This window comes from Alistipes intestinihominis, assembly GCF_040095975.1.
GTDB lineage: Bacteria > Bacteroidota > Bacteroidia > Bacteroidales > Rikenellaceae > Alistipes > Alistipes senegalensis.
The window spans coordinates 57,672-115,342 of record NZ_JBBMFL010000012.1 but is presented as its reverse complement, the minus strand read 5'-3'; the positions used below and the strand labels follow the sequence as shown (position 1 = coordinate 115,342).

38 protein-coding genes (2 of these 38 cut by a window edge) are annotated in these 57,671 nt (G+C 61.0%); 22 read left to right on the top strand and 16 right to left on the bottom strand.

The features are described from left to right. The 4 genes in view from WMO46_RS10790 to WMO46_RS10775 are tightly spaced (at most 21 nt apart) and all read right to left on the bottom strand, a layout consistent with a single transcriptional unit that may run on beyond the window. A protein-coding gene (locus tag WMO46_RS10790; protein WP_349094344.1) for an autotransporter outer membrane beta-barrel domain-containing protein crosses the window boundary here: on the bottom strand, positions 1–1,693 show its 5' portion. Its footprint begins 995 nt before the window's first position; 1,693 of the gene's 2,688 nt are visible here — the first part of the coding sequence; its start codon is at positions 1,691–1,693; the stop codon falls past the left edge of the window. 21 nt (positions 1,694–1,714) lie between these two features. Next, positions 1,715–2,668 (bottom strand): PKD domain-containing protein, encoded by a 954-nt coding sequence (locus WMO46_RS10785; RefSeq protein WP_019151942.1) that lies wholly within the window; start codon positions 2,666–2,668, stop codon positions 1,715–1,717. 19 nt (positions 2,669–2,687) lie between these two features. Beyond that, on the bottom strand, positions 2,688–4,331 hold the full coding sequence (locus WMO46_RS10780; RefSeq protein ID WP_195497130.1) for a RagB/SusD family nutrient uptake outer membrane protein: 1,644 nt from the start codon (positions 4,329–4,331) through the stop codon (positions 2,688–2,690). An 18-nt stretch (positions 4,332–4,349) separates the two neighbouring features. After that, the gene (locus WMO46_RS10775) at positions 4,350–7,460 is read right to left on the bottom strand and encodes a SusC/RagA family TonB-linked outer membrane protein (RefSeq protein WP_349094343.1); all 3,111 of its coding nucleotides are present in this window, start codon (positions 7,458–7,460) and stop codon (positions 4,350–4,352) included. Between the two features lie 286 nt (positions 7,461–7,746). Between WMO46_RS10775 and WMO46_RS10770 the strand changes: the two genes are divergently transcribed. Then, positions 7,747–10,584: a helix-turn-helix and ligand-binding sensor domain-containing protein gene (locus WMO46_RS10770; protein WP_349094342.1), complete on the top strand. Its 2,838-nt coding sequence runs from the start codon at positions 7,747–7,749 to the stop codon at positions 10,582–10,584. 40 nt (positions 10,585–10,624) lie between these two features. Here WMO46_RS10770 and folE read toward each other — a convergent pair whose 3' ends face one another. From folE to WMO46_RS10740, 6 genes are read right to left on the bottom strand one after another with little or no spacing between them, the layout of a single operon-like run. Next, a complete protein-coding gene (folE, locus tag WMO46_RS10765) occupies positions 10,625–11,233 on the bottom strand; it encodes a GTP cyclohydrolase I FolE (protein WP_019151937.1) in 609 nt (202 codons plus the stop codon). Between the two features lie 19 nt (positions 11,234–11,252). Further along, positions 11,253–12,230: a Gfo/Idh/MocA family protein gene (locus tag WMO46_RS10760; protein WP_349094341.1), complete on the bottom strand. Its 978-nt coding sequence runs from the start codon at positions 12,228–12,230 to the stop codon at positions 11,253–11,255. A 4-nt stretch (positions 12,231–12,234) separates the two neighbouring features. Next, positions 12,235–12,816 carry an RdgB/HAM1 family non-canonical purine NTP pyrophosphatase gene (gene rdgB / locus WMO46_RS10755; protein WP_026076763.1) on the bottom strand — a complete coding sequence of 194 codons (582 nt, stop codon included), beginning with the start codon at positions 12,814–12,816 and terminating at the stop codon, positions 12,235–12,237. Positions 12,817–12,842: 26 nt separating this feature from the next. Continuing rightward, positions 12,843–13,493, bottom strand: coding sequence for an ATP-binding cassette domain-containing protein (locus tag WMO46_RS10750; RefSeq protein ID WP_195497126.1), 651 nt, complete (start codon positions 13,491–13,493; stop codon positions 12,843–12,845). Continuing rightward, a complete protein-coding gene (locus WMO46_RS10745; RefSeq protein ID WP_349094340.1) occupies positions 13,480–14,061 on the bottom strand; it encodes a hypothetical protein in 582 nt (193 codons plus the stop codon). The genes WMO46_RS10750 and WMO46_RS10745 overlap by 14 nt, the downstream gene beginning before the upstream one ends. A 1-nt stretch (position 14,062) precedes the next feature. Beyond that, positions 14,063–14,902 (bottom strand): HAD family hydrolase, encoded by an 840-nt coding sequence (locus WMO46_RS10740; RefSeq protein ID WP_015546914.1) that lies wholly within the window; start codon positions 14,900–14,902, stop codon positions 14,063–14,065. Between the two features lie 77 nt (positions 14,903–14,979). On the opposite strand from WMO46_RS10740, the gene WMO46_RS10735 reads away from it, so the two are divergent. Beyond that, positions 14,980–15,510 carry a nitroreductase family protein gene (locus WMO46_RS10735; RefSeq protein ID WP_349094339.1) on the top strand — a complete coding sequence of 177 codons (531 nt, stop codon included), beginning with the start codon at positions 14,980–14,982 and terminating at the stop codon, positions 15,508–15,510. Between the two features lie 60 nt (positions 15,511–15,570). On the opposite strand, the gene polA is transcribed toward WMO46_RS10735, so the two are convergent. From polA to WMO46_RS10715, 4 genes are all read right to left on the bottom strand, one after another. Then, on the bottom strand, positions 15,571–18,447 hold the full coding sequence (gene polA / locus WMO46_RS10730; protein ID WP_349094338.1) for a DNA polymerase I: 2,877 nt from the start codon (positions 18,445–18,447) through the stop codon (positions 15,571–15,573). Between the two features lie 55 nt (positions 18,448–18,502). Next, a complete protein-coding gene (locus tag WMO46_RS10725; RefSeq protein ID WP_022061551.1) occupies positions 18,503–18,955 on the bottom strand; it encodes a 6-pyruvoyl trahydropterin synthase family protein in 453 nt (150 codons plus the stop codon). 456 nt (positions 18,956–19,411) lie between these two features. Next, positions 19,412–21,037, bottom strand: coding sequence for a ribulokinase (locus tag WMO46_RS10720; protein ID WP_349094337.1), 1,626 nt, complete (start codon positions 21,035–21,037; stop codon positions 19,412–19,414). Positions 21,038–21,048: 11 nt separating this feature from the next. Beyond that, the gene (locus tag WMO46_RS10715) at positions 21,049–22,188 is read right to left on the bottom strand and encodes a DUF6786 family protein (RefSeq protein ID WP_349094336.1); all 1,140 of its coding nucleotides are present in this window, start codon (positions 22,186–22,188) and stop codon (positions 21,049–21,051) included. Positions 22,189–22,303: 115 nt separating this feature from the next. Between WMO46_RS10715 and WMO46_RS10710 the strand changes: the two genes are divergently transcribed. The 15 genes from WMO46_RS10710 to WMO46_RS10640 are packed head-to-tail and all read left to right on the top strand — an operon-like array spanning position 22,304 to position 46,971. Further along, the gene (locus WMO46_RS10710; RefSeq protein WP_229091830.1) at positions 22,304–23,362 is read left to right on the top strand and encodes a LacI family DNA-binding transcriptional regulator; all 1,059 of its coding nucleotides are present in this window, start codon (positions 22,304–22,306) and stop codon (positions 23,360–23,362) included. A 49-nt stretch (positions 23,363–23,411) separates the two neighbouring features. After that, the gene (locus WMO46_RS10705) at positions 23,412–25,460 is read left to right on the top strand and encodes an FG-GAP repeat domain-containing protein (protein WP_349094335.1); all 2,049 of its coding nucleotides are present in this window, start codon (positions 23,412–23,414) and stop codon (positions 25,458–25,460) included. Next, complete coding sequence (locus WMO46_RS10700) at positions 25,457–26,332, top strand: alpha/beta hydrolase (RefSeq protein ID WP_349094333.1); 876 nt, start codon at positions 25,457–25,459, stop codon at positions 26,330–26,332. Before WMO46_RS10705 ends, WMO46_RS10700 begins: the two co-directional genes overlap by 4 nt. A 22-nt stretch (positions 26,333–26,354) precedes the next feature. After that, positions 26,355–27,266, top strand: coding sequence for a dihydrodipicolinate synthase family protein (locus WMO46_RS10695; protein WP_019151924.1), 912 nt, complete (start codon positions 26,355–26,357; stop codon positions 27,264–27,266). A gap of 31 nt (positions 27,267–27,297) precedes the next feature. Then, complete coding sequence (locus WMO46_RS10690) at positions 27,298–28,785, top strand: sodium:solute symporter family protein (RefSeq protein WP_019151923.1); 1,488 nt, start codon at positions 27,298–27,300, stop codon at positions 28,783–28,785. Next, the gene (locus WMO46_RS10685) at positions 28,782–30,230 is read left to right on the top strand and encodes a sulfatase family protein (protein ID WP_349094332.1); all 1,449 of its coding nucleotides are present in this window, start codon (positions 28,782–28,784) and stop codon (positions 30,228–30,230) included. The genes WMO46_RS10690 and WMO46_RS10685 overlap by 4 nt, the downstream gene beginning before the upstream one ends. Positions 30,231–30,252: 22 nt before the next feature. Continuing rightward, the gene (locus tag WMO46_RS10680) at positions 30,253–32,025 is read left to right on the top strand and encodes an L-fucose isomerase (protein ID WP_349094331.1); all 1,773 of its coding nucleotides are present in this window, start codon (positions 30,253–30,255) and stop codon (positions 32,023–32,025) included. A 34-nt stretch (positions 32,026–32,059) separates the two neighbouring features. Next, positions 32,060–35,209: a SusC/RagA family TonB-linked outer membrane protein gene (locus WMO46_RS10675; protein WP_349094330.1), complete on the top strand. Its 3,150-nt coding sequence runs from the start codon at positions 32,060–32,062 to the stop codon at positions 35,207–35,209. A 19-nt stretch (positions 35,210–35,228) separates the two neighbouring features. Further along, positions 35,229–36,857, top strand: a complete 1,629-nt coding sequence (locus WMO46_RS10670; protein WP_349094329.1) for a RagB/SusD family nutrient uptake outer membrane protein — start codon at positions 35,229–35,231, stop codon at positions 36,855–36,857. Positions 36,858–36,878: 21 nt separating this feature from the next. After that, positions 36,879–37,877: a DUF5017 domain-containing protein gene (locus WMO46_RS10665; protein WP_349094328.1), complete on the top strand. Its 999-nt coding sequence runs from the start codon at positions 36,879–36,881 to the stop codon at positions 37,875–37,877. 12 nt (positions 37,878–37,889) lie between these two features. Beyond that, a complete protein-coding gene (locus WMO46_RS10660; protein ID WP_349094327.1) occupies positions 37,890–39,827 on the top strand; it encodes a DUF5017 domain-containing protein in 1,938 nt (645 codons plus the stop codon). Positions 39,828–39,850: 23 nt separating this feature from the next. Next, complete coding sequence (locus WMO46_RS10655) at positions 39,851–41,443, top strand: sialidase family protein (protein ID WP_349094325.1); 1,593 nt, start codon at positions 39,851–39,853, stop codon at positions 41,441–41,443. A 5-nt stretch (positions 41,444–41,448) separates the two neighbouring features. Further along, positions 41,449–43,059 (top strand): sialidase family protein, encoded by a 1,611-nt coding sequence (locus WMO46_RS10650; RefSeq protein ID WP_349094324.1) that lies wholly within the window; start codon positions 41,449–41,451, stop codon positions 43,057–43,059. A 15-nt stretch (positions 43,060–43,074) separates the two neighbouring features. Then, positions 43,075–44,949 carry a sialate O-acetylesterase gene (locus WMO46_RS10645; protein ID WP_349094323.1) on the top strand — a complete coding sequence of 625 codons (1,875 nt, stop codon included), beginning with the start codon at positions 43,075–43,077 and terminating at the stop codon, positions 44,947–44,949. A gap of 9 nt (positions 44,950–44,958) precedes the next feature. Then, positions 44,959–46,971, top strand: a complete 2,013-nt coding sequence (locus tag WMO46_RS10640; protein WP_349094322.1) for an FG-GAP repeat domain-containing protein — start codon at positions 44,959–44,961, stop codon at positions 46,969–46,971. Between the two features lie 69 nt (positions 46,972–47,040). Here WMO46_RS10640 and sppA read toward each other — a convergent pair whose 3' ends face one another. Next, a complete protein-coding gene (sppA, locus tag WMO46_RS10635; protein WP_349094321.1) occupies positions 47,041–48,807 on the bottom strand; it encodes a signal peptide peptidase SppA in 1,767 nt (588 codons plus the stop codon). A 165-nt stretch (positions 48,808–48,972) separates the two neighbouring features. Here sppA and WMO46_RS10630 point away from each other — a divergent pair, with 165 nt between their 5' ends. From WMO46_RS10630 to WMO46_RS10610, 5 genes are all read left to right on the top strand, one after another. Next, the gene (locus WMO46_RS10630) at positions 48,973–50,025 is read left to right on the top strand and encodes an Mrp/NBP35 family ATP-binding protein (protein ID WP_349094320.1); all 1,053 of its coding nucleotides are present in this window, start codon (positions 48,973–48,975) and stop codon (positions 50,023–50,025) included. A gap of 388 nt (positions 50,026–50,413) precedes the next feature. Further along, complete coding sequence (gene nadA, locus WMO46_RS10625; protein WP_019151903.1) at positions 50,414–51,355, top strand: quinolinate synthase NadA; 942 nt, start codon at positions 50,414–50,416, stop codon at positions 51,353–51,355. Between the two features lie 72 nt (positions 51,356–51,427). Further along, the gene (locus WMO46_RS10620) at positions 51,428–53,524 is read left to right on the top strand and encodes a S46 family peptidase (RefSeq protein ID WP_288661760.1); all 2,097 of its coding nucleotides are present in this window, start codon (positions 51,428–51,430) and stop codon (positions 53,522–53,524) included. Between the two features lie 153 nt (positions 53,525–53,677). Then, a complete protein-coding gene (gene metG, locus WMO46_RS10615; RefSeq protein ID WP_349094319.1) occupies positions 53,678–55,720 on the top strand; it encodes a methionine--tRNA ligase in 2,043 nt (680 codons plus the stop codon). Positions 55,721–55,769: 49 nt separating this feature from the next. Continuing rightward, a complete protein-coding gene (locus WMO46_RS10610; protein ID WP_195497097.1) occupies positions 55,770–56,783 on the top strand; it encodes a branched-chain amino acid aminotransferase in 1,014 nt (337 codons plus the stop codon). 108 nt (positions 56,784–56,891) lie between these two features. Here the strand turns inward: WMO46_RS10610 and mnmG are convergent, their stop codons facing one another. Continuing rightward, a protein-coding gene (mnmG, locus tag WMO46_RS10605; protein ID WP_349094318.1) for a tRNA uridine-5-carboxymethylaminomethyl(34) synthesis enzyme MnmG crosses the window boundary here: on the bottom strand, positions 56,892–57,671 show its 3' end. The gene runs 1,179 nt beyond the window's last position; only the last 780 of its 1,959 coding nucleotides appear in the window; its start codon lies off the right edge, out of view; the stop codon is at positions 56,892–56,894.

Sequence of the window (57,671 nt, the reverse complement as noted above, 5' to 3'; positions counted from 1 at the left end):
CGGCCACTCCTTCGACATGTCCGTCGAGCAGGTTGGCCACGGCTCCGCAGGCGCTCTTTCCGGCAGAGATATTCACACCGGAGAACTTCACGTTCTTCACCGCACCCGTAAGCGTCGCAACGAAAGGCGCCGTCAGCCCCTCGACCGTATGTCCGTCGCCGTCGAGCGAGCCCGAGAACGAGGGAATGGTCTCCCAGTCGGAAACGGCGATGTCCTCCGTCAGTTTCACGTGGGCCGCCGGATAGGTGTGCAGCGTCGCGGTGAACTGATCGGCGTCGATCACCACGTAGGGATCGCCCTCGATGCCCGAACCGCTTTCGTACATATTTTTCGACGAAACCGCAATGGTGTGCACCGTCGAAGTCACCCGGTCGCCGAGCGACACGCTGAACGTGACATCTCCACCGGAAAAATCGGCCTCCTTGGTGACGGTGAAGTTCCCCGAAGCGTCGTCGTAGCTCCACGACGTGCCGGTCGCACCCGGATCGAAAGTCACCGTCGCGCCCTTGGTCACGAGTCCCAGCGATTCGGTGGCCGAATCCAAGCCCATCGTGATGTTGACAGCCGCGGGAACCGTACCGAACTCGATCACCCGGGCATCCCGGCCCGCACCCGAAGCGACGGATGCGGCGACGAAATTCTCCCCTCTGACCGTGACGGCCGAAACATCGGCCGAAAGAGAAGCCTCGCTTTCGGCAGCGAGCGCCGAGACGTAATTACGGCCCGTGACACTGCCGTCGAGCGTCAGGTTCGTGACCTCGGCACCCGCACCGACACGGGCGAAAAGGGCGACATAATCCTCCGCCGGACGGTCGAGCGCCAGCGTGATCTTGCGGCCGTTGCCGTCGAGCGAACCCGTGAAGGGCTGCGCCTCGGTGCCGGCGGGCGTCCAGTTATTGTCGAGAACAATATCCGAAGCGAGGCGGAAAGCCTTGTCGAATCCGTAGCCGATCTTTTCGAGTTCCGCGGCGGAGGTGACCTCATAGGGAGCGTCGGCCGTACCTTCTCCGGCTGCGAAAGCGCTGACGCGGATCTTGCACACCTGCGGCGGACGGGCGCCGAACGAGGCGGTCAACTCCACCTCGCCGCCGAGGAAATTGGCGGCAGGAGTGAACGTGACGGTACCTTCGCCGGTCGCCGGGTCCGAAACCACGTTGACACGCAGCCCGTCGGGCGTCGTGCCCGATTCGACGACCGCGGCCATCGTCGGGCTGACGGTGAAAGCGATGGTTTCGGGAGCGGTCAGACCCGTGAGCGGCGTGCGGTCGATCTCGAATTCGATCGTCCCCGACGGGTCCACATCCTCCAGCACGGCGATTTCGACGCTCGAAAGATAGGTCTTGGCCCGGTATTCGACGTTGAGTTGCAGGAACGAGGTTTCGAGCAGCAGGGGCGTACCCTTGACGGCCACCGTCGCTTCACCCGCTCCCGACACGAGCGTCACCTCCTGCGCGTCGATGCGCAGGCCGTTGGTTTCGGGGGCACTGATGCGCGCCGTGCCTCCCTTGGCGTTCTCGTAGGGAATCTTTATGCGGCAGAGGTCGTTCGCTTCGACGCCCTGCACGTAGCTGCCTTCCGCGAGGCAGTTGGCCGTGTCGATAACCAGTTCATCGAGGTAGTAGGACGAAGCGTCGTCGTCCGAACATCCCGCGGCCAGCGCGGCGGCACAAAGGATATAAAGCAGTTTTTTCATAATGTCAATCGGTTTTGCGGGTTAATCCTTCGACCAGATCCACTCGATCGGATCGTTGTTCGACGCCGTTTCCCTGGTGCGCAGCAACAGCTGGCGCAGCGACAGTTTGCCGTCGATCGTTGACCACATGAAAATCTTCATATGGGTCTCCGAGATGGCCCGGACCTCGTACTGCGTATTCCAGCCGCAGAAATAGAAGAGGTAGCCGCCGTGACCGGCATTGGTCGAGGGGAAAGAGATGTAATAGCGCCCTCCCGTCTGCGAAAGGCTCCAACCCATGTTCGAAGGCGGCGTACAGGCGACGATGTAGTCGTTCGTCGAGGCCAGGTTATAGGCCGTCGCGCTCCATGCCCCGTCGTTGTAAAGCTCCATAGCAGGGGTCATGTTGTTCAGCGTCGAACTCTTGCCGTTGTTCACATAGCCGAAAGCCTGGCCGCGTTCGCTGTTGAGGATGAAGGTCGCCTCGTCGTCGTAGAGCTCGCAGCCGGCCTTTCCGTTCGGGCTGACGCCCCACCAGCGGTCGCTCACGTTGTTGGGATTGAACAGGCCGATATGGTCCTGACGCTCGGCATCGAGCATCCAGGTCTTGCCCTCGCCGCCGATCTCTCCGGCGATGTAGGTGTACATCGGATCGTTCAGCAGGAAGAGGTTTTCCGTCGTCACGGAGAGTTTCACCGAAACGTCGTTCGTGCGCCCGTTGTCGCCGTAGGCTTTCAACGAGATCGTATAATCGCCCGGAAAGGGGTATTCGGCCGTTACCGAATTGACGCCCGAAGCGGTGTTGCCGTTGCCGAGGTCCCAGAATCCGATCACGTCGGTGCGGTTCGTGCGCAGCAGATAGGTGTTCTGCACTTCACCGGGCGTCACGACGATTTTCAGGTCGGAGACACGTCCGTCGGGCAGTTCGGGGCGCTCGTCGATCGTGCACCCCACGGCCGCGAACGCGATGGTCAGTATGCTGATTATCTTTTTCATGGAAAGTTCGTTTTGAAAGTTAGTAGCCGGGGTTCTGCACCAGCGAATTGCGCGACTGGGTGATCTCATACTGCGGGATCGGCAGCAGGCCGCGGCGCGTCCTGTCCCACGTGACGGCGAATTCGCCCTCCTCGCCGTTGGTCAGGACACTGGCTGCGTAGGTATCGCCCTGACGCAGAACATCCCAATAGCGATGGCCTTCGAGGGCCAGTTCGAGCAGGCGTTCATCGAGAATCTTGTTCAGCGTCAATTCTCCGGCATTGCCGGCCGACCCGGCGCCCAGCGCACGTTCGCGCACCTTGGCGTAATATCCGAACGCCTTGCTCTGCGAGCCGTAGCGGAACTCCATTTCGGCAGCCATCAGCAGCACGTCCGTCCAGCGGATCGAGGGATAATTGTTCGGATAGTTCAGCTCACGCGACCCCGACGAGGCATTGTTGGCCGTCAGCGGCGTAAACTTGCGGCAGAAATAGCCCGTGTTCTGGAACCCTTCCGTGTATTTCAGCCCTTCGCCGTCGTTGTCGCCCTCGGCGGCATTGGCATTGATGAGCGTCGCCCAGCGGCGCGGGTCGGCGGGATCGTAGGCGTCGAAAAGGCGCTTGTCCACCGGAGCGAACGACCAGCCGGCGGCATAAGGCGAGGCAACGTCGCGGATGCCCCACAGAATCACGGCCTGATTGCCCATACAACCCTCGCGGTTGCTCCAATCGCCCCACTTCGAAAGGGCCGAATACTGGATGGTGAAGACCTCCTCCGAACAGTTTTTGTTCGAGACGTTCCACAGCGGGGAGACGCCGCTCGCCGTATCTTTCGCATAGGCATTGGCCAGGAACGAGTAGTTGCCGCTGTCGGCCACCTCCTCGATCATGCGGATCATCTCCTCCGCGGAGACTCCGGGCAGCTCCTGCCGACCGTAATACCCCGTATAATAGAGCCATACGCGGCAGAGCAGGGCTTTGGCGGCGTCGAGCGTGGCGCGGCCCTTGTCCGCGGAGTCGAACTGGTTGGCGGCCTCGGTCATCGCCGGAGAACCGTCGGCGCGCTTCATTCCGATAGCCGTCAGCAGGTCGGTGGCGATCTGTTCGTAGACAGCGGCGGGCTCCGCCTGTTTCTGGGCGAAATCGGCCGGGGTGAGCGGCGTGAGGATCAGCGGCACGTTGCCGAACAGACGCACGAGATCGAAATAGTAGTAAGCCCGCAGGAAATGTCCCTCGGCCTTGTACATGGCACGCAGGTCCTCATCTTCGAACGCGGCGCCGTCGATCTTCTCGAAAAACTTGTTGCAACGGTAAATGCCGGTGTAGTATTTGTGCCACAGGGCTTCGGGATAGAGGTCCGAAACCAGCATCGTGAAGCGGTCGAGGCGGCTGGTCTGCACGGCGTCGTTGGCACTGGCGCCTCCGGCGTAGCAGCAGTCCCCGAGGATCTCGCTGACCACCTCGAACGCACAGTTCTGCGCGCCGCCGCTGACAGCCTTGGGGGCGCTCCAGGTCAGCACGTTGTAAGCCGAGGTGAGCGACTGGTACATGTCCTTGGACGATCGGTAAAAGTTGTCTTCGACATCGTTCATCGGCGGCGTGAGGTCGAGCAGCGAGTTGCAGGCCCCGCCTCCGAGACACATCAGGCCCGCAGCGACGATCGAATAAATTCCGGTATGTTTCATAACAGTTGTTTTTTCGGGTTAGAAGGTGAGGTTCAGGCCGACCGATACGGTGCGCGGACGGGGATAGACGCCCCGGTCGATGCCCGATCCGAGGATCGACCCGCCGTTGCCCACTTCGGGATCGTAGCCGTCGTATTTCGTGAACGTGAAGGCGTTATCGACCGACGCGAAGACACGCACCTTGCGCAGGTAATACTTCTCGGGAATATTGACCGTATAGCCGAGCGTGATATTGCGGATGCGCCAGAAATCCCCGTCCCTGAGGTAGAAATCCGACGGCCGCGTCCAGTTCAGATTCGTGTCGTTATGCGCCACGCGGGGGATCGAGTTCGACGTTCCCTCGCCGTGCCAGCGGTCGAGCACCCAGGCTCCGTAGTTGCTCATCGTCAGATCGGGACGGCGCAGGACACTGAATATTTTGTTGCCGGCCTGCCCCGCAGAGGTGATGCCCAGGTCGAAACCGTAGGCGCTGACATTGACGTTAAGGCCGAAAGTCACCTTCGGGAAGGGATTGCCCAGATCCACCCGGTCGTTGTCGTCGATCGTGCCGTTGTCGTCGGTATCCTGATAGCGGAAGTCGCCGGGACGGGCGTCGGGCTGGATCTGCACCCCTTTCGAGTTGACCCATGCGTCGATCTCGGCCTGATTCTGGAAGATTCCCAGCGTCTTGTAGCCCCAGAAATAGGACATGGCGTGTCCGGCCTCCATGCGGGTCACGGCACCCGTAATGCCCTGGACGGTCGAACCGGTGACATAGCCGGTGTCGGTTCCGACATAGGTGACCCGGTTCTTATTGTAGGAGATGTTGCCGTTCACGGCGATATTCCACTTGCCGAACTGCCGCTGGAAATCCACGGCGAACTCCACGCCCGAGTTTTTCACGTTGCCGGCGTTGGCCGTCGGGAACGAGTTGCCCAGCATCAGCGGAACGGGCGTCGTCACGAGCAGGTCCTTGGTCTTCTTGACATAGTAGTCGAACGTAAGTCCGAGACAGCCGAAGAGCCGCACGTCGAGACCGATATCGGTCTGCTCGGAGGTCTCCCATTTCAGATCGGGGTTGACCACCTTGACCGGAGCCGCTCCGACCGCGAGGCTGCCGTTCGCATTCTGCGACCCGAAGGAATAGCCGAGGCCGTAGGTCGAAATGGTCGCCAGATAGGCGAAATCGCCGATATTCTCGTTACCGTTCTGTCCCCACGAAGCGCGGAATTTCAGGGCGTCGAGCCAGCGGACATCGCGCAGGAAACTCTCGTTGGCGACATTCCAGCCCACGGAGACCGAGGGGAACGTACCGAAACGGTTGTTGGGGCCGAAACGCGACGACCCGTCGCGGCGGACGGTGGCCGTGAGCATATAGCGGTTGTCGTAGGCATAGTTGACACGCCCGAAGAACGACACGATGGCCGAGGGATTGCCCGGACCGCCGCTCGCCGATGCCGAGGAGTTGGTCGCCATCGAGATATAGGCGTGGTCCTCGTCGTCGATTTTCAGATCGTTGCGGCTGGCACTCAGCGAGAGGGAGCTACGCTGGAGCAGCGAAGCTCCGATCATCGCCGACACGTCGTGCCGCCCGTCGTAGACATGCCCCCAGGTGAGATAACCTTCGTAGCTGAACCGGCGGTTCTGGTCATAGCTCTGCGATGCGCCGTTGGCCGACGTGTTCCCGGTCGTCGAGTTGAGTTTATACATCGGGGAATAGCCGAATCCGTCGGTCCAGGTGATGTCGGCGCCGGCGGAACCGCGCAGCCGGAAATCATTCAGGAACTTGAGTTCCGCGAAGACGCTCCCCTTCATGGTGGTATAGAGCGTGCGTCCGTTCGAATAGTAGATGCGCGCCACGGGGTTCACCACCTCCTGCGACACGTATTTCGAGACGCCGAAGCCGCCGTAAAGCTCGTCGGTCTGGTAGGGATCGTAAACCGGCGTGAGCGGGTCCATGTTCAGGGCGCCGACCAGCGGTCCGGCCGTCGAGGAGTTCTGCGTCACCGACTGTTTCTTGACGTGGCTCACCACGACGTTCTCGCCGACGGTCAGCGCATCGTTGCGCAGCAGTTTGTGTTCGGCGGCGAGGTTGATCGTATAACGCTTGAAATTCGACTTGCCCTCAGCCAGAATGCCGTCCTGATTCAGATACGAAGCCGATCCGTTGAACGACGAACGGGCCGTGCCGGCCGAAACGCGCACGTTATGGCGCTGCACGCCGGCATTGCGGTTGAGAATGGCCTCCTGCCAGTCGGTTCCCTGACGGAAAGAGGCGATCTGCTCGTCGGTGAACGGAAGCGTCGCGCCCGAATTGGCCGCAGCCTCGTTCTGGATAATGGCGTATTCGCGGGCGTTCAGCACGTCGATCTTACGGGCGATGTTCTGGATACCGTACGAAAAGTCGTAGTTGACGCTCCATTGTCCGTCCTTGCTGCGCCGCGTCGTGATCAGAACGACACCGTTGCCGCCGCGGGCTCCATAAATCGCCGAAGCGGCGGCATCTTTCAGCACCTCGATCGATTCGATGTCGCCCGGGTTGAGGTACTCGATGCCCGAAACGGCCATTCCGTCAACGATATAAATAGGTATCGCCGTGCCGTTGGTGCCGATACCGCGGATGTAAATCTGGACATCCGATCCGGGTTGTCCGGAGTTCGACACGACCTGTACGCCGGCTGTTTTCCCGGCCAGCGCATCGTCGGCACGCATGATGCCCGTCGTTTCGAGGGCCGAACCCTTGACTGACGAGATGGCTCCCGTCACAAGGCTTTTCTTCTGAACGCCGTAACCCACGACCACCACCTCGTCAACCAGCTGCGCATCGCTCTCCAAGCGCACGTCGATCTCCATGCGGTTGTGTACGGCCACCTCCTGCGTCTTGTATCCGAGGAAGCTGAACACCAGCACATCGGATTTCGACGCACGGATCGTATAAGCGCCCTTCATATCGGTCGAAGTGCCGGTAGTGGTGCCTTTGACGATGACCGCCACACCGGCGATGCCTTCGCCCGACGCATCCGTCACGATACCCGAAACGGTGCTTTGGGACTGCGCCGATCCCGGCAGCAGAAACAACGTGCCGGCCAATGCCAGCAGCATCCTGCGCAACCCCGGGAGAACGGCTCTTCCGTGTAGATTTTCATTCATAGATTTGGATTTTAGGTTAGCTTATAAATTATTTTAGAAACAATTCCTGTCCAAAAGTAAAATTTCAAGGAACGAATCCGAATTTTTCAACCCCTACAAAACTACGACACAGCCGATTTCCGGAATCATCCAAATCCCTACAAATCGGCATTCAAACCGTTTATTATCAATGATTTCACCGCCCGAAAATCCGTTTCACAGCGCATACGACATTCCCGTGATTCCGGGCCGGTTCGTTTTTCTTAATATATTTAATATATTTGTGGAAAGAAAACGCATCCGAACGATGGGCCGAACGATTCTTACCCCGTTACGTCTGCTGCTGCCGGTCGTCCTGACGGTTTTGGCAGGAGATGCCGCCGCCGCGATCCGCTGCGGTCTGCGCCATGTGGAACGCTTTGCGCAAAGCGCAGAACCCGTGGCTCATACGCAGGTGTGGGACATAACGGCCGACGGAGGGGACGGCTGCCGGATCTTTTTCGCAACCAACGACGGGCTCTGCGTCTACGACGGCATCCGCTGGAACAACTACCGCCCCGAGGGCAACTCCGTGCTCCGGGCCCTGCGCTACGACGCCGAAACGGGCAGGCTCTATACGGCCGGAGTCAACGAATTCGGATACTGGGTGCGCGACGACTACGGCCGGCTCGCCTACACGACGCTCTACAAAAATCCCGACTTCCGCTCCCGGAGCAATGATTTCTGGCGGATCGCACTCGAAACCCATTCGGGACGGGTCTATTTCCAATGCCGCGAAAAGATCTGCATTTACGACCTGCTGTCGGGCGCGATCCGCGAACTGCACCCGCAGGACGCCTTCCGGTATATGTACGAGGTGGACGGACGCATCTATTTCCAGGACGGCGCCACCCTCTGCCGCTTGGGCGACGACCTGAGCCGCGGAATCGTCTGCAACGTCCCGAGCCGCATCATCAATCTCGTTTCGGGGCGCAACGGCGAATTGCTGGCGGCCGTGGAACATGCCGGCATGTTCTCCATCGACAACGAAGGGCGCATCGCACCGCTCGACACCGCGACCAACGCCCTGCTGGCGGATGCCAAGATCATGTGCTGCCGACGCTACAACGCCGAACTGCTGCTGGTCGGAACCACCCGCCGGGGGCTGTTCCTGATCGACAACGACGGTTCGGCCAGCCACTCGATCCCCTATGGCCGGGAACTCGACAACGCTACGATCCTGAGCGCCGCGGCGGACGAGCGCGGCAACATCTGGCTCGGGCTCGATTCGGGCGCGGCGGCCATCGACAACAGCACGCAGGACTATTACTTCACCGACTCCCGGCTGGGACAGGTTCACGGCGTGCTCGGACTCGGCGACGACCGGATGCTCATAGGCTCGAACAAGGGGCTTTTCCTGCTGGACAACGACGGTTCGCTGAACCTGATCCCGGGCAGTACGGGTTCGGTGTGGGAACTGGATGAAATCGGCGGCCGGATCTATGTGCTTCACGATCTGGGGCTCTTCCGGCTGGCAGAGGGGCTTCGGCTCACGCCGGTCGTCACGGGAAGCGGCGTCTACTCGCTGCGCCGGTGCCGGAACGACCGGCGATTCTACATCATGAGCACCTACTCGGGCGTCAGCCTGCTGCGGCACACCGACGAGGGATTGCAACCCGTATCCCGAATCGCCGATTACAGCGGATTCACACGCAACATCCGCATCGACGAGAAAGACCGCATCTGGGTCACGGTGCTCGGCGTGGGATTCGTGCGGCTGACGCTCTCCGAGGACAAATGCAGCGTCGTCGAAGCCCGCAACTACGACCTGGCCGCGGGAACGGACGGCAATGTGTTCTCGACCCGCATCGACCAGGAACTGATCCTGTGCTGCGACGACCGGGCATACCGCATCGACTACGTGACGGACTCGCTCGTCCGCGCTCCCGGCGCCGAACAGATACTCGGACTGTGCGGTCGGGGGGGGGTGAAAAGCATCGTCCAGCAGGACAACCGCTTCTGGTACGTGGCAGCCGACGAAACGGGCTACGTCGAACGAACGGGCAATTCGCTGAACCGCTGCGCCAGCATCCTCGCACAGGCGACCAGGGAGCGGATCTCAAGCGGATTCCGGACGGTCGGCGATGCAGGAGTCATCGGATTCCGCAACGGCATCGGGTTCTCCTACGGAGGCAGTTCCCCGTCACAACCCGTCGAAATCGGCATGGTGGCGGCGCAAGGGCCCAATAAAACGCGCTATCACCGGCTCGACGATCCGGTGTTCGAGATTCCCGCAGCGATGAACACGCTGCGCATCTGGCCGATCCGCCTCCCGCCGGGGCAGCAGCTCGAATACCGGATCGCATCGCTGGCTCCCGAATGGCAGACGGTGCATATCGACGAATTTCTGCAAATCCCCGCGCTGCCGCACGGCCGCCACACCGTCGAACTGCGCGCCCCGGGCGCCGCCGATCCGTCGGATACCCGGCAGGTCGAAGTCTGGGTGCGTCCCCCGTGGTACATTTCGTGGCCGATGATCCTCCTCTACGTATTGGTCGTCACGCTGCTGCTCGCCGGAGTGCGAGGCTATTACATCCGCAAGAACCGTCTGGCGCAAGAGGCCGTGCTCCGCCGGGAGAAGGAGCGCCGGGAGAAGGAGCTCGAACAACTCGAACGGGAAAACCTGCTCAAAGAGAAGCGGATCTCGGAACTGGAACGCGAGAAACTGAAAACCGACCTGCGCAACAAGGACAAACGGCTGGCAAATATCACCATGAACAGCATTCGCCGCAACAACATGCTCAACGAGCTGAAAAGCGAGGTCTCGGAACTGCTCACGGTCGAAGGATCGGGACGAATCAAAACGATCGTCGGACGGGTCATCCGCCAGATCAACGCCCAGCTCAAGGACGACAGCGACTGGCAGCTGTCGGAGAACTATTTCAACACGATCTACGACGGTCTGCTGGACCGGCTGCGGGCCAACTATCCGTCGCTGTCACAGACCGACCTGCGGCTGTGCGTCTATATCAAACTGAACCTTTCGACCAAGGAGACGGCCGAACTGATGAACATCTCACCGCGCAGCGTGGAAATGGCCCGCTACCGGCTGCGCAAGAAACTGGGACTCGGCTCCAACGACAATATCGGGTCGGTCCTCCGGTAACAGATGCGCCGGACGCCGCCGCGCCGGAACGGGCGTAAGTCTAACGGTAGCGGTGGGAAATGAGGGTCATGAACTCCTCGCGGGTCCGCTGGCTCGACAGGAAGACACCCGTGAAAGCCGACGTGGTGGTAGCCGACTGCTGCTTCTCGATGCCGCGCATCTGCATGCACATGTGGCTGGCCTCGATCACCACGGCCACGCCCATCGGGTTGAGGGCCTCCTGAATGCAGTCGCGGATCTGCACCGTCAGCCGCTCCTGCACTTGCAAGCGGCGGGCGAAGCACTCCACCACGCGGGCCACTTTCGAAAGACCCGTGATGTAACCGTTGGGAATATAGGCCACATGGGCCTTGCCGTAGAAGGGCAGCATGTGGTGTTCGCAGAGCGAATAGAGCTCGATGTCCTTGACGAGCACCATTTGCCGGTACTCCTCGCGGAACATCGCCGAGCGGATGATGTCGAGCGGATTTTCGTCGTAACCTTTCGTCAGGAACGCCATAGCCTTGGCCACCCGTTCGGGGGTCTTCAGCAGCCCTTCGCGCGCGGGGTCCTCGCCCAGCAGGCGCAGGATCTCCGCATAGTGGAGTTTCAGCGCCTCGACGGTCGCAGGGTCGAAACGCTCCTCCTTGTCGTAGTTTTTCGTCTCCATAGGGCGCAAAGATAGCGATTTATTCTTTCATTATCTCATCCATCACCCGCGAAGTTCGCGCCGCGGAGACTCCCGTGGAGGGGCACACGCCCTCGCCGCGCAGCTCCCGGACGATCGTTTCGATCAGCGGGCCCTGAATATGCTCCGGAGGGGCGATTTCGAAGCGTTCGACGCCCCGCGCCGTCACCAGTTCGACCGGCGTGAAATCGAACGTGCTGAACCGCACCGAGCCTTTGCGGCCCGTGACGACCACCGAATCCTCCGCAGCGGAGGGCGGGGCGACGAAGCACCACATCCCCGTGCCGGGCACGCCCGAACGGAAGCGGAACGACGCCGCGACGGTGTCCGCCACGTCGTAGAATCCCCCGCAGTTGGCCTTGCACCCCCGGGCGTCGGCGATCTCCCCGAGCAGGAAATCGAGGATGTCGAGCGTATGGGGCGCCATGTCGCAGAAATAGCCCTCCCCGCCGACCTCGCGGCGCAGCCGCCACGGAAGGCGTGCCGGATCGCGGTCCCCGGGGCTCTCCGGACGGAAATAACGCACCTCGACGCTCAGCACCTCGCCGACGGCCCCGCCATCGATCAACTCCTTCACTTTCAGGAAGTAGGGCAGTGCCCGGCGGTAATAGGCGACGAAGAGCCGCTGCCCGGAGCGTTCCGCCGCGGCGATCATGTCAAGGCACTCCGCATGGTTCATCGCCATCGGCTTCTCGACGTAGACGGGTTTTCCGGCGGCCAGCACCTTCAGGGCGAGTTCCCGGTGGCTGTCGGGCGGGGTTGCGACGTAGACGATGTCCACGCCGGGATCGGCGATCAGCGCATCGGCGTCGGTATAACTCCTCGGCACGCCGTGCCGGCGGGCGAAATCGGCGGCCTTGGCGGCGTCGCGGCGCATGACGGCCGCGAGGGCGGAATGCGGGGTCTTGTACATCGGCGGGCCGCTCTTGCGTTCGCAAACGTCGCCGCAGCCCAGGATGCCCCAATTGACGTTTTCCATACGGCTATTTTTCGATCGAACGGAGGAATTCGGCCAGTTTGCGCACGGCACGGGCGCGGTGCGAAACGGCGTTCTTTTCGTCGGTGGTCATCTCGGCGAAGGTCTTCGCGTAGCCGTCGGGGATGAACAGCGGGTCGTAGCCGAACCCCTCGTGCCCGGCCTCGCGATCGATGATCCGCCCCTCGACGACGCCTTCGAAAAGGTGCTCTTCGCCGCCGAGAATCAGCGAGATGACCGTACGGAAACGCGCCCGGCGGTTCTCCGCGCCTTCGAGGTTTTTCAACAGCAGGCGATTATTGGCCGCAAAATCGTGGCCGTCGGTGGCGTAACGGGCCGAGTGCACGCCCGGGGCGCCGCCCAGCGCCTCGACCTCCAGCCCCGTATCGTCGGCGAAGCAGTCGAGCCCGGTGCGGCCGTGGAGGTAGTGCGACTTCTGCGAGGCGTTGCCTTCGAGGGTCTCCTGCTCCTCGGGAATATCCTCCTCAACGCCGCAGTCGCGGGGCGTCAGCAGGGTGAAGGCGTCGCCCAGCACAGCCTGCACTTCGGAGAGCTTGTGGGCGTTATTCGTGGCGAAAACGATCTTCATGGCATGGAATTTTTTTGTAAAAGTACTTATTTTTCCGGGATTCCCGAAGCGGCCGCTTCCCGGACCGCCCGGGCAAACTCATAGTGTTCGTAACGGCCGCGGACAACCCCGCCGCCAAGCACGTAGAAATCGTCGCAGATGCCGTCCAGCTCCGCCAGCCGTGCGGCGACGAGCACCGTGCGGCCCTCCGAGCCGAGTTGCAGGATCAGTTGGCGAAGCATGAAGGCGCTCTCGACATCGAGGTCGCGGAAAGGTTCGTCGAGCAGCAGGACCCGTTTGGGATTCAGCAACAGCAGGACCAGCGCCAGCCGTTTCCGCTCCGCTTCGGGGAGCGCCGCGGCCTCCGCGTCGAGCGGCACGGGCAGACGGCGGAGCATAGCCGCGGGATTCGACCCGGGATTGTAACGGACCGCGAGGTCGAGACAGTCGCGCACCGTCAGCCCGGGCCAGAAGCGGGGTTCCGCCTCCGCAAACCCCACGTCGCACCGCCGCAGGGGATGCCCTCCGAGGGTGATGCGCCCCGCGTCGGGGACGACGAGCCCGTACAACGCCTGCAACAGCACGCTTCGTCCTTCGCCTGCGATGCCGTGGACGGCATTCGCCGGGAGGTGCATCGTCACACCATCGAGGAGCGTCCGCTCCCCGTCACGAATCCGGAGGGCGTCAATCGTAATCATAAAGGTAGCGGCTGAGGTTGCGTTCGGCCCGGAGCAGGTAGCTCACCACGAGGCAAAGGCTGAGGGGCAGCAGGGGCGGGAGGAGAAATCCCGCGGCGCCCAGCCGGGCAGCCAGCGGCCAGCGCGGGGATTCGTCCGCCGGGTCGTAGCGGGCGTATTTGGCCGCGACGAAATAGAGCAGCGCCAACGCCGCCAGCGGGGCCCACGCCGCGGCCATCCAGGCCGAACGGGGCTGTGCGAGGAGTGCCAGCACGGCGAAAGGGGCGGTCATCAGAAAGTAGTTGCGCCAGGCCGTGAAGACCTTGCAGGCGAGCAGCCGCGCGGCACCCTTTTCGGGCAGCAGCAGGAGTTGCAGAGGTTCGTTCGCGGCATAGAACGCCCCGCAGGCCGCCGCCGCGAGATAAAGGGCCGGAAATCCGGCATAGGGGATGCAGGCGCAGACGAGCAGCACGACGGCCGCGGCGACGACCGCGGCAGGATGCCGGCGCACCCCGGCGGTCCACTCGGGCGATCCGCCGAACAGGGCCGGGCGCACCAGCCGTCCGGAGTAGACTTTCCCGGCAAGCATGTTATCGGACGACCTCCAGTTTTTCCAGCCTGTCGTCGAGGTCGATCTTGTCGATGATGGTCTTCACGAGGATGTCCATCTCCGAACCCTCCGTGTAGTCGGCCGGGCATACGTGGCTCACGCGGTTGTCGTGGATCAGCGAGGCCATCTCCTTGCTGGCTCCCTTCCGGTCGGGGTTGTAGACCGCGATCGAATGGCCCCCGGAGTTCTTGACCAGCCGCATGCAGGGGATGTCGGTGGTCCCGTCGCCCACGTAGATCATGTGTTTGAACGGCACGGGACGCTCGTTCTCGGGGATGTAGCGGTTGACCAGCTTCGAATCGAAAACCGACTCGACGCCCTTGTTGATCTTGAAGATGAACTGCGTCTTGTTGGTGTAGTTGACCGCCACGGCGGGCCAGTAGGCGATGCCGTCCACGTCGTAGAGGAACGAGCAGGCGTAGATCTTGCGGAACTCGTGGGCGATCTCCGTGCCCTCGATGATCTCCTTCAGCCCCGAGGAGTTGATGTAGTGCAGGATGCGGATGCCCCGCCCGGCCCCGTAGGCGTTGATGCGCGAAAACCACTCTTTGACCCCCGCGAAGAGCGTCACGCGGCGGCCCGAATCCTGAAACGCCTCGCGGCGCAGCGACAGGCCCTTCGACTTGGCCTCCTGGATCATCCGGGCCATGTACGTGAGGACCATATCGGCATCCTGCTCCTCGGCCAGCGTGTTGGCCTCGGTCCAGAACTCCTTGTTGCTCTTGCCGACGGCCGGAATGAAATCGTACTCCTGCATGTTGCCCGGGGCCAGCGTGCCGTCGAAATCGTAGATGAGTGCTATGGTGAATCTGAATTCCATCGTTTTCAAGGTTTTGATTCTCAAAGATAGTTTTTTTTAACTATTTTTGCAAGAACCGTACGAAAACGCAAAAGATTATGGAATTCAAGGAATTGATCGCAAAACGCCGTTCGGTGCGCAAATTCTCCGACCGGCCGGTTCCCCGCGAGGTCGTGGACCGCATCCTCGCCGAAGCCCTCACGGCCCCCTCGGCCCGCAACACGCGCACGTCGCGCCTGCTGGTGATCGACGATCCCGCGCTGGTGGCCCGCATGGCCGACATGCGCGACTACGGATCGGGATTCCTGACGGGTGCGCCGCTGGCGATCGTGGTGCTGGGCGACACGTCGTCGAGCGACCTGTGGCGCGAGAACGCCGCGATCACGGCGACGGTGGTGCAGCTGGCCTGCGTTGACGAGGGGCTGGCCTCGTGCTGGGTGCACGTCAACGGACGCCCCCGGCGCAAGGACGCTCCCGACGGGGAGACGGCCGCCGACTACCTGCGGCAGTTCCTGCCCATTCCCGACGGCTGCGAACCCCTCTGCGCCATCGCCGCAGGGTATTCGGACTTCACGCCCGCGCCGCTTCCCGCGGCGGACGACGCGACGCGGATCATCCGGCTGAAATAACCGCCCGGAACAGAAAATCGCCCTCTTCGGAGGGCGATTTTCTGTTCCGGCATACCACGGTCAATGCGCTTCGAGCCAGTTGCCTCCGATGCCGGCGTCGGCAATAAGTCGCACCTTGAGCTGCGCCGCGGACTCCATGCACTCGGTGACGATCTTCGTGACGCGCTCCTGTTCCGAACGGAGCATATCGACGACCAATTCGTCATGCACCTGCAAGATCACCCGCGAACGGATGCCCTCGGCGGCGAAACGCCGGTGAACGTCGATCATGGCGATCTTCATGATGTCGGCCGCAGAGCCCTGAATCGGGGCGTTCACGGCGTTGCGCTCGGCCAGTCCGCGCGCCACGGCGTTGTGCGACGAAATGTCGTTGAGGTAGCGGCGGCGGCCGAAAATCGTTGACACGAAGCCCTCCTCCTTGGCCTTAGCGACCACATTGTCCATATACTCCTTGACCTTGGGGTAGGAGGCGAAATAGCCGTCGATGATCTCTTTGGCCTCCTTGCGGGGAATTTCGAGCCGCTGGCTCAGACCGAAGGCCGAGATGCCGTAGATGATGCCGAAATTGGCCGTCTTGGCCCGGCGCCGCTCCTCGGGCGTCACCTCTCCGAGCGGTTTATTGAACAGTTTGGCGGCGGTGGCGGTGTGGATGTCCTCGCCGTGTTCGAAGGCCGAGATCAGCGACTCGTCGCCCGACAGATGGGCCATCAGGCGCAGTTCGACCTGGCTGTAATCGGCCGAAAGCAACAGGTGGTCGTCGTCCGAGGGGATGAACGCCTTGCGGATGCGGCGGCCCATGTCGTCGCGGACCGGGATGTTCTGCAAGTTGGGATTCGTCGATGAAAGGCGCCCGGTGGCCGTGACGGCCTGATTGAACGAGGTGTGGATACGCCCCGTGGTGCGGTTGACCAGCTGGGGCAGCGCCTCGACATAGGTCGAAAGCAGCTTCTTGACGCCCCGGTATTCGAGGATCAGATCCACGATGCGGTGTTTGCGGGCGAACGACTGAAGATAATCTTCGTCGGTGCAGAACTGTTTGGTCCGGGTCATCTTGGGCTTCTCGGCGATGCGCATCTTGGCGAACAGCACCTCGCCCAGCTGACGCGCGGAGTTGATGTTCAGATTGGGTTCGCCCGCCTCGGTGCGGATCGCCGCCTCCAGTTCGCCCAGCTTGCGGTTCAGCTCGACGGCATAGACGGCCAGCGCCCCGGTGTCGATCCTCACGCCCGCCATCTCGATGTCGGCCAGCACGGCGATCATCGGCTCCTCGACCTCGAAATAGAGATGCTGGAGACCGATCTCTTCGACCTGGGGATAAAGCACCTGTTTGAGCCGCAGGGTCACGTCGGCATCCTCGGCGGCGTACTCCTTGACGCGCTCGACGTTCACCAGGTCCATCGTCAGCTGTTTGGAACCCTTGCCGATCAGCGTCTCGATCTCGATGGGCTTGTAGTTGAGATACCGCTCCGAAAGGGCGTTCATGTTATGGCGCGACTCGGGATCGAGCAGGTAGTGGAGGATCATCGTGTCGTACTTGCGGCCCCGGATCTCGATCCCCAGCCGGCGCAGCACCATCAGGTCGAACTTGATGTTCTGGCCGATCTTGGCGATCCGCTCGTCCTCGAACAGCGGCCGCACGATCTCCGCGTATTCGGGCGTGTTCTCCTCTTTGAAAGGAACGTACCACGCTTTGAAAGGCTCCACGGCGAGCGACAGCCCGACGATGCGGTCGTTGAAGATGTCGAATCCGGTGGTCTCCGTGTCGAAGCAGAACTCCTCATACCGTCCGACCTCGGCGACGACTTCGCGCAGTTGCGCGGCGCTCTCGACGAGCGTATATTCGTGAAGCGTGTTCTGAGCCGTCGCCAGCTGCATCGCGTCGGCCTCGGCCTGCAATTCGGCGACGGGAACCTCCCGGACCTCGGGCATCTGCACCACGGGGTCGCCGAACAGATTGCCCTGACCCGCCAGCGCGGCTTTCTTCGCCGCGGCGGACTTGGCGCGGGCCATCTCCGCCAGCTGGGTCTGCGCCTCCTGCCGGGGGCCTTCGGGAAGCGCCTCGGGCGGCGCGAGGTTGGCCAGGTCGTTCATGAAAGCCTTGAAATCGAGCTCGGCGAAGACCCCGCGCAGCTCGTCGATATGCGGTTCGCAGACCGTGAGGTCCTCCTCGCGGAAGGGGATCGGCACGTCGAGGCAAATGGTCGTCAGGCGCTTGGCCAGACGCAGGTTGTCGGCCCACTCGGCGATCTTCTCGCCCTGTTTTCCCTTGATTTTCGAAACGTTGTCGAGGATGTTCTCGACCGTCCCCCACTCCTGCACCAGCTTGCAGGCGCTCTTTTCGCCGATGCCCGGCACGCCGGGGATGTTGTCCGAAGCGTCGCCCCAAAGCGCGAGGATGTCGCGCACCAACCGAGGGTCGTCAATGCCGTACTTCTCGCGGATGGCCTCACGGCCAACGATCTCGATGCTTCCCTCCGCGCCCCGCTGCTTGTAGATGCGGCAATGGTCGCGCACGAGCTGTCCGTAATCCTTGTCGGGGGTCACCATATAGACATCGTAACCCGCCTCGACGCCCTTCTGCGAAAGGGTTCCGATCACGTCGTCGGCCTCGTACCCCTCGACTTCGAGGATCGGGATGCACATCGCTTCGAGCACCCGCTTGACGTAGGGCACCGAAAGCAGGATGTCCTCGGGCGTCTCGGAACGGTTCGCCTTGTACTCGGGGAAGATGTCGCGGCGGAAACTGCCCCCCTTGGGATCGAAGGCCACGCCCAGCAGGTCGGGCCTTTCGCGCTTCTGAATGTCGCGCAGGAACTTCACGAACCCGAACACCACGGAGGTGTTCATACCGGCGCGGTTGCGCATCGGCCGCCCCAAAAAAGCATAGTAATACTTGAAAATCAACGCATAGGCGTCAACCAGAAAGAGTTTTTTCATATCTGTATTTAAGTTGCGTCGCTTGTATTCGCGGGGGGGGGCGGAAAAAAGGGTGTCACTCATTGTCGCCGGCAAACCACTCGGCGAACGAGGTTGCGGTTTCGTGGAGCTTCAACGAATGGAGCGCAACGCCTTCGGGAAGCCGGGCGGCGATGCGGCGGGCGAAATCGGCGAGCATGTTCTCGCACGTGGGCTGGTAATCCACCGTCAGGATGTTGCCGAACCGCTCGGCGAGCACCCGGCGCAGCTCCGCGCCCGACGCCGAACCGCGCAGCACCAGCGCATGATCGAACCGCGAGACGATCTCTTCGTTCACGATCCGCTTCAGCACTCCGAAATCCATCACCATCCCGCATTTGGGATCGGCCTCATCTTCGGCCGGGGTGCCTTTCACCGTCACGAACAACCGGTAGGAGTGCCCGTGGATTTCGCGGCACGGCCCGTCGTATCCGTCGAGGGCATGCGCTGCCTCGAATGAAAATTCCTTGGTCAATCTGATCACTGTCATGGGGCAAAGATAGTGCAAGGTGAGCGGAGTGCCAAATTTATTTGAGCACTTCCGAACCGCAGCCTATCTAAGACAAAAGTCAAAGATAGTGCAAGCCGAGCGCAAAAGCAAGTTTACTTGCATTTTGCCGAACCGCAGCCTGTCTAAGGCAGGGCCAAAGATAGTGCAAGGTGAGCGGAGTGCCAAATTTATTTTAGCACTTCCGAGCCGCAGCCTATCTAAGACAAAAGTCAAAGATAGTGCAAGCCGGGCGCAAAAGCAAGTTTACTTGCATTTTGCCGAACCGCAGCCTGTCTAAGGCAACGCCAAAGATAGCGCAAGCCGGGCACAATGCCAAATTTACTTGGGGATCGCCGAGAGACAGCCGGCCCAAGACAGCACGCAGGCCGCAGGCAAAACCGAACGATTCGTCGGCTCTACCCGCGGCCCGTGCACCCGGTCCTCCGGAACGCCCGCTCAGCGGCGGCCTCCGAGTTTCAGATAACGGTCGTAGAGGCGGTCGTAAACCGCGTAACGCTCCATATCGGGCAGGTATTCGTCCGAGAAACCGGGACACATCGCCCGCTGGGCCTCCTGCACCGATCCGTAGAGCCCGGCGGCAACCGCCGCGAACATCGCCGCACCCAGGGCGCAAGCCTGATCGCTGGCCACCACCCGGATCGGAACGCCGATGACATCGGCCATCGTCTGCATCACGAAAGGCGATTTGCGGGCGATGCCGCCGATGGCGAGGATGTTGTCGATGGGCACCCCCTCTTCGAGCATCCGCTCGTCGATGGCCCGGGACCCGAAGACCGTCGCTTCGACCAGCGCCTTGTAGATCGCCGGCGCCGATGTCGCAAGGGTCAGTCCGTCCAGCGCACCCCGCACCCGGGGGTCGGCATCGGGCGTCCGGCGGCCGTTGTGCCAGTCGAGCGCCACGGGATCGTCGGGTGTCAGGGGCAGCCGTTCGGCCTCGGCCGTCAGCTCCCCGAGAATCCGCTCTTCGAGCTGCGGATCGCTTCCGGCAATCTGCCGCAGCGGCCACGCCATCACCCGCCGGAACCAGGCGTACAAATCTCCGAAGGCAGCCTGCCCGGCCTCGAAACCGATATATCCGGGCAGCACCGAACCATCGACCTGACCGCAGATGCCGCGCACGGTCCGGTCGCCGACCTCGTCGTAGGTGCCGACCACGATGTCGCACGTCGAGGTTCCCATCACCTTGACCAGCGTCCCGGGGACGATCCCGGCCCCGACGGCCCCGACATGGCAGTCGATGGCCCCCACGCCGACGGCGATGCCCGGTTTCAGCCCCAGCCGGGCGGCCCACTCGCCGCACAGCCGGCCGACGCACGCATCGCCCGTGACGGTGTCGGAATAAAGATGTCCGCGGAAGATGCCCAGCAGCGGATCGACCGCCTCCAGAAACTCCGGCGCGGGAAGTCCGCCCCACGAGGCGTGCCACATCGCCTTGTGTCCGGCCACGCAGCGGCTGCGGGCGATGGTCTCGGGGGTCGTGTCCCCGACCAGCAGGGCGCTGATCCAGTCGCAGTGCTCCACCCACGAATAGGCCGCAGCCCGCAATCCGGGCGAACGGCGCAGGCAATGGAGCATCTTGGCCCACACCCATTCGCAGGAGTAGGTGCCGCCGCTGTAACGGGTGTAGTCGGTTTCCCACTTTCTTGCTAAATCGTTTATCTCATCCGCTTCGGCGAGGGCCGTATGGTCTTTCCAGAGCACGAACATCGCATCGGGCTCCTCGGCGAACTCTGGCAGCAGAGCCAGCGGGGTGCCCTTGGCATCGGTCAGCGCCGGGGTGGACGCCGTGGTGTCGAAGGAGATGCCGCAGACGGCATCGGCAACGTCGCGTCCGCAGGCCGCTAGCGCTTGACGGACAGACGCTTCCAGAGATTCGACATAATCGAGCGGATGCTGGCGGTAGCGGTTGTGCGCGGGATCGCAGTAGAGCCGCTCGGCCCACCGGGGATAGGCCACCACCGCCGAAGCGAGCTCCGACCCGTCGGCGGCATCGACGACGAGGCACCGCACGGAATCGCTCCCGAAATCGACGCCCAGAAGATAGTTGGTTCGAGGTTGCATAGTTATTTCGATTAATGGTTGAACGCTTCTTTCACAGCCCGCAACCCTCCGGGTATCAGACCGCGGAGAAGTTCTTCGAGCAGGGCTTCGTCCCCTTGCAGGTGGAAGACCTCCTGCGTGTGGCACAGCGTCTCGCCGGGCCGCAGGAAGGCCGCCGGCGAAGAGGTTTCGATTTCATAGAACGGACCCATCACCTCGCCGGTCTCGGTCGGCCCGTCGTTGTAGGCGTTGACGACATCCCCGCCGAACGGATCGGCCTGCGCGCCCCAGCGGCTCTCCACATAGCGGTCGCCCGGCGCGGAACGGCGGTAGCGAACCAGCGTCACGTGATGCGCCGCCGCGTCATAACTGCCGCAAAGCCCCGTATCGCGGCCCGCAGGCAGCCCGATCTTCGACCGGAAAGCGCCGTCGATCCGCAGGCATACGAGCCCTCCGGAAACGGAGAGCCGGTCGTCCGGAAGCTCTCCGAAATAGTCGCTGTTGACGGCCGCACGCACCTCTTCGCCGTCGCAGGGGAGGAAAACGACGGTCGTCGGCGACGGTGTGAACATCCCGAGCATCCAGACCGACGGAGCGCCGCCCGCGGGCATCCAGGGCTCCGGACCGCAGTTCCCGATCCGGTTCTCGCTGCGGTAGGCCACCAATGCGAGTTCCGGCGGCAGGGCACGCCCCAACGACACCTCCGCCTGCCGGTGCGAGAGGAGTTCGACGCGACGCGCCACCCCGATCTCAAAACGGGTTCCGGCGGCGTTGCGAAGCGACATTTCAGCCTCGAAGCGCACCTGCCGGGCATCGCGCCCGACCACCCGGAAAGGCTCGGTGTCCAGCGCCGCCGGAACCTGCCAGTTGGCGTAGACCTGCTCGGCGCCGGGCGCGAAGTAGAGCGAGAAGGGGCCGCCCTCGGGCCCGAGCCAGAGGCGTTCTTCGCCGCCGAAAGGGTTGAACCGGGATTTCCGGACCCCCGAAGCGATCAGCGAGCGGTTTATCCAGCCGTAGCCGGGTCCCCCGGTTCCGGCCGCCGTCGAGGTCATCACCCGTCCCTGCCACGCCGGAACCAGACAGACCCGCGCCCGGCCCGATTCGTCGGACAACTCCACGACCCGAACCCCGCAACTCTCCAGGAATGAGCGCTCTTCACCGTAAGTTTTCATATTCCGAAAGGGATAAAATCAAAAAAATTGCGAAAAAATTTGTTTATTAAAACGTTTTAATTACTTTTGCAAATGTAACAGAAAATCCCAGATATTGCAAAAAATCGCAAAAAATATGCGCACGAAGCGAGTCACCATAAAAGATATAGCCACGGAGGCGGGAGTTTCGATCGCCCTGGTCTCGTTCGTGATGAACAACAAGGCCGACGGCAAGGAGACCTACCGCGTGAACAAGGAAACGGCCCAGCGCATTCTGGAGGTCGCGCAAAAACTCAATTACCAGCCCAACAACGCCGCCCGCACCCTGCGCAGCGGCAAGACGAACACCATCGGCGTCATCGTTTCGGACATCTCGAACAAGTTCTTCGCCGACATCGCCCGGTGCATCGAGAACCACGCATATAAACATAAGTACACCGTGCTGTTCGGCAGCACCGACGAGAATCCGCAGAAGCTGGAGAATCTGGTCGAGGTCTTCCGCAACAAGGGCATCGACGGCCTGATCGTGGTTCCGTGCGAAGGCGCGGACGAGATCATCCGCGACATCGCCCGCCAGAACATCCCGCTCGTGCTGCTCGACCGCGAGGTGCCCGATCTGGAAGTCAGCAGCGTCGTGCTGAACAACCGCCGCGCCGGGTACGAAACGACCGAGGCGCTGATCCGGCGCGGATTCACCCGCATCGAGATGATCTCCTACTCGATGGGGCTCTCGAACATCCGCGAGCGCGAAGAGGGCTACCGCCGCTGCATGCAGGCACACGAAATGGGCGAAAACGCCGTCATACACCACCTGCGCCACGACAAGTTCGCCAAAATCGAGGAGATCATCCGCGAGGCCCGGCAGCGCCGCGTCGAGGCTTTCCTCTTCGCCACCAACACGTTGGCAGGCCAGGGCCTGAGCGCCATCTTCCGCAACGGCTGGCGCGTGCCCCAGGATTTCGCCATCGCCTGCTTCGACACCAACGAAGCCTTCGACATCTACAAAACCGCCATCGCCTACGTCCGCCAGCCCATCGAACGGTTCGGGACCGAGGCCCTCGACCTGCTGATCAAGAGCATCGAACAGCGCGACAAACCCGGAAGCTGCACACGCATCGTGCTGACGCCCGAAATCGTCGAGAGCGCCCCCGAAGAGGCGCTGCGGAGCGCAGAGGAGGCGGTTACGGAAGCTTAAAACATTTGTCCCGAGGCTAAAACGATTTACAAGAAACCGACATAAAACCATGAACCCGGCAACCCATCTTTACAAAACGAGCGTTCTCGCCATCCGCACCGCAGCGCTGGCCGCCGCACTCTTCGTCACGACATCGGCACCGGCCCGAACGGCGCATACAGCCAATCCCAAGGGGGGGGGAAACACCCCGGCCCAATCCGACCCGGACATCCTGCGCTATAACAATCCGGGTCTCACGGTCGATCTGGGGGTCGGGCTGTGGGGCATTCCGCTGCCCGTGGACTACGACGGCGACGGTCTGAAAGACCTGCTGGTGTCGTGCCCCGACCGCCCCTACAAAGGACTCTATTTCTTCAAGAACATCGGTACGCCGCGCCATCCCCGTTTCGCCGCCGCCGAGCGCATCAGCGAGAAGGGGATGAACAACATCCGTCTCTCGGAGGCGAACGGCAAACCCTACGTCCTTTCGAAGAATTTCGAATACCCCGACTTCTTCAAGGCCCCCTATGCCAAAAAACGCCGCCTGCACTACGAAGGCGAGGAACTCGGAGCCACCTACAACAAGTCGCGGAGCAATATGTGGAGCTACGCCGACTGGGACGGCGACGGCGACAAGGACATCGTCGTGGGCATCGACACGTGGGACGACTACGGCTGGGACAACGCTTTCGACAGTCTCGGACGCTGGACCCGGGGTCCGCTGCACGGCTACGTCTACCTGCTGGAAAACACCGGCAGGGGATATGTCAACCGCGGCAAGGTGGAGGCCGCAGGCACCCCGATCGACGTTTACGGAGCACCCAATCCGTGTATCGCCGATTTCGACGGCGACGGCGATCCGGACCTGATCTGCGGCGAGTTCGTCGATGGACTCACCTGGTTCGAGAACGTCGGCACCCGCACGGAGCCCCGCTTCGCCGCGGGACGGCCGCTTGCGAACAAACACGGGGAGATCCGCCTCCACCTGGAGATGATCGTCCCGGTGGTGTCGGATTTCGACGGCGACGGGCATCCCGACCTCATCGTCGGCGACGAGGACGGCCGCGTGGCCTGGGTGCGCCACACGGGGAAGGTCAAAAAAGGCATGCCGCAGTTCGAATCGCCCCTCTACTTCACCCAGCAGGCCGATCCGGTCAAATTCGGGGCCCTCTCGACCCCCTGCGCCTTCGATTGGGACGGCGACGGAAAACAGGACATCATTGCCGGGAACTCGGCCGGCGAAATCGCTTTCATCCGCAACCTTTCGGGCGGCGAAAACCCCGTGTGGGACGCTCCGCGCCTCTTCACCGTCAACGGCAAGCCCATCCGCATCCAGGCCGGGGAGAACGGTTCGATACAGGGTCCCGCCGAACGCAAATGGGGCTATACGGTGCTCTCCGTGGCCGACTGGGACGGCGACGGACTTCCCGACATCATCATCAACTCGATCTGGGGCAAAATCGAATGGTTCCGCAACCTCGGCGGCAAAGACAAGCTGAGACTCGCCCCGGCGCAGCCCGTGCGCGTGGCCTGGGAGGGAGAGGCCCCCAAACCCGCCTGGAACTGGTGGACGCCCGAGCCCGGCACGCTCGTCACGCAATGGCGCACGACGCCCGTGGCGATGGACTGGAACGGCGACGGGCTGACGGACCTCATCGTCCTCGACCAGGAGGGTTACCTCGCCTATTACGAACGTTTCCGCACGCCCGACGGCGAACTGCTGCTCCGCCCCGGACGCCGCATCTTCCACGGCACGAACTGCTCGCTCTACAACTCCAGAAGCGGGGTAGCGGATGCGTCGGAAGGGCTTCTGCGGCTGAACGACGGCATCGGCGGACAATCCGGACGCCGCAAGATCTGCTTCACGGACTGGGACGGCGACGGACGGTTGGACCTGATCGTGGACAGCCAGAACGCCTGCTGGTTCCGCAACGTCCGCGAGGAGCGGGGCGAGGTGTGGTACGAATACATGGGCAACGTCGGCGAACGCATACTGGCCGGCCACACGACCTGTCCGACCCCCATCGACTGGCGGGGCGACGGTACGCCGGAACTCCTGCTGGGGGCCGAGGACGGCCACTTCTACCGGATGGCGAACCAACAGAAACAGACGCGATGAAAACCTGCCTCACGACACTCTGCGCCCTATTGCTGGCCGTCGCCGTATCGCAGGCCGCCGAACCGCTGCACGTCAAACTCTTCCCGGAGGGAACCCCGACGAAGAGCGGCCTGGAAGAGCAGCCCGAAGGCGTGAACGACAAGGGATATTACGTCGGCGTCAGCGACCCCGAATTGTTGGTCTATCTTCCCGATCCGGCGCGCGCCACGGGGCAGGCCATGCTGGTCGTGCCGGGCGGAAGCTACGAGAAAGTCTGCATCACGCACGAGGGCTACAAGACCGCCGAGTGGCTCAACGAACACGGCATCGCCGCAATGATCCTCAAATACCGGATGCCGAACGGCCATCCCGGGATTCCGCTCGAAGACGGCGAGCAGGCGATGCGCGTCATCCGCCGGAACGCCGCACAATGGGGTGTCGATCCTCACAATGTGGGAATTATCGGCTTCTCGGCGGGAGGCCATTTCGCCTCGACGCTCATCACGGAATACACGAGCGAAGAAACGCGCCCCGACTTCGCCGTTCTGGTCTACCCGGTCGTCTCGATGAACTATTCCAGCGTCCGGACCCGGGAGAACCTCCTCGGGGCCCGCAGCGAAGAGAAGGCATTGCGCAAACGTCACTCCACCTTCGGACAAGTGCACGAAGGGATGCCCGAGGTGATGCTTCTGCTGTGCAACGACGACAAAGCGGTGGTCCCGGACAACTCCATCGCCTTCTACCGGGCCCTCAACCGCCGCGGAGTGAAGGCCGAAATGCACATCTATCCCGAAGGAGGCCACGGCTTCTGGATGCGCGAACGCTACAAGTACGGCGACGAAACCTATCCGGCCGTCATCCGGTGGATCGAACGGCACAGAACGAACAACTGACTGAAACCTAAAACATAAAAAAATGAAGACTATCAAAGGGATCATTCCCCCGATGATCACCCCCTTGAAGGGTGACGACCAGATCGACCGCGAAGGCACCGTACGGCTCACGGAGCACATCCTCGCCGGCGGCGTCCACGCCCTTTTCCTCCTCGGCACCACCGGCGAGGCCCAGAGCCTCTCGTACGAATGCCGCTACGATTTCGTCGAACTGGTCTGCCGTCAGGTCGCCGGGCGCGTTCCCGTGCTGGTGGGCGTCACCGACACGTCGCTCGACGAGAGCGTCAAACTGGCCGCCCATGCCGCGAAATGCGGCGCCGTGGCGGTCGTGGCCGCCGCTCCCTACTACTTCGCGCCCTCGCAGCAGGAGCTGATCGAATACTACACGGCGCTGGCCGACGCCCTGCCGCTGCCGCTCTTCCTCTACAACATGCCGTCGCACGTGAAGGTGTTCCTCGAACCCGCAACCGTCAAGACGCTGGCCGAACACCCGAACATCGTCGGGCTGAAGGACAGTTCGGCCAACATGACCTATTTCCAGACGCTGCTCTACCACCTGGGCGACCGCGAGGATTTCGCCCTCTACGTGGGTCCCGAGGAGCTGACGGGCGAAAGCGTCGTGATGGGGGCCGACGGCGGCGTGAACGGCGGCGCCAACATCTTCCCCGAACTCTACGTGCAGATGTACTACGCCGCCTGCAACCGCGACGTGAACACGATGCGCGCGCTGCAACGGAAGATCATGCAGATCAGCACGTCGCTCTACACCGTCGGGAAATACGGCTCCAGCTACCTCAAAGGCGTGAAGTGCTCGCTCTCGCTGATGGGCATCTGCGACGACTACATGTCCTACCCCTACCGCCGTTTCCGCACCGAGGAGCGCGCCCGCATCCGCAAGGCCCTCGAAGCGCTGGGAACCGCCTGCGGCGAATGACACACGACCGAACTACCTAACCCGACAAAAAATGGAGATAACCTTACTCGATTACCTCGTCTTCTTCATCTTCGTGGGCGGCGTCGCCCTCTTCGGCTGCTCGTTCTACTTCCGCAGCCGCAAGGGCGCCGCGGCATTCACCGCCGCCGAAGGATCGCTGCCCACCTGGGTCGTGGGCATGTCGATCTTCGCCACGTTCGTCAGCAGCATCAGCTTCCTCGGACTTCCCGGCGACGCCTACAAAGGCAACTGGAACCCCTTCGTATTCAGCCTCTCGATCCCCATCGCCACGTGGCTCGCGGCCAAGGTCTTCATCCCGCTCTACCGCGGAATCGACAGCGTCTCGGCCTACCACTACCTCGAAATGCGCTTCGGTTACTGGGCCCGCTGTTACGTGGCGGTCTGCTACCTGCTGACGCAGCTCGCCCGCGTGGGCTCGATCCTGCTGCTGCTGGCCCTGCCGCTGAACACGATGTTCGGCTGGGACATCCAGACCATCATCGTCTGCACGGGCATCGCCACGCTGATCTACACCCTGCTGGGCGGCATCGCCGCCGTGGTCTGGACCGACGCCATCCAGGGCATCATCCTCATCGTCGGGGCCATCGCCTGCGCCGCGATCCTCACCTTCACGATGCCCGAAGGCCCCGGACAGCTCTTCGAAATCGCCTCGGCCCACGGCAAGTTCAGCCTCGGCAGTTTCGGCGCGAGCCTTACGGAACCGACCTTCTGGGTGGTGCTCATCTACGGACTGTTCGTCAACATGCAGAACTACGGCATCGACCAGAACTACGTGCAGCGCTACATGACGACCCGCTCGACGGCCGAAGCCGTGAAATCGACCCTTTTCGGCGGACTGCTCTACATCCCCGTGTCGCTGGTCTTCGTCTACATCGGCACGGCGCTCTTCTCCTACTACACGGCGCGTCCCGAACTGCTGCCCGCCGGCACGCCCTCGGACCAGGTATTCCCGTGGTTCATCGTCCACGGACTCCCCACGGGACTCACCGGACTCGTGATCGCCTCGCTCTTCTCGGCCGGCATGTCCACCATCGCCACGAGCATCAACTCCTCGGCGACAATCGTGCTGACGGACTTCGCCAAGCGGCTCTCGAAAAAGGAGCTCTCCGAAAAGAAGAGCATGCGGGTGCTCTACGCCACGTCGTTCGTCGTGGGGGCACTGGGCATCGTCATGGGACTGCTGATGATGCGCATCGACGGCGTGCTGGACGCCTGGTGGAAGCTGGCGTCGATCTTCAGCGGCGGCATGCTGGGACTGTTCCTGCTGGGCGTCGTCTGCAAAACCGTGCGCCGGGCCCATGCGGTCGTCGCCGTGATCCTCGGACTGCTGACCATCGCCTGGATGAGCCTCTCGCCGCTGATCAACGAAGGTTCGCCCTTCTACCGGTTCCACAGCCCGCTGCACACCTACCTGACGATCGTCTTCGGAACGACGGTCATCTTCCTGACGGGCTTCCTGCTTACGAAGCTCACGAACCGCAAAGCCGAAAACGCATGAAAACCCGACTGAAAACCGGTCTGCTGCTCTGCGGCGGCGTCCTGGGCGGCAGCGCCGCCGTCGCGGCCCAGAAACAGCCCAACATCCTGCTGGTGCTGAGCGACGACCAGAGCGCCTTCGCCGTCGGCTGTTACGGCAACGCCGACATCCGGACGCCGAATCTCGACCGTTTCGCCGCCGAGGGCGTGCGCTTCAACCGCGCCTACGCCACCTCGCCGCAAAGCGTGCCTTCGCGCGCCTCGATCATGACGGGGCGTTCGCCCGTGGCGGTGAACATGACCCGTTTCAACGTGACGCTCGCCCGCCGCTTCCGCGCCTTTCCCGAATACCTGCGCGAGAACGGCTACTACACGGGCGTCGCCGGGCGCGGCTATCACCTCGACGGAGCCGTCAGCGGCCGGGTCGGAAAGATCAAGGAGGTCGAACTCTACTACGCAGAGCACGGCTACAAGACCTTCCCCGACCGGCTCGACACCTGCATGGTCGTCGCCGACGCCAGCAGGGGCAAGAACCACTGGAAGATCAACGCCCAGTTCCGGACCTTCATGGAGCGCCGCGACAAGGACAAGCCCTTCTTCCTGCAACTCTGCTATTCCGATCCCCACACGCCTTACGACGCCCCGAAGGTGCACGACCCCCGGTCGCTGACCCTCCCGCCGTTCTATCCCGACACGCAGCTAGTCCGCGAATACCTGGCGGCCTATTACGACGAGATACACCGGATGGACTCCGATTTCGGGGAGGTGCTGCGCTACCTCGACGAACACGGCCTGAGCGACGACACGATCGTCATCTTCATGGGCGACAACGGCGGAGCGCAGTTCATGGCCAAAGGCACGCTCTATGAAAACGGAATCCGGGTGCCGTTCCTGGTCCGCTGGCCCGGGCGCATCGCCCCGGCCGTGACAGACGCCGTGGTCTCCAACGTGGACATCGCCTCGACCTGTCTGGCGGCCGCCGGGCTGCCGGTTCCCGAAGAGATGGAGGGTGCGGACCTCCTGCCCCTCATGGTGCAGGGCGAAACCCCGGCCGAAAGGTGGGTCTACTCCGTGCGGAGCTGCCATGCGACCAATTCGCTGCCGGGCAAAACCTCGGTCTTCGACCAGATGCGCTGCATCGTCGGCGAACGGTACAAACTCATCTACAACCTGCTGCCCGGTCTGCCGTGGGTGCCCGTCGATTTCTCCGGCACGGAGATGTTCGCCGAACTGAAACGCATGCACAAGAGCGGAGAGCTCGATACGCTTTCGAGCCGCCTCTATTTCTCGCCGACACGCCCGATGTTCGAGCTCTACGACCTGCGGAACGACCCCTGCGAACAGCACAACCTGATCGACGATCCGGCGCTGAAAGAGATCCGCAACGACCTGATCCTGAGACTGACCTACAAGATGATCGAGGACGAAGATTTCGTGACTCTCCCTCATCCGAAAATTTACGAATAAGAACCGAAAAACCATCCGACCTATGACAAACCATCCTAAAATCGGTATCCGTCCGATCATCGACGGCCGCCGCGGCGGTATCCGCGAATCCCTCGAAGAGATGACCATGGGCATGGCCCAGAGCGTCGCGAAACTCTATGCCGCGAAGCTGCGCTATGCCGACGGAGCACCCGTCGAATGCGTCATCGCCGACACGACGATCGGCGGCGTGGCCGAAGCGGCCGCCGCGACCGACAAATTCCGCGACAACAACGTCGGGGCCGTCCTCTCGGTGACCCCCTGCTGGTGCTACGGCTCCGAAACCATCGACATGGACCCGCTGATGCCCAAAGCCATCTGGGGCTTCAACAAGACCCAGCGTCCGGGAGCCGTCTACCTCGCCTCGGCGCTGGCCGGGCACAATCAGAAAGGGCTGCCCGCATTCGGCATCTACGGCTCCGAAGTGCAGGAGCAGAACGACAACAGCATCACCCCCGACGTGGAGGAAAAGCTGCTACGCTTCGGCCGCGCGGCCGTCGCCGTCATGGAGATGCGCGGCAAATCCTACCTCTCGATCGGCTCCGTGTCGATGGGCATTGCCGGTTCGATGCCCGATCCCGACTTCTTCCAGGAGTATCTGGGCATGCGCAACGAAGCCGTCGATTGCTCGGAGATCGCGCGCCGCATCGAACTGGGCATCTATGACAAGGAGGAGTTCGAACGGGCTATGGCCTGGGTCGAAAAGCACTGCAAGACGCACGAAGGCGAGGACCTCAACCCGGAACACCTCCGCTATTCGCGCGAAAAGAAAGACGAGGTGTGGGAGTATGTGGTCAAGATGACGATGATCTTCCGCGACCTGATGGTCGGCAATCCGAAACTCGCCGAAATGGGCTTCGAAGAGGAGGCCGCCGGGCACAACGCCATCGCCGGAGGTTTCCAGGGCCAGCGCCAGTGGACCGACTTCCGCCCCGACGGCGACTTCTCGGAGGCCATCCTCAACACGTCGTTCGACTGGAACGGCATCCGCGAAGCCTACACCTTCGCCACCGAAAACGACACGCTGAACGGCGTTTCGATGCTCTTCATGCACCTGCTGACCAATCAGGCGCAGCTTTTCTCCGACGTACGCACCTATTGGAGCCCCGAAGCCGTAGAGCGCGCCACGGGCAGGAAACTGACGGGCAAGGCCGCGAACGGCATCATCCACCTGATCAACTCGGGAAGCAGCACGCTGGACGCTTCGGGCGCGATGTCCGACGCCGAGGGCAACCCCGTGATGAAACCCTTCTGGGAGATCACCGAACAGGAGGCCGAACGGTGCCTCGAAGCGACGACCTGGCACCCGGCCGGCCGCGAATACATGCGCGGCGGCGGTTTTTCGTCGAAGTTCTTCACGCGCGGCGACATGCCGGTGACGATGTGCCGCCTGAACCTGATAAAAGGCCAGGGTCCGGTGCTGCAAATCGCCGAAGGGTGGGCCGTGAACGTCGATCGGGCGATCTTCGAATACATCGACAAACGCACCGACCCCTCGTGGCCCACGACCTATTTCGCACCCCGGCTGACGGGCAAGGGAGCTTTCAAGAGCGTCTACAACGTGATGAACAACTGGGGTGCCAACCACGGGGCCATCACCTACGGACACGTCGGAGCCGACCTCATCACGCTCGCCTCGATGCTCCGCATCCCGGTCTGCATGCACAACATCGACGAGGAGAAGATCTTCCGTCCCTCGGCCTGGGCCGCCTTCGGCTCCGACCCCGAAGGGTCCGACTACCGCGCCTGCAACAACTACGGACCCGTCTACCGTTAACCGACCCACAACCCAAACCTACAACCATCGACCTATGAAACCCATACAGATGATATGCCGCGCCGTGCTGCTGCTCCTGCTCCTCGCAGGAGGCAGCCCGACGCCGCTATCGGCCCAGACACCTCGCAAAGTCGAAGGCAAGGTGACCAATCCGGGCAAACAGCCCATCGCCGGAGCCGTCGTCCTCGTAAAGGGAACGACCCGCGGAACGACCACGCTCGGCGACGGCAGCTACTCCATCCAAGCGTCGGCGCGCGACGTGCTGGTATTCTCGCTGCTGGGCTACGCCGAACAGGAGGTCGCCGTAAACAACCGCACGCGCATCGACGTCACCCTCGAAGAGTCGGCCAGCGCCATCGACGAAGTCGTCATCGAAATCGGCTACGGCGGACAGGCCCGCAAAGACATCACCGGAACGCTGAGCAGCGTGAAGATGGAGGATCTGGTGAAAGCCCCGGTCATGAACTTCGATCAGGCTCTCCAGGGACGCCTGGCCGGTGTCTCGGTCTCGTCGTCCGACGGACAGCCCGGAGCCGAAATGGACATCGTCATCCGCGGCGCCAATTCGCTCACCCAAAGCAACGCACCGCTCTACGTCATCGACGGATTCCCGATCGAGGACTTCTCGAACGCCGCCATCAACTCGGCGGACATCGCCTCGATCACGGTGCTGAAAGACGCCTCGGCGACGGCCATCTACGGAGCCCGCGGCGCCAACGGCGTCATCATCATCGAGACGAAAAAGGGTGTGGAGGGCAAGCCCGTCATCGCCTACTCGGGAACCTACGGATTCCAGACCGTGACCAAGAAGATGGACATGATGGACGCCTACGATTTCGTCATGTACCAGATCGAGCGCCAGCCGTCGAGCGTTGACACCTATCTGAACAACCTCGACCGCACGCTCGAAGACTACAAGCGGATGGGGCAGGGGATCGACTGGCAGGACAAGCTCTTCCGCAACGCGGCCATCCACATGCACAATCTCTCGATGACCGGCGGCACGAAGCAGACCAAGTATGCCGTTTCGCTTTCGATGGCCGACCAGAAGGGCGTGATCCTCAACTCGGGATACGAGAAGTATCAGGGCCGCATCTCGCTGACCCAGCAGCTGAACAAGAACGCCAAGGTGACCGTCAACGCCAGCTACATGGGCGACAAGACCTACGGACAGACCTCGTCTTCCGCCCTGACGACGAGCAACGCCTATGCCTCGTACCTGATGTACCGCACATGGGCCTACCGCCCGGTCATCACCAATGTCAACTCGGAGGAGGAGCTTTTCGACGACTATTTCGACGGCAACAACTCATCGACGATGAACCCCATTCTGTCGAGCAAGAACGAAGACAAGGTCACGCGCAAGCAGACCTTCATCTCCAATGCCAAGCTGGATTACAACCTGCACAAAAACCTTCGTCTGAGCATCAGCGGCGGCTATTCGCGCTTCCTCACCGAGGCCACCGAGTTCAACAACTCCAAGACCTACAAGGGCTATCAGACGCTCACCAACTCAAAGGGCGTCAACGGCTCGGTGCTGAATACGAACCGGACCGACTGGATGAACGAGAACATGCTGACCTACAAGAAGGACTGGAAAAACGGCCGCCACAAACTCAACGCCGTGGCCGGATTCACGATGCAGGGCAGCAGCCAGCGGCGCTTCGGTTATTCGAGCATGCAGATCCCCAACGAATCGCTCGGCATCAGCGGCATCGACGACGGTCTGCCCGACTCGATGACGGCGCTGCTGACGGAGAATTACCTCATGTCGTGGCTCGGACGCATCAATTACAGCTTCCGGTCGCGCTACATGTTCACCGTTTCGTTCCGCGCCGACGGATCGTCGAAATTCTCTCCCGACAACCGCTGGGGCTATTTCCCCTCGGGAGCCTTCGCATGGCGTCTGGGCGAGGAGAAGTTCATGCGCCGCCTGCGCTTCATCGACGACGCCAAACTGCGCATCAGCTACGGTGTCACCGGCAACAACCGCATCGGCGACTACTCGGTGCACCCGTCGCTGACCCTTTCGGACTATTATTCGTTCAACAACGGCCAGCCCGCCGACGCCATCGTCACCAGCAGCCTGGGCAATCAGGACCTGATCTGGGAGAGCACCGAGCAGGTCGATGCCGGACTGGATCTGCGTCTCTTCAAGAACCGCATCAGCCTGACGGTGGACTGGTACCAGAAGAAGACCCGCGACCTGCTGCTGAACGCCAATCTGCCTTACAGTTCGGGATACCGCTCGGTCTACAAGAACATCGGCAAGGTTCGCAACCGCGGACTGGAAATCTCTCTGAGCACGGTGAACGTCAAGACGCGCCGCTTCGAGTGGAGCTCCGATTTCAACATCAGCTTCAACCGCAGCCGGGTGCTGGCGCTCTCCGAGGGCGAAGAGAACTACCTCTCGAAAATCAGCTTCACGGGCGACTTCAACTCCACCTATCTCTATCTGGCCAAAGTCGGACAGCCCGTCGCGCAGTTCTACGGCATCGAATGGGCCGGGGTCTACGGCTACGAGGATTTCGATCAGGACGCCGCAGGCAACTACACGCTGAAAAAAGGCGTCGCCACCAACGGCAACGACCGCAGCTCGATCCAGCCCGGCGACATCAAATACGTCGATCAGAACGGCGACGGCGTGGTCAACGATCAGGACATGGTGGTCATCGGGCGCTGCGAGCCGATCCACATGGGCGGATTCAACAACAACTTCACCTACAAGAACCTGAGTCTGAACGTCTTCTTCCAGTGGCGCTACGGCTCCGACGTGATGAACGCCAACCGCATCATCTTCGAAGGCAACTACGCCAACAAATCCATCAACCAGTACAAGAGTTACGTAGACCGCTGGTCGCCGACGAACACCGACAGCAAGAACTTCCGCGTCGGCGGCCGAGGCCCTGCGGGCGTATACAGTTCACGGACCATCGAGGACGGCTCGTTCCTGCGGCTGAAAACCCTTCAGCTGAGTTACACCCTGCCCAAGAAGTTCACCCGGAAGATCCATCTGAACCAGGTGCAGGTCTTCATCGCCGGGCAGAATCTCTGGACCTGGACCTCCTATTCGGGCCTCGACCCCGAGGTCTCGACTCGCAATTCGGCCCTGACACCCAATTTCGACTACTCGGCCTATGCCCGCAACCGGATTTACACGGCCGGCATCAAGGTCACTTTCTAACCTAACGGAGCCTACGGATATGAAAAAGAACACCATCTTATTAAGCCTCTGCATACTGTTCCTGGCCTCGTGCAGCCTGCTGGACACCGAGCCGCAGGATTTCGTCACCCCGTCGAACTACTACAACAACGAAACCGAAATGAACACGGCGCTCAACGGGGTCTATGCCACGCTGGCCAACACGACGCTCTACGGCGGCAACCTGCTGGGCCGCATGGGGCTGTCGGCCGACATCGGTTACGAAAGCTACTCCTCGGACTACGGTTCGGTGGGCGACTACGACGTCTCGCCCGCCGACGCCAAGATCCTCACCTTCTGGCGCGACCTCTACGACGGAATCGGCCGGGCCAACATGCTCATCAAATACATCGACAAGCCGCAGCTCGACGAAGCCACCCGCAACAACATATACGGGCAGGCGCTCTTTCTGCGGGCCTACTACCACTTCCTGCTGGTCGTCCGGTTCCACAACATCCCGCTGATCCTCAGCGTCCCCGAAGACGGCAACCGCGAGAGCGTGCAGACGCCGCAGAGCAGCACGCGCGACGTTTACCTGCAAATCATCAAGGACATGGAGGAAGCGGCTCCGCTGGTCCGCACGGCCGCCGAATTGCAGTCGCCGGGCCGTGTCAGCCAATCGACCGTCTACGGAATGCTGGCGCGCGTGGCCCTCTACATGGCGGGCTACCCCGTGAAGGAGCCGGGAATGTACGCCAAGGCCAAGGAGTATGCCCAAAAAGTCATCGACACGGGAAGCCACGCGATGAACGCCTCCTACGAGCAGGTCTTCATCAACTACATCCAGGACAAGTACGACGCGGGCGAAAGCCTTTTCGAAGTGGAGTTCTGGGGCACGAACGAGGGGACCTACACCACGACGGCCGGCATGGTAGGCCGCAACAACGGCATCGGCTGTTCGAGCACGAACATCATCGGCGACACCGGGAAATCGGTCGTCGATCTCTTCGGCTACTCCATCGGCGCGATCCGCACGACGCCCTATTTCTTCACGCTCTTCGAGACCGGCGACCTGCGGCGCGACTGGACCATCGCACCCTTCACCTACAACACGACGACGGGTACCAAGACCGAACTGACGAGTTCTTACATCTGGACCCGCTATTGCGGCAAATTCCGCCGCGAATACGAACTCAGCCAACCGCGATCGACCAACTACACGCCCATCAATTTCCCGCTGCTGCGCTACTCCGACATCCTGCTGATCTGGGCCGAAGGCGTCGCTGCCGACCCCGACAACCACAGCGCCGACGACCTGAAACAAGCCTACGAATATGTCAACCAGGTGCGCCGCCGCGGCTTCGGAAAGGACATCAACACACCAGACGCGGGCGTCGATCTCGAAACGGGCGACAAGAGCTACCTGTTGGAGGCCATCAAGGACGAGCGGCCGCGCGAACTGGGCTTCGAGCTGCTCCGCAAGGACGACATCGTGCGCTGGGGCGAATTCTACGACCGGATGCGCTACGCCCGCAGCCTCGCGGCGGCCATTCCCGACAGTTACACCTCCTCGTACTACGTAAACGCCCGGCGCACCTACAACAACGTCAACCGCCGCGACGAGATATGGCCGATCCCCACCTACGAACTGGGTGTCAACCGTGCGCTGGTCCAGAACCCCGGATGGTGACATCCGAACAATCAAACGATTATGAAACGAACAATGAAATATCTTCTGTTGTTTTCGGCATTCGCCGTGCTGACGACCGGATGCCGCAAGAACCTCGACGACGTAGACGACGTGCACTTCGACGTATCGCTCGAAGCCGAAACCTTCAAGGTCGGCGAACCCGTCCGGTTCCATTTCAGCGGCAACCCCGACTTCATCATCTTCTACTCGGGCGAGAAGGGCAACGACTACGCCTACAAGGATACCGACCGGATCACGGACAGCGAGATGACCTTCTCCTTCTCCACGACGACCACCGCAGGAACGGCCGGAAACCCCAATCCCTCGCATGTCCCGGTCTGCTATTCCACCGACTTCTCGGGAGAATACACCGAAGAGGCCGTGCGGGCCGCCACGTGGATCGACATCACCGACCGTTTCACGATGCCGACCGACACCGGGATAACCGCTCTGCTGTCGGGCGACGTGAATGTCACCGAATACTTCTCCGACCCGGAAACCCCGCTCTATTTCAGTTTCCACTGGGTAGTCGAACCCTACGACGCCGCGATAAAGAACGGCCGCACGCAATGGAACATCCAGGCGACGAAGTTCAACGGCATAGCCGGAGAGTCGGTCTCCACGCTCTACGATTTCGCCGACATGCGTTGGCAGCTCGTGCAGGCGGCCTCGTTCGAAGGAGCCACTTCGCTGCCCGACATCAATGCCTCGCGCATCCTTTTCCGCAGCGAGTTCCAGCCCACGGTCTCCCGCGAATGCTGGGCCGTCAGCGGACCCATCTACCGGATGGACCAGATCAACGACGGTCCCGACTTCGGCGTCGGCATCAAGGCGATGGCCGAGGCTTCGCTGAGCAGCTACGCCTATACCTACACCGAACCGGGCGACTATGAAATCGCCTTCGTGGCGGCCAACGCCAACGTCTACGGCCGCAAGGAGGTCATCCGAAAGGTCTCGGTCCGGATTATCGAGGACGAAGGCGGCATCACGCCGCCGCAGCCCGGAGAGTGGAACCAATAAAACGACAAGACCATGACGAACCGCATAACCTTTACGATCATCGCTGCGTCGCTGTTCCTGGCGGCGTGCAGTCAGGACGACACCATGCCGCGCGAAACGCTCCCCGGCGAAAAGCAAGCGGTGCTCTTCTCCGCAGGCGGAACGGCGACGACCCGCACCGAGGTCGGAACCAACGACGACCGGACGCTCTCCATCGCCTGGGCCGAGGCCGACGAAGTGGGCATCTACGGCCGCAACGACGGCCGCTCCTCGGGCGACAACTATGCCTACACAGCCACCCCCTACAAGAGCGACGCCACACGCTGCTCGTTCTCGGCATCGGACTCCTACGAACTTTTCACGTGGACGAAAACCGCCGCCCAGAGTTACTACGCCTACTATCCCTATGCCAAAATCACGGATCGCACGCCGAATCCCGAGGCCCATCCCTTCTCGCTCCCGGCCCTGCAAACCCAGTCGGAGGGGAACTCCCCGGCCCATATCGCCCGCTACGGGCTGATGACGGCCGCACCGGTGGACATCCCTGCGGGAACCGTGGGCGAAGGAGCGATCCTGTTCAATTTTGCCAACGTCTTCTCGATCGTCGAACTGCGCTTCAAAATGACCGCCGACTGCGCCCTCGCTTCGGTGCCGGTCAAGCAGGTCCGCCTGCTCTCCGACGCCGCGGCGCTCGCCATCCCGGCCGGAACCATCGACCTGACCCGGGCCATAGATCCCGAAGCGGAACTGCCCGTCGTCATCGGGGAGGGGGGGGGTTCGCAGAGCCTCGCGCTGACCTTCGACACGAACCTCGCCGTCACGAAGACGGATTATGCCAGCGCCTATCTGGTGGCGGCTCCCGGAACCCATCCGGCCGGTACGCTCCGCCTCGAAGTGACGGCCATCGACAATTCGATCTACGGTTACACCATCCCCGAACAGGTCGTGCTGCGCCCGAACCGCCACTACACCAAGTCCTATGAGCTTTCGCTCGACGAGTTCGTGCTCTCCGACGAATTCGAGGCCGAAATCCCCGTATTGAGTTGCAAGGTCGGAGAGCCCCTGACGGTTTCCATGACGGGCATCGCCGACCGCGTGGACTTCTGGTCGGGCGAGGAGGGCCACGACTACGCCTATGCGGAAAAAGACCGGATGCAGGAGCCCGATATGACGATGAATTTCATGATGCTGCTCAACAGCGGCACACAACGCCGTCCCGCCAAGGTGATGTACTCGACCGATTTCGACGGCACGATGACCCAGGAGGGGATTCTCGCCGCCACATGGACCGATGTTTCCGACCGGTTCGACATGGAGAAGCCCGTGCACGGCGTCGATCCCGGATACCCCGCCGCCAGCACTTCGACCAAACCCTCCGATGCGGGCACGGCCGACTGCACGGACTGGTTCTCGGGCGAAGGCAACAGCTGCTGGATCGCCTTTTTCTACCACGTGGACAAATACGATGCTAACTACATCGACCCCGAAACGGGCACAGTCGGCAACGGCCGCACCTATTTCTACTCCTACGACATGTGGGTGCGGGCCCAGTACAAGTCGGAGAGCTCCTATACGGAGATCTACCGCCAGAAATATGTGGACGGCGTGAGCGACCCGAGCTATCCGACTTTCGTTCAGGGCCCGACCTTCGATGCCGGCGACGGAACCAATCCGTTCCGACTCTTCGCCTACACAGGCTATCCCTATGTCCTGCGTCTGGGAGCCGCATTCAGACCCACAGTTGACAAGGATTCCTACCTCGTGATGCCGAAGCTGACGCGCCCCGAGGCGAAGAACGTGGGCAAGGACAGCCCCTTCGTGATCAAGGGCTCCGACGACGAGCAGCCCGCAAGCTATCAGTACACGTTCACCGCCCCCGGCACCTACCAGGTAGCGGTGGTCGGCACGGTGACGACCCTGGCCGGAGAAAAACAAATCCTGCTCCGGAAGAGCGTCACCGTCACCGAATAACCCCACTCCGAAAACTCATTACCATGAAAAACAGCATCAAAACAGCGCTTTTATTTCTTCTCGCCGGATTTCTTTTCGGCGCCTGCGAGAAAGAGGACGGCGGTGCCGCGGAAACGCCTCTGCCCGCCGGGGCCGTAGAGGTTCGCGGAACGCTCATCGACATCCGGACGTTCGCAGCCGGAAAGGAGGCGTTCCCCCAGCAATCCGACTATATTTTCGACTCGGACATCGAAACGCTCTTCGATACGCCGCTCTCCTATGCCACCGGGCTCCTGAAAGCCCGCGGCGCCGAGGCTTTCCGCTGCGGCAGCGCCCAAACGGTCTACATGGCCACCACCTCCTCTGGGCTGAACGCCGCAGGGTGGAGCGCCACGGAGAAGAGTTTCACGGTGAACGACCTCACCTATCACCTCTACTCCTACGTCTGCCGCACCCCGGGACAATGGATCGAAATCCCCGATCCGGCCGACCGCGAATATGCCACGATGCTCTTCGCCGAGACCCTGAGCGTCGCCTGCGATCCCGTACCGGGAACCGTCGTCGCACAGGTCCCCGAACTGCGCGGCAGCACCGTCAGCAACGCCTCGATCGCCATCCTCCCCAACGGGAACTATGTGGCTTCGTGCACCGGAGTCACGGACGGCGCGGCGCTCTTCGTGTCGAAGGACCGCGGCGCCACCTGGTCGCTTCTCGTGGAGAACGTCACGGCCCTCAACGGCATCCGCAACTACTACAACCTCTTCGTCTTCGAGGGCGCACTCTACATGATGGGCGCCGGCGCCGGAAACCAGAAACTGCTGATTTCGCGCTCGGAGGACAACGGCGTGACCTGGACCGAACCCACCGACGCCACGAACGGCGAACTGCTCACCGGAGGCTTCCACTCGGCCGCCGTGCCGGTGGTGGTCTACGACGGCCGCCTCTGGCGGGCCTGCGAAACGGCCGGAAGCGACACCTCCATCAAACGTCCGTTCGTCATTTCCGCACCCGTCGATGCCGACCTGCTCGACGCGTCGAGTTGGACGAAATCCGACAACCTGATCACCGACAACGAAATGATCGTCAACGAAAAGACCGTCACCGAGCTGATCGAGGGCAACATGGTCGCCACCTCCGACGGTCTCTACAACATCCTTCGGGCCAGCAGCCGGCAGACCAGCCAGCTGGCGGCCAAAGTCACCGTCACCAGCCCGTCGAAACTCACCTTCTCCGTCTCCAACGACTTCATCACCTTCCCCGGGGGCGGCAAGAAATTCACGATCCGTTACGACGAGCAGAGCCGCCGCTACTGGACCCTCTCCAATCCTGCGGCCTCGAAATACGTCGGAATGAAGAACGACGGCCTCTATCTGAACGGCATCACCCGCGACCTGATCCGCAACCGGCTGGTGCTGTGCTACTCGACCGATCTGATCACGTGGGTTCCCTACAAGGTCGTCCTCGAAAACGAAGACCCCTTCTTCCACGGATTCCAATACGTCGATTGGCAGTTCGACGGCAGCGACCTCGTGGCCGTATGCCGCATGGCCTGCCCCGAACGCCGCGGCTTGCCCTACCGCCAGCACGACGCCAATATCCTGAGCTTCCTGCGCATCGCCGACTTCCGAAACCTCTGACCGCCATGCGCCGAATCCGACTGCTCGCTCCGCTGCTCCTGCTTCTCTGCACGGGAAAGCCGCAACCCCTTGCGGCCTCCCCGCGCGGGGAGGGGATCATCGAAGTCCGGGGACGGTTGATCGACATCCGTCAGGCGCAGCCCGGTGCGGAGGTCTTTCCCCAGTACAAGCGCAACCGCTTCGGCAAAAGCCTCCCCGCACGGCTTGAAGGGATGACCTATGCCGTCAGCCTGCGGGAGTTCCGGGGCCCCGAAGCGGTGCGGGCGTCAAAGCCCTGCGACCTGCTGCTGGCGCTCTCCGGCGCCCGGCCCGACACGACGCAATGGCTCCCCACGGGCGAGGGATTTTTCGTCGATAAAACCCGCTACCGGCTCTACCGGCGGAGTTACGACACCCCCGGCCGCTGGCTGGAACTCCCGTCGCAGCAGGAGGGGCCCTCCTGCATGCTCTTCGCCGAAAACCTTCGCGTGGCCGGCACGGCGCCCGTTCCCGGGGTGGTCATCGCACAGGTCCGGGAGCTGCGCCGCACGCACATCACCAATCCCAATCTGCTGATCCTCCCCGACGGCAGTTATCTGGCGGCGTGCAGCGGCGCGAATCTCCAGCGGAACGTCGATTTCTACCGCTCGACGGACCGGGGTGCGACCTGGAAACACTGGTCGCGGGGACGCTATCCGATCAATTTCTACACGGTGTTCCTCCATCAGGGTGCGCTATACATGATGGGAACGGCCACGCCTCAGGGCGACATCATCATCTGCCGCTCGGACGATATGGGCCGCACGTGGAGTTTCCCCGATGAAACACGTTCCGACGAGGGCATCCTCCGGCGCGGCAAGTACCATTCGGCCCCCGTTCCGGTCGTCGTGCACGGAGGACGCATCTGGCGCGCCATGGAGACCAACACGCCGGGCGAACAGCGCCGGGCGTTCGTCATGTCGGCACCCGTCGGAGCCGATCTGATGCAGGCTTCGAGCTGGCGCCTCTCCGAACAGCTCGACTACGATCCCGCATGGATAGACGGGAACAGGTTCCGCCAGTGGATCGAGGGCAACATCGTCGTCGCCCCCGATCAATCGCTGGTCAACGTCCTGCGGGTGGACGAGCACACCTGCGGCCGCTCGGCGGCCATCGTCCGCGTGTTAAGCCCCGAACGGCTCGCGTTCGATCCCCGCAGGGACATCGTCGAAATGCCGGGCGGCGGCAAGAAGTTCACCATCCGCTACGATTCGCTGTCGCAGCGCTACTGGTCGCTCACCTCCGTCGTCTGCGAAGAGTTCCGGGGCCTCGCCCACGCAGGCATCTATGCCGGCGGCATCCATTGCGGACTGATCCGCAACACCCTGGCGCTCATCAGTTCGGAGGACCTCCGCCGCTGGGATGTCGAACGCATCGTCATCCGAAGCGACAACCCCTTTTTCGACGGTTTCCAATACATCGACTGGCAGTTCGACGGCGACGACCTGATCGCCGTCATCCGGCTGGCCGTGGAGGAGCCCCGCGGCCTTCCGAACCGCCAGCACGACGCCAATTTCCTCGTATTCAAACGCATCGAACGGTTCCGGGAACCCGGAGCGGCCGCCCCCGACAACGTCCGAACCTTACACAAACCTTAAAAACAAACAGATACCATGAAACACAGCATCCGAAAAGCGCTTCTCCTCGCGGGATTCTGCCTGCTGGGCGCCCTCTCCGCGGCGGCGCAACCGTTCCTCCGGCTGCCGGCCATCATCGGCGACCATATGGTCCTTCAGGAAAAAACCACCGTCAGGCTGCACGGCTGGGCCGATCCCAACGCCACGCTGACGGTCACCCCTTCGTGGGGCGAAGCCGTGACGGTCAAAGTGGGATACGACACGGCCTGGAGCGTCGAACTGACCACCCCCGCCGCCTCGGCGGAACCCCGTTCGATCACCTTCGCCACCAATAAAAAGGCGGTCCGGAAAGTCGATGACATCCTCATCGGCCAGGTATGGCTTTGCAGCGGACAGTCGAACATGAACTGGAGCGCGGCCAACGGCATCGCGGATATGAAGAAAGAGCTCGAAAGCCCGATGAATCCCCGAATACGCCTCTTCACCGTCACGAAAAACAGCACCCCGTATCCGCAGGACGACTGCGAAGGCCGCTGGCAGGTGTGCACCCCCAAAAGCGCCCTCTATTTCAGCGCCGTGGGTTATTTCTTCGGCAAACGCCTCGCCGATGAACTCCAGCAGCCCGTCGGACTGGTCAACTCGTCGTGGGGCGGAACTCCCGTCGAGGTCTGGACCCCCGCCAACGTCATGGGCAAGAACGCACAGATGGTCGCCTCATGGAAAGAACAGCCGAAAAGCAAACTCTGGCAGATCGGCTCGCTCTACAACGCCATGATCCACCCGCTGCGTCACACGACCTTCGCCGGAGCCATCTGGTATCAGGGCGAATCCAACAAGACGAACGCCGCACTCTACGGCGATGAATTCACGATGATGATCGAGTCGTGGCGCAAGGTATTCGGCCGGACGCTGCCCTTCTATTTCGTGCAGATAGCCCCCCACGCCCGCGCCGAGGGCGGCACTTCCGGCGCCGTGGTCCGCGAACAGCAGGCCCGCGTCGCCGCGACGGTTCCATCGACGGGCATGGCGGTCATCTCCGATCTGGTGGACGACGTGACGAACATCCATCCCCGCTACAAACAAGGCGTCGGCGACCGGCTGGCCGGCTTCGCCCTCGCCGAAGTCTACGGCAAGAGCGGCCGGAAATACAAAAGCCCGACCTTCCGGCAGGCGGAGTTCCGGAAATCGCAGGTTTACGTCTCGTTCGACAACGCCGAAGGGGGCATCGTCTGCAAGGACGACGCCATCCGCGGACTGGAGGTGTGCGACGCCTCGATGAAATTCGTCCCGGCGCAGGGAATCATCGACGACAAAAACAACCGGCTCGTCGTCTGGAGCAAACAGGTGGCCCGCCCGACGGCCGTGCGCTACTGTTTCAGCGACGGCGCCATCGGCAATCTCTTCGATACGGCCGGACTCCCCGTAGCCCCTTTCCGCAGCGATGCCGACGACAAGGCCGCTCCGGCCCGCCAGCCCGCCGAATCGCTCTCGGGAGCCGCCGTGACGGCTTCGGGCAAAGGTTTCACGGTGGGGAGTTTCCGCCTCGGCGAAAAGTTCTTCACCAACCGGGTTTACCCGCTGACCAAGCTCCCCGAACGCTTCGCCGGCTACGAGATGCTGATACACGACGCCGGGCTGGGCGAACAGATGCTCACCTGCAAAGTGACTGCCCGGGAGAAATGCCGCATCTACATCGCCGTACGCCGCAACAGCCACACGGCCGACGTGCTGAACGGCTGGAAACCCGAACGCGACGATGAAATCCGCTACACCACGCACGACAAAAGCAAACCCGGCATCCTCGGCATCTACTACCGCGACGTGAAGGCTGGAGAAAGCGTGACGCTCCCCCGCACCAAGGATTTCGCCGGAGTGACGCTTCTGGCACCGAAAATCGTCTACACGAAATAACCTGACGCCATGAAAAAGACACGTCTTATCCTCGCGGTCCTCTGCGCCCTGACGCTGCAAAGCCTTTGGGCGGCAGGGCCGCTGCAACACGCACGACCCATCGCGGCCGGCGGCGAAGAGGGGCTCGCCCCGATGTCGTTCGGACTGACATACAGCAACGCCCCGCGCGGCTTCGCCTACATCTCCTCGGAGCAATATCCCGATCTTTTCGTCTTCATAGCGAGCGGAATGCCCGACGCCCGGGGATTCTGGCGCTGTCCCTACGACGGGACCACGCCGGAGGGCGAACTCGTATACGCCGCGCCGCAACGCGTGGCGACCCCCTGGGACAAGGAGAAAAACTTCCCCTCTCAGATCCGCATCTTCCAGGACGGCAAGGAGGTCTACCTGCTGCGCCTCTCCACGAAACGCCTCGTCGTCACCCGCTGGGACGGCCGGGCTTTCACGACGATCGCCGAAAGCGTGCTGAAAGGCATTCCCTATCCGATAGCGTCGTTCGACTGCATCCGCCGCGGCAAACGCGACATCGAACTGGCGATCCTCTGCCACGACGGACAGTCCTACCGCCCCGAAACTTTCAAGGGCGACCGTCAGTCCTACTACGACGGCGCCGAGATCTACCGCGGAGCGCTGCCCGGATCGGGACTCTTCCGCATGACGCTGGACGCCGGCAACTGGAACCAGATCACCGATGTCGAACAGGTGGGAAACAACATGAACCTCGTCATCGGGGCCAGCGAACTGGCCTGCGTGCGCTCGGCGGACGGCAGCTGCGACGGCTACCTCTTCACCAACAAACTCGGAAGCATGAAGTTCATTCCCTACCGGAAAAAGATTCCGACCGGGGGATTGCCGCCGCTCCACGCCATGCGCGACAACGAGCGCATCCGTGTGCATACGGCTTACAGTTCGCGCGTCATTCCCTATCCCTCGGGCCGGAACGACCGGCAGGACCTGATCATCGGCGGCGAAGCGGCGATGTACCGCTATCGCTTCCTGGGCTTCACGCCCGAAGGAGCCCCGATCTACTCCGACCCGGCGCCGGTGCTGCAACGCAACGCCCCGCTCTACGGAGGCTCGCTGACGGTGCCCAGCGTCGTGGACTGGGACGGCGACGGCGCACTGGACATCGTGGCCGGCAATTCGGAAGGACGGCTGCTCTTCTTCAAGAACCGCGGCACGAACACCAAACCCGATTTCGCCCGTTCGGAGGAGGTCTGCGCCGGAGGCAGCCCGATCCTGCTGCGCCCGGGGTATCATGTCGTGCAGGGTCCTTTCGAGGCCTCGTGGGGCTATCTCTGCCCGACGGTCTGCGACTGGAACGGCGACGGACTGCCCGATGTCGTGGTCTCGGGTTCGCGGGCCAAATTCGAGGTGATGCTCAACCGCGGCACCCGCGAGAAACCCGAACTCGACGCTCCCGTGGCCCTGAGCGTGGACAATCTCGAACTCTACGGCACCTGGCGCGTCCGCCCGGCCATCGCCCGGATCGGCGGCAGCAACCGCATCGTCATCATGGACAAGGACAACGCCCTGCACATGTACCGCCAGATCGACGATTTCAACGTCGAGGACATGGGCAAACTCCGCCTGACGGACGGTTCGCAGATCACCGGCCACAACAATGCGATGGAATCGCTCGGACAGATGGGCCGCGGCAAACTGCGCTTCGTGGACTGGGACGGAGACGGAAAACTCGACCTGCTGATCGGTTCGGTCAAACGGTCGTCGTATCCCTCGCCCGAACGCGGACTTCCCTACAGCCGTTTCAAAAAGAAGGAAATAGGTTTGCAGGTAATGCTGCTGATCAACGCCGGGACCAATGAAAAGATGGTCTTCAAGGAGCCCGTCCAGTTGCAGATCGACGGCAAGGACTTCTACCTCGGCGCCCATTCGAACGCCCCCGAACCCTGTATGCTGGGCGACACGTCGAAGGGTCCGAATCTGGTGGTCGGATGCGAAAGCGGCAAATATTTCTTCTTCGAACACGACCGGATCACGACCGTCGGCATCGACGACTGATGCCGTGCCGATAAACGGAAAAAGGCTCTCCGAACAAGTGGAGAGCCTTTTTTTCATCGAGCGATAATGCTACCGAATCTCGACCTTGTAGGGCGAGTACATCAGCACGCCCTGCTGGCGGAAGGCTTCGCGGACGGTGTTGTAATCCTTCATCATCAGCCCCAGTTCCGAACGGGTGAAAGCCTCGCGGACACTCATGTTGAGCGACGCGATGAAAGCCGCGAATCCGGTCGGAGTCTCGGTCACCTCGGTCACACGGTAGTTGTCGCCCAGATCGGCTTTGTCCACAGCCAGCGCAATGGCCGTCTTCAGACCGCCGTAGGTGTCGATCAAGCCGATACCCAGCGCATCCGCACCCGACCAGACCCGTCCGCCGGCGATGTCGAGGACCTTCTCGATGGGCAGGTTGCGGCCTTCGGCCACGTCCTTCGTAAAGGTGGTGTAAACCTTGTCCACGCCGCGCATGATCATCGAGCGCTGGACCGGGGTGAGGGGCTGCGTGGCGAGGAAGCTCGACGAGGCGTTGCTCTGCACGCCGTCGATGGTGATGCCGAGTTTGTTCTTCAACGCCTCGCGGGTGTCGAGGATCATGCCGAAGACCCCGATCGAACCCGTAAGGGTCAGTTTGTCGGCCACGATCACATCCGCCGGGCAGGAGATGTAATAACCGCCGCTGGCGGCATAGGAGCCCATCGACACGACGACGGGTTTCTCGGCCCGGAGCAACTCGACCTCCCGCCAGATGACATCCGAAGCCAGCGCGCTGCCGCCGGGGGAGTTGACGCGCAGAACCACGGCCTTGACCTTCTCGTCGTCGCGCACGCCGGCGATCTTCGCGGCCAGCGTGTTGCCGTAGATCTCCTTGCCGTATCCCTCGCCATCGACGATCTGACCGTCGGCATAGACGATGGCCACCTGGTCGGCAGAGATGTTTTTCAGATCGGCGCCGACCTGCGAAGCGTAGTCGCCCAGCGTGATGAAATCATAGTCGTCAGAGACCCCGAGTTCGGCGAAAACGTCTTCCATCTGGTCTTCATAGAGCAGGCTGTCAACGAATCCGTATTCGAGCGCCTCCTCGGGAAGCGTCACCTGGAGGTTGTCGGTGATCCGGCGCATCTTCACGGAGTCGATGCCGCGGGATTCGCAGACGGCGCCCGAAATGGTTCCCCACATCGAATTGACCAGCGCCTGCATCTGCTCGCGGTTCGCGGCGGACATCTTGTCGAGGATGAACGGCTCCACGGCGCTCTTGTACTTGCAGGCGGTAGGGCGGAACACCTCGGCGCGAAGGTCGAGCTTGTCCAACAGCCCTTTGTAGAACATCACGTCCGAAGCCAGCCCCGACCACTCCATGCCGCCTTCGGGCTGCAAGTAGATTTTGTCGGCGACCGAGGCGAGGTAATATTGCCCCTGGGAATAGGTTTCGTTGTAGGCGACGATGAATTTGCCGCTCTGCTTGAATTCGAGGAGCGCTTCACGAAGCTCCTCCAGCAGCGCCGAACCCGTAACGCCGCCCCCGCCGTTCATGCGCAGGTAGATGCCCTTGATGCGGTCGTCGGCCCCGGCGGCCTCGATGGCCCGGAGCGCCTTGAACAGCGACAGCTGCCGCGTGGTTTGGAGTGTCATCAGGTCGATGCCGGCCAGCGGATCGGACGAGGGAGCGTCGGTCAGCACCTCGGAGAAGTCGATTTTCAGGATCGACTCGGGATGCACCGCAACGCTTTTTTCCATCGACCCGGCGATGCCCAGCAGAATGAAAATCCAGAGGAAAAACACCAGGAACGTCCCCACGATGACCGCAAGGAGCCCGGCCAGAAAAGTCTTCACAAAATTCATAATCCTTTATTTATTTGTTCACAAGTCTTTTTTATCAGGAGCAAATATAACGATATTTTACGAAAAACAAATAAAATTTATCGTTTTTCGATAAAAAAGTAAGATATACACCATTAATTCTATAAATATGCGTTATCTTTGTCAAAGACAAACCTTTCTTACTGCATGGAAGAAAAAATCAAACGCCTGCTCACAGCGGTCGTCCATCCCGAAACGGGGCAGGACATCGTTACGAGCGGATTCATCGAACATACGGCCGCCGCGAACGGGAAAGTCACGGTCGTCCTGCGCTTCGCCAAAGCCCGCGATCCGTTCGCGGTGAAGATCAAGAACCAGGCCGAAGCTCTTTTGCGCGAGGCTTTTCCGGACGCCGAAGTGCTGGTGGTCGTCAAGGAGGGCGGCGCCGCACCGCGCCCCGAACCCAAGCAGAACACCACGACGGGCGGCATCGCCAAAGTGATCGCCGTGGCTTCGGGCAAGGGCGGGGTAGGCAAGTCCACCGTCACGGCCAACCTGGCCGTCGCGCTGCGGAACATGGGGTTCCGCGTGGGCATCCTCGACGCCGACATCTACGGACCTTCGCAGCCCAAAATGTTCGGGGTAGAAGGGTATGTTCCCGAAGCCGTCTCCGAGGAGGGTGCGGACCGCATCGTCCCGGCCGAGTCGATGGACATCCGGCTGATGTCGATCGGTTTCTTCATCAAACCCACCGACGCCCTGCTGTGGCGCGGAGCCATGGCCGTCAGCGCCCTGAAACAGATGATCCACCAGACCCGGTGGGGTACGCTGGACTTCCTGCTGGCGGACCTGCCCCCCGGCACGGGCGACGTGCACCTCTCGATCATCGGGGAGCTGAAGATCGACACCGCGGTGATCGTCTCGACGCCGCAGCAGATCGCCGTGGCCGACGTCGTGCGCGGCGTGGAGATGTTCCGCAACGAAAACGTCAACATCCCCGTGGCGGGCATCATCGAGAACATGGCGTGGTTCACCCCCGCCGAGCTGCCCGAAAACCGCTACTACATCTTCGGCCGCGGCGGAGCCCGGGCTTTCGCCGAACGGAGCGGAGTGGATTTCCTGGGCGAAATCCCCATCGTGCAGTCGATCATGGAAGGAGGGGAGAAGGGACGCCCTGCGGCCGGCATCGACCCCCGCGTCGAGGAGTACTACCGGGAAATCGCCGAAAAGGTGGTTTCAAAAGTGATGAAAAACGGTTGATAACTCCCCCGATAACCTGTCGATAACCGTTGGAAAAAAGGTGAAAAATCGAGTCCCGAAAATTTGCTTTTCAGAAATGAGGAAAGGTATAATCGGTTTTTTCCCGAAACCAAATTTTTTTATGAGAAGTTATGCCGGGGCCGAACCCGACGGAAACGGCACGGAATGTTGAAAACAAATGGCTGTCGGTATGTCCGCAACTATTTTCAACAATTGTTGATTATTTTCCTATTTTTTTGATTTCTAACAGATTAAAATTCGAAATAAGAAACATGAAAAAGAAAAATTGTTGATTGGGAAATAACACTCCCGGTTGTCAACAATATCAACAGCTATTATATCTATTCTTCTTTATTATTTAATTTAATTAAAGAAATAAAAATAAAAAATGAACGTCGAAAACTCCGCCGCACTCACCCGCCGCATCGAGGAACTCAAACGGGAGAAAAAAGCCGTGATCCTGGCTCACTACTACACGACTCCCGAGGTGCAGGCCGTCGCAGACTTCCTGGGCGACTCGCTCGCCCTGTCGGTGAAGGCGCAGTCGGTCGATGCCGACATCATCCTTTTCGCCGGAGTGCACTTCATGGCCGAGACCGCCAAGGTCCTCTGCCCCGAAAAAAAGGTGCTGATACCCTGTCCCGAGGCGGGCTGCTCGCTGGCCGAGTCGTGCGACGCCGCGGAATTCGCGGCTTTCAAGGCGCAGCATCCCGGTCATACGGTGGTCTCCTACGTCAACACCACGGTCGGCGTCAAGGCCCTGACGGACATCTGCTGCACCTCGTCCAACGCCCTGAAAGTCGTGGAGTCGATCCCCGCCGACCAGCCGGTCATCTTCGCCCCGGACCGCAACCTGGGTTCCTATATTCAGAAGCTGACCGGACGGCAGAACATGGTGCTGTGGAACGGCGCTTGCCATGTCCACGAGGAGTTTTCGCTCGAAAAGCTCCTGAAACTCAAACGGGAGCATCCCGAAGCCAAGGTCGTGGCGCATCCCGAATGCCGCGCCTATATCCTCGAAGCGGCCGATTACGTGGGTTCCACGGCGGGTATTCTGGAGTATTGCGGGCGGAGCGACGCGCAGGCGTTCATCGTCGTGACCGAGTCGGGGATTCTGGCCGAGATGAAAAAGCGCTACCCCGAAAAGACCTTCATTCCGGCGCCTCCCGACGACGAGACCTGCGCCTGCAACAACTGCCGCTATATGAAGATGGTGACGCTGGAGAATATCTGTGCGTGTCTTGAAAACGAAGCCCCCGAGATCGTCCTCGACGAGGAGGTGCGCCGCAGCGCCGAACGCTCGATCCGGAATATGATCGCCATCAAATAGACTTTTTCTTCTTTCGGATTTTAATTCTTTTTCTTTTTTATAAAAATCTAATTGAAAAAATAATAAGAAAACATGAAGAAACTCTTTTTACTCTTTGCTGCTGCGTGCGTCACCTTTTCGGCCGCGGCAGACGAGGGCATGTGGATGCTGCCCTACCTTCAGAAGATGAATGCCAAGGACATGAAGGCCCGCGGCTGCAAACTCTCGGCCGAGGAGATTTACAGCATGAACAACTCCTCGCTGAAGGACGCCATCGTCATCTTCGGAGGCGGCTGCACGGGCGAGATCGTGTCGCCCGACGGTCTGCTCTTCACCAATCACCACTGCGGCTACGGGTCGATCCAGGCCCTGTCGTCGGTGGAGCATGACTATCTGAAGAACGGCTTCTGGGCCATGTCGCGCGCCGAGGAGATTCCCGCTCCGGGGCTCAAAGTGCGCTTTATCCGCAAGATCGTCGATGTAACGTCCGACGTATTGGGTGCCGTGCCCGACATCGCCGGCGGCGAGGAGCGTTCGCGCTTGGTCGCAGAACATGCGGAGGCCGTGAAGAGCCGCTTCGAGGCGGAGAACCCCGGTATGGAGATTTCGGTGAAACCCTTCTTCGGAGGCAATCAGTTCTTCGCCTTCGTGATCGAGGTCTTTTCGGACGTGCGGCTGGTCGGCACGCCCCCGACGTCGATCGGCAAGTTCGGCGGTGACACCGACAACTGGATGTGGCCGCGTCATACGGGCGATTTCTCGATCTTCCGGGTCTATGCCGGACCCGACAACAAGCCGGCCGACTATGCGCCCGAAAACCGCCCTTACAAGGCTGAAAAATTCCTGAAAGTCTCGCTGAACGGCTACGACGAAGCCGACTTTGCTATGATCATGGGTTTCCCGGGATCGACGCAGCGTTACATGACCTCCTACGAGATCGACCGGATGCTGGAGGTGGAGAATCCCCAGCGCATCTTCATCCGCGGCGAGCGGCAGGCGATCCTCAAGGAGGATATGGCCGCCAGCGACAAGGTCCGCATCCAGTATGCCTCGAAATACGCCCAGTCGTCGAACTACTGGAAGAATTCGATCGGCATGTCGCGCGGCATCAAACGGCTGGATGTAAAGGGCCGCAAACAGGAGCAGGAGGCCGCTTTCCGGGCGTGGGCCGCCAAGAACACGCTGCCGACCGAGGGCTACGTGGATGCGCTGGACAAGATCCGCGAGTCGGTGGAGGAGACGCTTCCCTCGTATGCGTCGTTGCAGTATTTGCAGGAGGCATTCCTTCGGGCCGTGGAGATTCTTACCCCGGCGCGCTATTCGGGTTCGCTGAAAGGTGCTGAGCTGGAGAAGGCCCTGAAAGGTTTCTATAAGGACTATAACATGCCCACGGACCGCCGTGTCGCCAAGCGGATGTTCCGGATCGTCAAGGAGAACTGCAAAGAGCTGCCTTCGGTCTTCGCCGAGGTGATCGACAAGCGTTTCGGCGGCGATACGGATGCCTATGTGGATTATCTCTACGACAATTCGGTCTTCGCCGACGAACAGCGGGCGTTGGCGGCCGTCGCTTCGGGCAAGGAGCTCAAGGAGGACCCGGCGGCGGTGCTGAGCGAGTCGATCGTCGGGAAGATGCGCGAACTGAGCAAGGCCCAGAAGGAGGGGCGTCAGAAATACGCCGACGGCCACCGTCTTTACATCGCGGGTCTGATGCGCATGCAGCCCAAGAAAGCGTGGGCTTCGGATGCCAATTTCACGATCCGTCTGACCTATGGACGCATATTGCCCTACAATCCCGCGGACGGCATCCGCTACAACTATTATACGACGCTCAAAGGCGTGATGGAGAAGGAGAATCCCGAAAATCCGACGGAATTCACCGTGCCTGCGAAGCTCAAGGAACTCTATGCCGCCAAGGATTTCGGCCGTTACGCCAATGCCAAGGGGGAGCTTCCGACCTGCTTCCTGGCCGACTGCGACATCACGGGCGGCAACTCGGGATCGCCGGTGCTCAACGCCAAGGGATCGCTTATCGGACTGGCTTTCGACGGCAACTGGGAGGCGATGTCGGGCGACGTGGCCTTCGAACCCGAATTGCAGCGCACGATCGCCGTGGATGTGCGTTACGTGCTCTTCGTGATCGACAAGTTCGCCGGTGCGGGCTGGCTGCTCGACGAGTTGCAGTTCGAATAAAGACCGGATTTTCCGGTGAGATAGAGAAGGCGTGCCCGGCGGGGTGCGCTTTCTTTTCTTTGAACCTTTCATAAAATATGCGCTTTTCGTTCCCGATTCTCTTAAAAATTAGTAATTTTGACAGAAATTAGTAATACTGTATCTATTTTACATATGGCAAAAGAGTTCAAACGCTACCTCGTGACATCCGCACTCCCTTACGCCAACGGCCCCGTGCACATCGGCCATCTGGCGGGAGTTTACATACCTTCGGACATCTACACCCGTTACCTGCGGCTCAAGGGCTGCGACGTGATTTCGGTCTGCGGGTCGGACGAACACGGCGTACCCATTACCATCAAGGCCCGCAAGGAGGGCGTCACGCCCCAGCAGATCGTGGACCGTTACCACGCGCTGATCAAGAAATCGTTCGAGGGGCTGGGAATGTCGTTCGACATCTATTCGCGGACCTCGTCCGAAACCCATGCCGAGACCGCTTCGGCCTTTTTCCGGAAACTCTACGACGAGGGCAAGTTCATCGAAAAGACCTCGATGCAGTATTACGACGAGGAGGCGCAGACTTTTTTGGCCGACCGTTATATTGTCGGCACGTGCCCCAAGTGCGGCAATGACCGCGCCTACGGCGACCAGTGCGAGAAGTGCGGCTCTACCCTCTCGCCCGACGAGCTGATCGAACCCCACAGCGCCGTGTCGGGGTCGGTGCCCGTGAAACGCGAAACGAAGCACTGGTACCTGCCGCTGGACCGTTATGAGGAGTTCCTCCGCGAATGGATTCTGGAGGGACACAAGGAGTGGAAAACGAACGTTTACGGGCAATGCAAGAGCTGGCTCGACGGAGGGCTTCAACCGCGTGCCGTCAGCCGCGACCTCGACTGGGGCATTCCGGTTCCCGTGGAGGGCGCTGAGGGCAAGGTGCTCTATGTGTGGTTCGATGCACCGATCGGTTATATATCTGCTACAAAGGACCTTACGCCTGACTGGGAGAAATACTGGAAGTCGGAGGACACCAAGATGGTGCACTTCATCGGCAAGGACAACATCGTCTTCCACTGCATCGTGTTCCCCTCGATGCTGAAAGCTCACGGCGGTTATATCCTGCCCGAGAACGTGCCGGCCAACGAATTCCTGAACCTCGAAGGCGACAAGATTTCGACCTCGCGCAACTGGGCCGTGTGGCTGCACGAATATCTCGAAGAGTTCCCCGGCAAGGAGGACGTGCTGCGTTATGTCCTGTGCGCCAATGCTCCCGAAACCAAGGACAATGACTTTACGTGGAAGGATTTCCAGGCTCGCAACAACAACGAACTGGTGGCTGTGCTGGGCAACTTCGTCAACCGGGCGCTGGTGCTGACGCAGAAATACTACGGTGGCAAGGTCCCGGCCTGCGGCGAGCTGAACGATTACGATCGTCAGACTATTTCCGAAGTGGCCGCCGTGAAGGCTTCGCTGGAGGCCAATATCGAAAATTACCGTTTCCGCGAGGCGCTGAAAGACGCCATGAACATCTCGCGTATCGGCAACAAATATCTCGCCGACACCGAACCGTGGAAGGTGATCAAAAGCGATCCGAAACGGGTGGAGACTATTCTCAATATCGCCCTGCAAATTACGGCGAATACGGCCATTGCCATCGAACCTTTCATGCCCTTCTCGGCGGCGAAGATCCTCGGGATGCTCGCCGTGGAGAAATTCGGCTGGGAGCGGCTGGGAGCGATGGATCTGATTCCCGCCGGACACACGATCGGTGAACCTGCCCTGCTGTTTGAAAAGATCGAAGACGACGTGATCCAGCGCCAGTTGGACAAACTTGCCGCGACGAAGGCCGCCAATGAAGCCGCCGAAATGAATCAATCTATTGAACCTCAAAAAGATATGATTCAATTCGACGATTTTCAGAAAATGGATATTCGCGTTTCGACGATTCTGGAGGCTGAAAAGGTGGCCAAAACCAAAAAATTGCTGAAACTGACGGTCGATACGGGTATCGACAAACGGGTGATCGTATCGGGAATCGCCGAACACTTCACGCCCGAAGAGCTCGTCGGCAAACAGGTTCTCGTATTGGTGAACCTCGCTCCGCGCGAATTGAAGGGCATACTCTCCAACGGTATGATCCTGATGGCCGAAGATGCGTCGGGAAAATTGCGTTTGTTACAGCCCGGAGAACCGACCAACAACGGGGCTGTCGTCGGATAGGCGAAAAATGAATCGTATGAATTTTGGAATTTTTTAACACTGATTTGATATGGAAACAACAGATTGGAGCGCCTTGGGTTTTGATTATTGCAAAACCGATTGGAATGTCCGCTACTCTTACACCGATGGCAAATGGAGCCCGATGGAGGTTACGCAGGACGAGTATATCAAGATGCACATGTCGGCTTCGTGCCTGCACTACGGCATCGAACTCTTCGAAGGTCTGAAAGCCTTCCGGGGCGTTGACGGAAAGGTCCGTCTTTTCCGCGTCGCCGACAATGCGCGGCGTCTCCAATCGTCGGCCGAGCGTCTTTGTCTGCCGGTGCCTTCTGTCGAAATGATCGTCGATGCGTGCGTCGAAGTCGTCAAACGTAACGAGCGTTTCATCCCTCCTTACGGAACGGGCGCTTCGCTCTACCTGCGTCCGGTGATGTTCGGAACGACAGTCGGATTAGGTGTTAAACCTGCCAAGGAAGCCTTGCTGATCGTTTACTGCTCGCCCGTGGGCGCCTATTTCAAGGGCGGTATCAAGCCTATCCGTGTCGCTGTCGATCGTGAACAGGACCGCGCTGCTCCACGTGGAACAGGCGATGTAAAGGTCGGCGGCAACTATGCGGCCAGCCTGCTTTCGGGAGAAAAAGGACATGAACTGGGTTATTCCAATATCATGTATCTCGATGCTGCCGAGCATAAATACATCGAAGAATGCGGTGCTGCGAACTTTTTCGGTATCAAAGACGGCAAATATATTACTCCGAAATCGCCTTCGGTGCTTCCTTCTATTACTAATATGAGTCTTCGTCAGCTTGCCCGCGATATGGGTCTGACTGTCGAAGAACGTCATATTCCAGTCGAAGAACTGGCTACTTTCGAGGAGTGCGGTGCCTGCGGAACGGCGGCGGTTATCTCCCCTATCGGGTTTGTTTACGATATGCAGACCAAAGCTGAGTATAGCTACGGCGAGGAAGTCGGTAAAACTTGTCTGGAACTTTATACCCGTTTACAGGATATTCAATACGGCCGAGCTGAAGATAAATACGGCTGGTGTATGGTTGTGTTGTAGTTTTACTTTTGATGATTTGATAAGGGCCGCCTTTTGGCGGCCCTTGTTGTTTTGTTCCACGTGGAACGTTTATTATATTATCTCTGTTTGTTGTTTCACGTGGAACCTTTATCGACCGAATTTTATTAGCAAAACATTCACGTCGGCCGGGGAAACTCCGGGAATTCTCGACGCCTGCCCTATCGTTGTCGGCCGAATCCGCGAGAGTTTTTGACGGGCTTCGATGGTTAGCGAATTCATCGAATGAAAGTCGAAATCGCTCGGAATGGCGATATTTTCGAGGCGGCGGAGCTTTTCGGCGATGAATTTCTCGCGTTCGATATAGCCTTTGTACTTGATCTGTATCTCCGCCTCCTCGATCATTTCGGCGCTCATTTCGTTATCAGCAATGAATTTTTTCAGCTTCGGAAGAACTCTTTGCAGCGATTCGAAGGTGACATTGTTGCGCATCAAGATGTCGTAGAGCTTCCTGCCCTGCGTCAAAGGCTCTGAATTTACCGATTTCAAATAGTCGTTGATTTCGACTGCTTTGATGCTCTGCCGGCGCGCGAACTCTACAAGCGATTTTACGAGCGTATTTTTTTTGACGAAATGGTTGTATCTTTTCTGCGGAATCAGTCCGATTTCGTACCCTAACGGAGTGAGCCGGATGTCGGCGTTGTCCTGCCGGAGCAGAATGCGATACTCGGCCCGTGAGGTGAACATCCGGTAAGGTTCGTCAACTCCTTTGGTCACCAGGTCGTCGATCAGCACACCGATGTAGGCTTCGTCGCGTTTCAGTACGATAGGCTCCTCCCCTGCCAGCGCCCGGTGTGCATTGATGCCGGCCATCAGCCCCTGAGCTGCGGCTTCTTCGTAACCGGTCGTTCCGTTGACCTGTCCGGCGAA

What these genes read in the sequence shown, in the direction of transcription:
- WMO46_RS10700 (WP_349094333.1), top strand. Translation starts at nt 25,457, where the DNA reads ATGAAAACCTGCCTCACGACACTCTGCGCCCTATTGCTGGCCGTCGCC.
- nadA (WP_019151903.1), top strand. Translation starts at nt 50,414, where the DNA reads ATGAACGTCGAAAACTCCGCCGCACTCACCCGCCGCATCGAGGAACTC.
- WMO46_RS10665 (WP_349094328.1), top strand. Translation starts at nt 36,879, where the DNA reads ATGAAACGAACAATGAAATATCTTCTGTTGTTTTCGGCATTCGCCGTG.
- WMO46_RS10725 (WP_022061551.1), bottom strand. Translation starts at nt 18,955, where the DNA reads ATGACAGTGATCAGATTGACCAAGGAATTTTCATTCGAGGCAGCGCAT.
- WMO46_RS10780 (WP_195497130.1), bottom strand. Translation starts at nt 4,331, where the DNA reads ATGAAACATACCGGAATTTATTCGATCGTCGCTGCGGGCCTGATGTGT.
- WMO46_RS10760 (WP_349094341.1), bottom strand. Translation starts at nt 12,230, where the DNA reads ATGGAAAACGTCAATTGGGGCATCCTGGGCTGCGGCGACGTTTGCGAA.
- WMO46_RS10740 (WP_015546914.1), bottom strand. Translation starts at nt 14,902, where the DNA reads ATGGAATTCAGATTCACCATAGCACTCATCTACGATTTCGACGGCACG.
- WMO46_RS10690 (WP_019151923.1), top strand. Translation starts at nt 27,298, where the DNA reads ATGGAGATAACCTTACTCGATTACCTCGTCTTCTTCATCTTCGTGGGC.
- WMO46_RS10680 (WP_349094331.1), top strand. Translation starts at nt 30,253, where the DNA reads ATGACAAACCATCCTAAAATCGGTATCCGTCCGATCATCGACGGCCGC.
- WMO46_RS10735 (WP_349094339.1), top strand. Translation starts at nt 14,980, where the DNA reads ATGGAATTCAAGGAATTGATCGCAAAACGCCGTTCGGTGCGCAAATTC.
- WMO46_RS10630 (WP_349094320.1), top strand. Translation starts at nt 48,973, where the DNA reads ATGGAAGAAAAAATCAAACGCCTGCTCACAGCGGTCGTCCATCCCGAA.
- WMO46_RS10640 (WP_349094322.1), top strand. Translation starts at nt 44,959, where the DNA reads ATGAAAAAGACACGTCTTATCCTCGCGGTCCTCTGCGCCCTGACGCTG.
- WMO46_RS10610 (WP_195497097.1), top strand. Translation starts at nt 55,770, where the DNA reads ATGGAAACAACAGATTGGAGCGCCTTGGGTTTTGATTATTGCAAAACC.
- WMO46_RS10785 (WP_019151942.1), bottom strand. Translation starts at nt 2,668, where the DNA reads ATGAAAAAGATAATCAGCATACTGACCATCGCGTTCGCGGCCGTGGGG.
- sppA (WP_349094321.1), bottom strand. Translation starts at nt 48,807, where the DNA reads ATGAATTTTGTGAAGACTTTTCTGGCCGGGCTCCTTGCGGTCATCGTG.
- WMO46_RS10655 (WP_349094325.1), top strand. Translation starts at nt 39,851, where the DNA reads ATGAAAAACAGCATCAAAACAGCGCTTTTATTTCTTCTCGCCGGATTT.
- WMO46_RS10660 (WP_349094327.1), top strand. Translation starts at nt 37,890, where the DNA reads ATGACGAACCGCATAACCTTTACGATCATCGCTGCGTCGCTGTTCCTG.
- WMO46_RS10670 (WP_349094329.1), top strand. Translation starts at nt 35,229, where the DNA reads ATGAAAAAGAACACCATCTTATTAAGCCTCTGCATACTGTTCCTGGCC.
- rdgB (WP_026076763.1), bottom strand. Translation starts at nt 12,816, where the DNA reads ATGAAGATCGTTTTCGCCACGAATAACGCCCACAAGCTCTCCGAAGTG.
- WMO46_RS10710 (WP_229091830.1), top strand. Translation starts at nt 22,304, where the DNA reads ATGCGCACGAAGCGAGTCACCATAAAAGATATAGCCACGGAGGCGGGA.
- metG (WP_349094319.1), top strand. Translation starts at nt 53,678, where the DNA reads ATGGCAAAAGAGTTCAAACGCTACCTCGTGACATCCGCACTCCCTTAC.
- WMO46_RS10645 (WP_349094323.1), top strand. Translation starts at nt 43,075, where the DNA reads ATGAAACACAGCATCCGAAAAGCGCTTCTCCTCGCGGGATTCTGCCTG.
- WMO46_RS10620 (WP_288661760.1), top strand. Translation starts at nt 51,428, where the DNA reads ATGAAGAAACTCTTTTTACTCTTTGCTGCTGCGTGCGTCACCTTTTCG.
- WMO46_RS10775 (WP_349094343.1), bottom strand. Translation starts at nt 7,460, where the DNA reads ATGAATGAAAATCTACACGGAAGAGCCGTTCTCCCGGGGTTGCGCAGG.
- WMO46_RS10685 (WP_349094332.1), top strand. Translation starts at nt 28,782, where the DNA reads ATGAAAACCCGACTGAAAACCGGTCTGCTGCTCTGCGGCGGCGTCCTG.
- polA (WP_349094338.1), bottom strand. Translation starts at nt 18,447, where the DNA reads ATGAAAAAACTCTTTCTGGTTGACGCCTATGCGTTGATTTTCAAGTAT.
- WMO46_RS10720 (WP_349094337.1), bottom strand. Translation starts at nt 21,037, where the DNA reads ATGCAACCTCGAACCAACTATCTTCTGGGCGTCGATTTCGGGAGCGAT.
- WMO46_RS10715 (WP_349094336.1), bottom strand. Translation starts at nt 22,188, where the DNA reads ATGAAAACTTACGGTGAAGAGCGCTCATTCCTGGAGAGTTGCGGGGTT.
- WMO46_RS10695 (WP_019151924.1), top strand. Translation starts at nt 26,355, where the DNA reads ATGAAGACTATCAAAGGGATCATTCCCCCGATGATCACCCCCTTGAAG.
- WMO46_RS10745 (WP_349094340.1), bottom strand. Translation starts at nt 14,061, where the DNA reads ATGCTTGCCGGGAAAGTCTACTCCGGACGGCTGGTGCGCCCGGCCCTG.
- WMO46_RS10770 (WP_349094342.1), top strand. Translation starts at nt 7,747, where the DNA reads ATGGGCCGAACGATTCTTACCCCGTTACGTCTGCTGCTGCCGGTCGTC.
- WMO46_RS10705 (WP_349094335.1), top strand. Translation starts at nt 23,412, where the DNA reads ATGAACCCGGCAACCCATCTTTACAAAACGAGCGTTCTCGCCATCCGC.
- WMO46_RS10750 (WP_195497126.1), bottom strand. Translation starts at nt 13,493, where the DNA reads ATGATTACGATTGACGCCCTCCGGATTCGTGACGGGGAGCGGACGCTC.
- WMO46_RS10675 (WP_349094330.1), top strand. Translation starts at nt 32,060, where the DNA reads ATGAAACCCATACAGATGATATGCCGCGCCGTGCTGCTGCTCCTGCTC.
- WMO46_RS10650 (WP_349094324.1), top strand. Translation starts at nt 41,449, where the DNA reads ATGCGCCGAATCCGACTGCTCGCTCCGCTGCTCCTGCTTCTCTGCACG.
- folE (WP_019151937.1), bottom strand. Translation starts at nt 11,233, where the DNA reads ATGGAGACGAAAAACTACGACAAGGAGGAGCGTTTCGACCCTGCGACC.